This window comes from Synechococcus sp. Cu2B8-bc1011 (assembly GCF_047302735.1).
Classification (GTDB): Bacteria; Cyanobacteriota; Cyanobacteriia; order PCC-6307; family Cyanobiaceae; genus Synechococcus_C.
Genome location: NZ_CP138915.1, coordinates 676,353 through 734,023 on the forward strand (window position 1 = coordinate 676,353; position 57,671 = coordinate 734,023).

Here is a 57,671-nt window from a genome sequence, read left to right on the forward strand (position 1 = left end):
TTGCAGATATCGGTTTAGCCGATTTTGGTCGCAAGGAACTCAATATTGCTGAGACCGAGATGCCCGGTCTCATGGCATTGCGTGCCAAATACGGCAAGGACAAGCCCTTGAAGGGGGCCCGGATTGCCGGCTCCCTCCACATGACGATTCAGACAGCTGTTCTGATCGAAACCCTGGTCGAGCTTGGTGCCGATGTGCGCTGGGCCTCCTGCAATATTTTCTCCACCCAAGACCACGCCGCAGCTGCGATGGCTGCTGGTGGCATTCCAGTCTTTGCCGTTAAGGGTGAAACCCTTGAGGAGTACTGGGATTACACCCACAGCATTCTCGAATGGGGCGATGGCGGAACGCCCAACATGATCCTGGACGACGGTGGAGATGCCACCGGTCTGGTGATGTTGGGTAGCAAGGCTGAGCAGGACATCACCGTGCTCGATAACCCTTCCAACGAAGAGGAGACCTTCCTGTTCGCTTCCATCAAGAAGAAGTTGGCCAAGGATTCCAGTTTCTACAGCCGCATCAAGGCTGAGATTCAGGGTGTGACCGAGGAGACCACCACGGGAGTGGCTCGTCTCTACAAGATGCAGAAGAACGGAGAGCTTCCTTTCCCTGCGATCAACGTCAACGATTCGGTCACGAAGAGCAAGTTCGACAACCTCTATGGCTGTCGTGAATCTCTGGTTGACAGCATCAAGCGCGCGACCGACGTGATGGTGGCTGGCAAGCAAGCCCTCGTGGTTGGTTACGGCGATGTGGGCAAGGGTTCTGCGCAGTCATTGCGTGGGCTTGGTGCCACCGTTTGCATTGCTGAAGTGGATCCCATTTGCGCACTGCAGGCTGCGATGGAGGGTTACCGGGTTGTCCGCCTCGAGGATGTGGTGGATCAGATGGACATCTTTGTGACCGCCACGGGCAACTACCAGGTGATCCGTAATGAGCACCTGGTCAAGATGAAGGACGAAGCGATCGTCTGCAACATCGGACATTTCGACAACGAGATCGATGTCGCTTCGTTGAAGTCTTACCAGTGGGACAACATCAAGCCTCAGGTGGACCACATCACCCTGCCAAGCGGCAACAAGATTATTCTTCTTGCCGAAGGCCGTCTCGTGAATCTGGGCTGCGCCACTGGTCACCCTAGTTTCGTGATGAGCAACTCATTTACCAATCAAGTGTTGGCTCAGATTGAGCTATTCACGAAGGGCAGTGAGTACGGCAAAGAGGTGTATGTGTTGCCTAAGCACCTTGATGAGATGGTGGCTCGCCTTCATCTTGAGAAGATCGGATGCAAGCTTACTGAGTTGAGCAAAGATCAAGCCGATTACATTAACGTTCCTGTGGAAGGTCCCTACAAGCCTGATCACTATCGTTATTGATCATTTTCAACTGATTGAAGAGGGCTGCGAAAGCAGCCTTTTTTTTTGGCTTAATGTTTTTAAAGATTGCCTGCTAAGCGGCGAATTGTTTGAATTAAGTTTATTTTTGACTGGAATTTAAAGTTATCATTCTGTTGTGGAGCTGATGATTTCGAGTAGGCCTGTTTGGGTGGACATTTCAGGCATTTGATCGGCCTGGTGAGCGTCGCTTTCAACGCAGCTTCTTTGCTTGATTGATGGGTGAGGTGTTCAGAGTATTGATAAGGATTTGTTCGATCTAATGATGAGATTTTGAGCGATCGGCTTTGTGCTCTGAGCTCCCTCGGGTCCCAAACGGTTTGGGGTCGCCTGAGGCCTAGCGTCTCAAATGATGCTTTTCTGATTCGAATGCGTAGATATTTTTTCTTCTATCTATCGCCGATTCTGATGCGCGAATCACGTCGTTATCGAGGATACCGTTTGGCCATAAAGTATGAAAGACTGGCTTCGCTTTGTCATCATTGTGAATGGGTCTGTCTGAACTGATTACTCAGCTGCCAGAGCTGATTGGACAGGCCGTTGAGGCGAATCAATGGTTGGGGTATGGCGCCATTTTTGCCGCCATGTTTCTGGAAAACTTGTTTCCGCCCATCCCCTCAGAACTGATCATGCCCTTGGGAGGGTTTTATGTGCAGCAAGGACAATTGCAATTCATCCCCGTTGTCCTTGCGGGTTTGATCGGAACGGTGCTGGGTGCGTTGCCTTGGTACGGCATCGGCCGCCTAATTAATGAAGAACGCATTGAGCAATGGCTGGAGCGCCATGGTCGCTGGATCGGCATCAGCCCTGAGGAGCTCGCGCGGAGCCGCCGCTGGTTCAGCCGTTATGGCACTGCTTTGGTGTTTTGGGGACGGTTGGTACCAGGCATTCGCACTCTGATTTCGGTTCCTGCTGGCATTGAATTGATGCCGATGGCTCCGTTTTTAATCTGGACCACGGCTGGCAGCTTGATCTGGACGCTGTTGCTCACCATCGCCGGGATGGTGCTTGGTGAGGGCTACAGCAACGTTGAGGTCTGGATCGACCCCGTCTCCAAAGTGATCAAGGTGGGCCTGGTCATTGCCGTTTTGGCTGGTGGGATTTGGCTTGCCCTCAGAATTTGGCGTCGCCGCCAGTCCGCCGATTAACCAGCTTGAGGCTTACCAGCGACCGGTTGGTGTGATCCCCTCCCAATGCTGGGAGTAGCCGGTCGCCATGGTTGATTGATTTAGAAAGGAACCTCTTCGTCGCTGGGGCTTCCTCCACCAAACCCGCCGGAACCCGCTTCGCTGTCGCGCTTGGAGCCCAGAAGTTCGAGGCGATCAACCCGAACGACAGGCTTGCTGCGTTCTTCGCCGCTATTGCGATCTGTCCAGCGATCCAATTTGAAGCTGCCGATGATGCCGAGGAGTGATCCTTTTTTGACGTAATCAGCGGCAACCTGGGCCTGTTTTCCCCAGATCTCAAGGTTGAACCAATCCGGCTCGTCGTCGCGGCTGCGGCGATTCACGGCAATGGTCAGGTTGGCCACCATGCTTCCTGATTCGAAGTAGCGAACTTCAGGGTCTCGGCCAGCCCGGCCGACCAGCGTTACGGAATTGACACTCATGAAGGTTTGGTTTTGCGTGGATTAATGATGCGCCACGGTTGTCGTAGCTGCTTTTAAGGAGTTCCACCCTCAGCGCCGGATGTATCAGCCGGTGCATGACACCCCACCTAAGATTCTGCGACTTGTGCCATAGCCAGTGCTTTTTCGTCGATTTCAGCTTTCCCGTGACATCGGTATCGACCTCGGCACTGCCAATACGCTCATTTATGTCTCCGGCAAGGGGATTGTGTTGCAAGAGCCTTCAGTGGTGGCGATTGATCTCGAGCGGGGGGTGCCCCTGGCGGTTGGAGATGAAGCGAAGCTGATGTTGGGCCGTACGCCAGGGAACATTCGTGCGGTGCGGCCCCTGCGTGATGGCGTGATCGCTGATTTTGATGCTGCAGAGCAGATGCTCAAAAGCTTCATTCAAAAAGGCAACGAGGGCCGCGGAATCGTTGCCCCACGCTTGGTCGTGGGGATCCCCAGCGGTGTGACGGGTGTGGAGCGCCGCGCCGTACGTGAGGCAGGCCTGGCCGGTGCCAGAGAAGTGCATCTCATCGACGAGCCCGTGGCCGCGGCGATTGGTGCTGGTTTGCCGGTGACGGAGCCAGTCGGCACGATGATTGTGGATATTGGGGGTGGAACCACCGAAGTGGCGGTGCTCAGCCTCGGAGGCACCGTCCTGAGTGAATCGGTTCGAGTGGCCGGTGATGAAATCAGCGATTCGATCGGTGTCCATCTCAAAAAGGTTCACAACCTGGTGGTGGGCGAGCGCACCGCCGAAGACATCAAGATTCGAATCGGTTCCGCATTCCCAGACAACGACTTCGATCAGACGGTGATGGATGTGCGTGGCTTGCACCTCCTCTCTGGGTTGCCGCGCACGATTCAGCTCCAGGCGGGTGACCTTCGCGAGGCCATCGCTGAGCCCCTCAACGTGATTGTTGAGGCGGTGAAGCGCACACTCGAACGCACCCCTCCTGAGCTGGCAGCAGACATCGTTGATCGCGGAATCATGCTTGCTGGCGGTGGGGCCCTGGTGAGGGGGATTAGTGACCTGATCAGCCATGAAACGGGGATCTTCACCCACGTTGCGGAAGATCCGCTCCTCTGCGTGGTGAATGGCTGCGGTCAGGTGCTGGAGGATTACAAGCGCCTGCAGCGTGTGCTGGATACACCTGAATTCGTTCGTTCTGCTACGAGCCTCTAATTACAATGGGCTCCTCGCCGTGGCCGCAGGGAACGCGTTCCCGGAGCCTGAAACGAATCTGGCCTTGGCTCGTTCTTCTCGGCGTGCTGGGGATGGTGCGTTGGAGCAAGGGCGCAGGCTTTGTTGATGCCTATGCCTTTCTGACGCGTCCATTTTGGCCTGGTTCAGCTCAGAAACAGTGGATCCAGTCAGCGCAGCAGCAGAACGATGCCACGCGTTTGCAGCTGCTCGAGGTGGATAACGCCCGTTTAAGGGGGTTGCTTGCGCTGGATCGTCAAGGTGCCAACAACGCGATTTCAGCTGCTGTGATCTCCAGAACGCCTGCGGGATGGTGGCAACAGATCGTGCTGGGAAAGGGGACTCTGGATGGCATCCAACAAGGTGATGCAGTGATCGGTCCAGGTGGATTGATTGGCCGGGTTCAAAGTGCCACCCCTGCCACAAGCCTTGTGCGTTTGCTCACCGCCCCCGGGAGTCGAGTTGGGGTTTGGGTGCCACGGACCCGTCAACATGCCCTGCTGGTGGGCATGGGAACGTCCCGCCCCGAATTGAAATTCATCGATCGAGATGTGAAGGTGCGACCCGGCGATCTAGTGAGCACCTCCCCAGCCAGCACCCTGCTGCCTGCGAACCTTCCGGTGGCCGTGGTGCAGTCCTTGAACTCCAGGGCGGTGCCGGCTCCAACGGCTTTGGTTCAGTTGATTGCGCCTCCGGATGCGATCGATTGGGTCCAGGTGAGTAGGCGCTGATCGATGGCTCGTCTTCACAGACAACCAATCTGTGTTGCCTCTGGATTGTTGGTGCCGTTGATCAGCTTGGCGGCACCGTCATGGCTGAGCTTGGGCGGTGTATTGCCGAGCTGGGCCGTGTTGTGGCTGCTGCCTTGGGCGCTGGTTGATGGACCGGTGTCGGGTCTGATTGCGGGTGCGGCGATGGGGCTAGTCCTGGACGGTCTCACGGTGGGAGATGCCAGCCAGGTGCCCGCTTTGATGCTGTTGGGCTGGTGGTGGGGATGGCTGGGGCGGCGCGGACCACCGATTCAACGCAGTCTCAATTTGGGATTGTTGGCTTGGATTGGCACGATGTTGCTAGGGCTAACTCTTTGGGCGCAGCTGTTGGTTGAAGGCGTGGATGCACCTTTGGCCCAAGCTTTTGCATTGCACACCTGTTTGGCGCAAGGGCTGATGACGGGCCTGATGGCCCCGATGATTGGGTCTTGGCAACTTCTGATCTGGCGACGGCGTACTCCCGCATGATTCAGCACACTTCCCATCGTCGTAGGTGGCTCGCTCTGGCCCTGGTCAGCACGTCGTTGCTGATCGGGGGCTGCCGGCGTGCCGCAGCGCCAGAAGGAGCTCTCCAGCTTTGGACACTGCAATTAGCGCCCAAGTTCAACACCTACATGGAACAGGTGATTGACCGCTGGGACGATGGCCATCCCGATGCACCGGTGCGCTGGACCGACTTGCCTTGGGGCTCGGTGGAACGGAAGCTTCTGGCTGCAGTGTTTGCGCGCACCGCCCCTGATGTGGTGAATCTCAACCCCCCCTTTGCGGCCAATTTGGCAAGCAAGGGGGGGTTGACCGATCTCACGCCGCTGTTGCCACCCGATGCCGCTCAGCGCTATTTGCCTTCGGTGTGGCGTGCGGCACGCGATCCAAAGGCTGGCCAGATCGCCTTGCCCTGGTATCTCACGGTCCGCCTCAGCTTGGTCAACCAGAAGCTTCTGCAACAGGCGGGCGTGAACGCGCCACCTCGTCGATGGGAGGACGTTCCTGCCTTTGCCCGTCAACTTCGAGAGCGAACAGGGCGTTACGGACTCTTTGTCACGGCAGTGCCCGACGATTCAGCTGAATTGCTGGAGTCGATGGTGCAGATGGGGGTCGTCTTGCTGGATGACAAACAGCGAGCGGGATTCAACTCTCCAGAGGGCCGTAAGGCGTTTGCGTTTTGGACCGATTTATATCGAGAGGGGCTTCTCCCTAGAGAAGTGGTCAGCCAGGGGCAACGCCGGGCGATTGAGCTCTACCAAAGTGGAGAGCTCGCGCTGCTGGCCAGTGGGGCTGAATTTTTACGCAGCATCCAGACCAACGCCCCTGGCGTGGCGGCGGTGACCTCACCGCAACCGCCACTCACAGGAGGCGATGGCACCGCCAACGTGGCTTTGATGACGCTTGCGGTTCCTCGCCAGAGTCAGCGCGCGCAAGAGGCGTTGTCGTTTGCACTCGATCTCACCAACGGGCCGAACCAAGCGCGCTTTGCGCGCGAGGCCAGGGTGTTGCCCTCCTCCCTGGAGGCGCTCAGGCAGGTGCGTTCTGAGCTTGAAGCCGAGCGTCCTGCAACCCCTGAGTTGGCTCAAATTCGAGAGGCAAGGCTTCTCTCTGCCAAGACGCTGGAGCGGGCCCGGGTCCTGGTCCCTGCGACGCCCGGTGTCAAGCGTCTTCAGAGCATCGTGTACACCCAATTACAACGGGCGATGTTGGGTCAGATCAGCAGTGAGGAGGCAGTGCGTACGGCTGCTGAGCAGTGGAACCGTTACTCAGAGGCGCGATGGCCCTAATGCCTTCACGAGTTGCACTCATGGGTTGCGTTGAATTGAAAACATAAAAACAATCGAAAGCCTGAGCCCCTAACTTTTGGCTGCTCACGAACTGTTCACGCCGACCGGTAGAGTCAATTCTCTTCACATTGTGTTGCGATGCCCACAGATGGGCCTTCTGCAAAAGGAACCATTCTTGTGGTGGACGACGAACCCGCAGTGAGACGGGTTTTGTTGATGCGTCTGCAATTGGCTGGTTACGACGTCGTCTCCGCTGAGGATGGTGAGGAGGCGTTGGAAATGTTTCACAGTGAATCGCCGGATCTCGTCGTTCTCGACGTGATGCTTCCCAAGATGGATGGCTTTGCGGTCTGCAGGCGTTTACGCGCTGAGTCGTGCGTCCCGATTATTTTTCTCTCGGCCTTGGAGTCCATCTCCGAACGCGTGGCTGGCCTTGACCTTGGAGCGGACGATTATCTTCCAAAGCCCTTTAGCCCAAAGGAACTTGAAGCCCGCATCTCCACGATCCTGAGACGGGTGGGGTCTGGTTCTGCCACCGTTGAGCCCCGCGAGATTCCCAGTGGCCAAGGCGTGATGCGTGTTGGAGATTTAGTGGTCGACACCAATCGCCGTCAGGTGAACCGGGGAACCGAACGCATTGCTCTGACTTACACAGAATTCAGCCTTCTTGAATTGCTCTTCCGCGACCCAGGTCATGTGGTCCCTAGGGCCGAAATCCTTGAGCAGCTTTGGGGCTATCCGCCCCGACGTGCGGCTGATCTGAGGGTTGTTGACGTGTATGTGGCACGCCTGCGAGGCAAGCTCGAGCCCGACCCGCGCAATCCTGAACTGATCCTGACGGTGAGAGGGATCGGCTACGCGTCCCAACGCATGGGTGAACCTGCAGGAGCACCTGCAGCAGTTTGATGAATTTGGCGTGATCCGTTCGCTCTTGTGCCCGCCGCGGGGCAGGATGGCGCCCGACTGCTTCTTCTCTCTTGTCTGAACTTCGTGAGACCCGCTTGGAGAAGGCGAATGCTCTCAAAGAACAGGGGCAAGAGCCGTATGCATTGCGTTTTGATCTGACCGATCGCATGGCTCGCCTGCAATCCGATCACGCTGATCTTGCAAATGGCACCGAGCGAGACCTGAAGGTTTCGGTTGCTGGTCGGGTGATGACGCGCCGGGTGATGGGCAAGCTTGCGTTTTTCACGCTGGCGGACGAAACGGGAACGATCCAGTTGTTCCTCGAGAAAGCAACGCTGGGCGACAGCTTTGCTCAGCTCAGTTCCTTGGTGGATGCAGGTGACCTCATCGGGGTTCACGGCATCTTGCGCCGTACGGATCGGGGTGAATTGTCCGTCAAGGTGAGCGAATGGCAGATGCTCACTAAAGCGCTGCAGCCATTGCCAGATAAGTGGCATGGTCTCGCGGATGTGGAGAAGCGCTATCGACAGCGCTATCTGGATTTGATCGTGACGCCGCAGTCCCGTGAGACGTTCCGTCGTCGGGCGATGGCCGTGAGTGCGATCCGGCGTTGGTTGGATGAACGCGACTTTCTAGAGATCGAAACACCGGTCTTGCAGTCCGAAGCCGGAGGCGCTGAGGCGCGGCCGTTCATCACGCACCACAACACCCTCGATCTGCCTCTCTACTTGCGGATTGCCACGGAGCTCCATCTCAAACGGCTCGTGGTGGGTGGATTTGAACGGGTCTATGAGCTCGGGCGGATCTTTCGCAACGAAGGGGTGAGCACGCGCCATAACCCTGAATTCACGTCGGTGGAGGTGTATCAGGCCTATGCCGATTACAACGACATGATGGCGCTCACCGAACAGCTAATCGCTTCGGTTTGTGAGCAGGTATGCGGTACAACCCGCATCAGCTACCAGGGCGTGGAGGTGGATCTGACGCCGTCCTGGAGGCGCGCCACGATGCATGAACTCGTACAGGAGGCCACCGGCCTTGATTTCACCTGCTTCGAGACCCGTGAAGCGGCTGTGGAGGCGATGCAAGCCGCCAATCTCCCGACGCCTGATAAGGCAGACACCGTTGGACGGCTGTTGAACGAAGCGTTTGAGCATGCTGTGGAACCCAATTTGATTCAGCCCACCTTTGTGCTCGATTACCCCCAGGAAATTTCACCCCTGGCGCGTAAACACCGCAGCAAGCCAGGGCTTGTGGAGCGGTTTGAGTTATTCATTGTGGGACGAGAAACGGCCAATGCCTTCAGTGAGCTCACGGATCCTTTGGATCAACGAGGCCGCATGGAGCTCCAGCAGGAACGTCGTGCTGCCGGAGATGTGGAAGCCAGCGGAGTGGATGAGGATTTCATCCAGGCCCTCGAAGTGGGGATGCCCCCTACGGGTGGACTTGGAATTGGCATTGATCGCCTGGTGATGTTGCTGACTGACAGCCCCTCGATTCGTGATGTCATTGCCTTCCCATTGATGCGACCTGAGGGGTGACCTGTCAGCATGGATAATTAACCCAGTGGCAGGGTCCAATTCCCATGAGTGGTGAGCGCGTAGGTTTCCGCTTCAAACACGCCGATGCGGTGGTCAAGCGCAATCCGCAGGGACGTTCCCGTCGCGGATGGGTGATGGAGCCAGTGGAGCAGACCACGAGCCGAGGCACCAAGATGCCCGCTTATCGCATCCGCTGGCGCGATAGTGAGCGTCCTGAGATTGTCCTCCAGCACATGCTGATTGCTGATCCAGACCCCACCCCTCCGCCTGAAAACGTGAGCCTCGAGCCTCCCGCACCGAAGGCTTGATCCAGAGCAATCTCAAGTTCGATTAGTTGAGGCCTTGATTGCGCCTCAGTTCTTCAAGCTCTTGCTGTGCTTCAAATAAGGCCCAATCCTCATCAAGGCTGAGCCTGGATGTGGACTGTTTTTCCTGGGTTTTAAGGCTGTTGAGCTGCGCTTCGAGTTCGGCGAACTGAAGCCCAAGTGCCTCGAACTCCTCCCAGAGCTCGCGACCTTGCTGCATCAGAGCAGCAACGTGCTGATCCGCCCGTTGTGCGAGTTCAAGGGCACCAGCCCTTCGTGCTTTCTCGCTACGCGTTGTCCAGGCTTGGACCTGTTCGGCGAGGGTGAGCAGCTGGCGGCGTAATTCCCTCGCTTGGAGTTGCTGTTGCCCGCGACGGTTGTGTAGATCCCTTTGGCGGTCCTGGAGATGCTGTTCGCGCAGAAGTTGATCCTGAGCTGGATTGCTGCGCAAAAACTGTTCAAGCCGTTCCTCCAATCCGCGTTCGAGGTTGTCCAGCCAGGTGGGACTCATGGGATTTGATCCGGTGCGCGTGTGATCAATGGAGCTTCGATTTCCTCTTCCAGCGGATTGATCGCACCTTCCCGTGAACGGAGCAACAGCTGGGTGAGACGAGCGACTGATCCCTCCCCGAGCTCCAGTGCACCCAGGCGATCGAAGGCATTGCGATACACCGCTTCTAGCTCTTCCATCAGGGTTTCACGTTGGAGGCGAACTGTGGCCCGTTGCTCGTCGCGACTCATGGCTCAGCAGGGATGAAGGGTTGGATCTCAGTCTGGGGCCTCTAGGAGATGCAAGGAGAGATCGTCATCTGGATCATGCCAGCGGCGAACCCAGCGCCATCCGGCCTGTTGCGCTAACGCAACAGCCCGCTCAGGGCTGTATTTGAGGCTGTATTCAGTGATCAGTGGTTCATCGCATTCGAAGGTCCAACGGTCACCGGCGATCCTGACAACTTGGTTGCAGCTGCTGATCAAGGCCATCTCCACTCGCTGTTGGTCGGCTTGCCAACGCGCTTGGTACGCAAAGCATTGCGGGTCAAAATTCGCTCCCAAATCGGCATTGAGGCGATGCAGCAAGTTGCGTGCGAAGTCTGCTGAGATGCCAGTGGCGTCGTTGTAGGCCGCTTCTAGGCGGATCTTGCTTTTGGGTTGGTCCAGACCAAGAAGGAGAGGTCCCCCCCTCAGCAATTGCTTGAAATGGCGGAGCACGCGAACGGCATCGTGCTGTTCAAAATTGCCGAGCGAGCTGCCAGGAAAGAAACCGATGCGTCGTTGGTCTCGCAGCAATGGGTGTTCCGGCAATGCTGTCAGCGTGCTGTGATCGCAGCAAATTCCCAGCATTGGCACCCCTGGGTGACTTTGCTGCAGTGCTGTGGTGGCTTTGCGTAAGTGCTCCGCACTGATGTCGAGGGCCACGTAGGCGGCGGGATGGATCGCATCGAGAAGGGGGCCAACTTTTTTGGCGCTTCCAGCCCCGAATTCAATAATCACGCCGTCACCGATCGCGGCTGCAATCTCGGGGGCACGCGCCTCGAGCAAAGCAATTTCGGTGCGGGTGAGGCTGTATTCGGGTAGTTGGCAGATGCGATCGAAGAGGCGAGAGCCCTCCTCGTCATAGAGAAACCAGGCCGGGAGTTGGCGCGGGCATCGGTTGAGACCGATCCGGACGAGCTGTTGCATATCCGCTGCTGGCGGATGGAGGTCGATCAGTTCGGTTGTTGGATCAGTTGTTTGATCCGTTTGTTGTGAGGTTGTGGTCATCGGGCCAAGCGCAGGCCTGCCGCCATCCAGCGGCTAGAGGGAGCAAAAAAGTTGCGGTAGGTGTTACGGGCATGGCCCTTCGGGGTGAGCTGACTGCTGCCCCGCAACACAAATTGGGAGGTCATGAACTTGCCGTTGTACTCGCCAACGGCTCCTTGGGCCGCTTGAAACCCCGGATAGGGCCTGTAAGGACTTGCGGTCCATTGCCAAAGCTCAGCATGGCTTTGCTTGAGCTGCTGCCCCTGCTCCAGTGCGGCCGTTTCCCACTCGGCCTCCGTTGGGAGGCGAGATCCAGCCCAGCGTGCATAGGCATCCGCTTCAAACCAGCTGAGATGGCGGACTGGGCGATGGGCTTCTAACGGGCAGCGTCCGGCCAGGGTGAACTCCCAGGACCAGGCTGGTGGATCAAGCTGCTGGCGCCAGTAGCGCGGTGCCTTCCACTGTCGCTCTGAGCAGATGGCCCAGCCTTCACTCATCCAGAGTTCGGGGCGCTCGTATCCGCCGTCCTCGATAAAAGCTTTGTATTCGCCGTTGCTCACCAAGCGATCGGCCAGGGCATAGGGCTCGAGCCAAACGCGATGACGTGGCTCCTCATTGTCGAAATGGAAGCGATGGGAATGGTGGGTGTTGTGGTGTTGGATGTCCTGGCCGATCTCCACCAGGCCCCCCGCACACTCCAGCCAAACGGGAGCTGTGCCGTCGTTGGAAGCGCCTGCGGGCTCTTGCCAATCCGTTCGGTAGGCCGGCTCTAAGGGCTGACGGCTGAAGGCATCGAGAAGATCCATCAACATCAACTCCTGGTGCTGTTGCTCGTGCTGAAGGCCCAGTTCCACGAGTTCCAACCAAGGGGAATCGCCGCTGCGTTTGAGCAGGTGTTCCAGAGCCTGATTCACCTTGTGCCGCCATGCGATCACCTCTGCCATCGGCGGCCTGCTGAGTAAGCCCCGTTGCGGTCTGGGTTGCCGAGGGCCAACCGCGTCGTAATAGGAGTTGAACAGATAGTTCCAGCGTGGATCCGCCCGCTCGTAATCAGGGCAGTGCGGGATCAGCACAAAGGTTTCGAAAAACCAGGTGGTATGGGCGAGATGCCATTTGGGAGGGCTCGCATCGGCCATGCCCTGGAGGCAGAGGTCTTCGGCTTCAAGCGGCTCAATCAACACTTCGCTGGTGCGACGCACGTCCATCAGCCGGCTGAGCAGCGTGCCGGAGTCCATGGCAGGTTGATGTTCGGGACAGTGACCTTAGTGAGGCCACGCTGCAGGTGCTTTCGCAAAACTCCCCCTACCATCACCCCATTAAGGCCATGTCGTTGTGATCGGCACGCTGCTGTCTGCGCGCTACCGCTTGGATCAATGTCTGACGTCAGATGCGTCTGCACCCCAGGGACGCCTGTGGCGTGGAACCGACGTGTTGGCCTCCGATGCGTCAGTGGCATTACGGCAGCTTCAGGATTCCAATGCAAAAGAGCGGTTTCGCCAGCTTTGGCCGGCGATGCAATCGGTTCTCCACCCGCTGATTCCACGCTTCGGAGGACTCCTGGAGGAATTGGATTCGCTCTGGCTGGTCAGGGAGTGGCAGGAAGGATCAAGCTTTGGGTTGATTCAGCAGCAGCGGCGTGAGCGTCAGCTGGTCTTCGGTGGCGGCGAAGTGTTGCTGTTGTTGCGTCAGCTCCTTTCCGTGTTGGGCGTTCTCCATGGCAAGGGACTGGTCCATGGAGACATCAATCCGAGCAATCTTCTGCGCCGTGATCAGGATGGGCTGCCGGTTTTGCTGGATTTTGGCCTGCTGCAAAACCTGGGAACCGCTCCGCTGTTAGGAGCCACGGCCAGCTATTCGCCAAGGGGGCAAGGCCGCGGCGAAATGGCTGCGCCATGGATGGATTTGCATGCTCTCGGCGTGACCGCACTGACCTTGCTGGACGGACGGGCGCCGGAGGCTTTGCTGCCGGCGGATGCCAGTGAATGGCAATGTCCCCCAGCCCTCGAGCTCCATGAAGGCTTCCGCGACGTGTTGGAACGGATGTTGAGCGAGCTGCCAGGTCGCCGTTTTGAGCAGGCCTCGGAGGTTCTGCAGGCCTTGAAAGCGGTTCCTATGCCTGAATCGACGGGGCCCATGCCCAGTTCCGCTCGAACGGTTGTGCTTGCGCCTGTGGTGACGGCCTCTGCTGAGCTTCCTGCCGTGGAACCGCCGGCTGTTCGTTCCTCTTCCCCTGAGCCACGCCGACGTCAGCGCGCCGACGAGCGCCAAGTGGCCGCGGAAGGACGGTTATGGCCCGTGGTGATTGCCCTCTTGTTGTCAGCCGTGGTGGGGACTGCCATCGGTTGGTTTCTGCTCAGCCGTGGCAACGCTCCAGCTGGTGTGCCCTCCACTGATCGAGATGTGGTGGGCCGCTCGCCAACGGCCAGCCTTCCGCCAGCAGAGGTGGATCAGCGTCAACAACTTCTGAGTCGGCTTAGGGCTCTGCAGGTCGACCGCAGCTGGTTCTTGCAGCTTGTGGATGCCAGCTTGTTAGCCCGATTCCCGGAGCGAAGCGGTCGCTTGCCCAGTGATTCCCTCGAGGATGCTCCTCTACGCAAGGTTTGGAACGAGTTGGCCAACGAGTGGTTGGCAAGGGTGGAACAGTTGCCTCCAGGCTTGCGTCGTCGACTGGGGACACTCGATTCAAAGGATTGGCAGACTCAGCGTCAGGCCTTGGTCGCCCAAGGGGTCAATGACAGGGTGGTGGAACAGCTGGTCTCCGTGGCCGCCAACACCCTGTTGCCGGGTGTGGCCTCTGGAACCAAGCCACCAGAACCGTTCCGCCAGCTTTGGTATGCCGCCGCCTTGCGCAGTCTGGAAGAGGTCAAGATTGAAACGGTGAAGGCTGGGACTGAGATGGCCACCGTCCTGTCCAGTCGGGTACCAGCCGATAGCGCCCGCCTGATTTCCATTCAGGTTCCGGCCAACCGTCGGCTGGTGCTCGGTATTAACGGAACGCCGTTGATGCAGATGACCGTTTATGCCTCTGACGGCTCTGTGGCCGCCGAACGGGGGCCTTTGCGAGTGGTCACCCTGGCGGCTGATGTGGGCACGCCTGTCCAGGTGCTCGTAACGAATGAAGGCGTCGCCTCCGGGCTTCTGACCTTGTCCTCTCGAGCTGACCTCCCGAATCCGACCCCTTTGCCGAAAGCTGTGTCAAAACCACTGCCAAGGGTGGATCTCAATCCGATTGCCGATCCGGCGACAGGGGTGCAGGGGCCTGTCGAAGCGTTGCCGGAGCCCCCTGGCCCGAAGCCAGCAGGCGTGAAGGAGGACGTCTCCCAAGAGCAAGCCCTCCAAGAGCCATCTGCTCAACCGGAGGGCGATCGAGTCCCAGAAGCAGCTTCCAGCACAGGGCTGAGTCGTCAGTAGCGGGCGATGGCATCCCGTGTTTCTTTCTTGACCTGTTTGTCTTTGGCGGCGGCCCGCTTGTCATGAAGCTTGCGCCCCTTGCCCAGGCCGATGGTCACCTTGATCCATGACCCCTGCAGGTGCAGGTTGAGTGGAATCAAGGCGAGCCCTTTTTGTTCGAGGTGACCGCGCAATTTGTCGATTTCGCGGCGATGGGCAAGGAGGCGCCTCACCCTGAGGGGGTCGTGATTGAAATAGCGGCTGGCGTGGGTGTGCGGGGAGATGTGAACGTTGTGGAGGTGCAGTTCGCCCCGTCTGATCAGGCAGAAGCCATCCCGCAGATTGGCCTGCCCCGCCCGCACCGACTTCACCTCGGTCCCCAGAAGCTCGATTCCCGTTTCTAGGGTTTCAAGGATCTCGTACTGATGCCGAGCCAGCCGGTTGTCGGCCAGCAGGCGATTCGCCTCTGCTCTTGCTGCTGCACTCTTCTTGCCGCCTCCCTTGCCCATCTCGCGTCAGGCCCCACGGCCGATCGGTCTTCCGACCTTATCCAGCTATCGGTACCCTGCGACCATGGCGATCGTTTCTTCCAACGCTGAACCCTCCAAGGGAGCTGCCCGACCGAAGCCGTCGCGGGTGGTGGATGCAGCGCGTCAACTGGATGATTCGGCAGAGCTGAGCGCGACGAAGGAAGATGGTCTCAGGCCTCGTCGTCTCGACGATTACATCGGTCAGCGCGAACTCAAGCAAGTGCTGGGGATTGCCATCCAAGCGGCGATGGGTCGGGGTGAGGCCCTCGACCACGTTTTGTTGTATGGCCCTCCAGGGTTGGGTAAAACCACCATGGCGATGGTGTTGGCTGAAGAACTGGGGGTGACCTGCAGGATCACCAGCGCTCCGGCCCTTGAGCGCCCTCGCGACATTGTTGGCCTGCTCGTAAACCTGCAGCCAAAAGAGGTGCTCTTTATTGATGAGATTCATCGGCTCACCCGCGTTGCTGAGGAGCTCCTCTATCCGGCGATGGAAGACCGCCGCCTTGATCTCACCGTTGGTAAAGGAAGTACGGCGCGAACAAGAGCCCTGGAGTTGCCGCCTTTCACGCTGGTGGGCGCGACCACAAGGGCTGGTGTGCTGAGCTCTCCCCTGCGGGATCGCTTTGGACTGATTCAGCGCCTGGAATTTTATGGACACGAGGATTTACAAGCGATCGTGATGCGGGCTGCTGGTCTGTTGACCCTGCAGCTTTCGCCTGAGGCTTGCGCAGAGATTGCCCGACGGTGTCGTGGCACTCCCCGGATCGCTAACCGACTTTTGCGCCGGGTGCGGGATGTTGCCTGCGTGCGTGAGGTGTCGGGCTGCATCGACGTGCAGTTGGTAGATGAAGCACTCACGCTGCATCGTGTGGATGGGAAGGGCCTTGATGCCAGTGACCGGCGCCTTCTGGAGCTGTTGCTTCAGTCCCATGGAGGCGGCCCCGTAGGTCTCGATACTTTGGCCGCGGCGCTTGGTGAGGACCCCACCACCCTGGAAGCTGTGGTGGAACCCTATTTGCTGCAGCTGGGCTTTCTTCAGCGCACCCCCCGTGGTCGCGTGGTGACCGCCGCTGGTCGAGTCCATCTCGGTTGGCCAGCGGATGAGGGGGATGCGGCATGAGCTTTGATCTCAAGCGTTGGGTCTCCGTCTTGTTGGTTGCCTTTGGGGTTGTGGTGTTGCTTGGGGCCGATCCAGCTGTTGCGGAATCGCTTCCCAAGGATCAGCACCGTCAATTGTTTGAACAGGCCCTGCGCTTCAGCCGTCAGGGTGACCCTCAGCAGGCCCTCGAGGGATGGGATCGGGTGCTGGAGCTGGCTCCTGATGATGCGGCTGCCTGGAGCAACCGCGGCAATGTGCGTCTTGTCTTAGGTGACACCGAGGGGGCGATCGCCGATCAAACCCAGGCCATTGCGCTTGCTCCGGAAGAATCTGACCCCCACCTCAATCGAGGCACGGCTGAGGAAGCCTTGCAGCATTGGACGGCAGCCGAGCAGGATTACAACTGGATTTTGAAGAGGGATCCTGAAGATGCTTCGGCGCTCTACAACCTCGGCAATGTGCGCGGCTCTGAAGGCGATTGGGAATCCGCTGAAACCCTCTATGGGCGCGCGGCTGAGGCCCGTCCTGGCTTTGCGATGGCACGCTCCAGCCGGGCCTTGGCCCTCTACCAACTCGAGGCCTTTGACGAGGCTGAGAGGGAGATGCGCAACTTGATCCGTCGTTATCCGATGTTTGCTGATGCGCGAGCTGGATTAAGTGCTTTGCTTTGGATCCGCGGTTCTAAGGGCGAGGCCGAAAGCAACTGGGCGGCGGCTTCTGGCTTGGATCCCAGTTATCGCGAAGCCGATTGGTTGCTGCAGGTACGTCGCTGGCCGCCACGCCCTGTTGCTGATTTACAGCGTTTTCTGGCTCTGGAGAGTCCATGACCACCACCTCTCCCCCCCTCAAGCAGCGCCTTGAAGCGATCTTGCCCGAGTTGATCGAGCTGCGACGCCATCTTCATGCCCATCCGGAACTGAGTGGCGAAGAGCACCAAACCGCGGCCCTCATTTCTGGAGAGTTGCGTCAGTGTGGGTGGCGTGTTCGTGAAGGGGTGGGGCGCACCGGTGTGATGGCGGAGCTTGGGCCTCAAATCGGTCCGCAGTTGGGGTTGCGCGTGGATATGGACGCCTTACCCGTCGAGGAGCGCACGGGCTTGCCTTATGCCTCCTTGCGGCAAGGGGTCATGCATGCCTGCGGTCATGACTTGCATAGTTGTATCGGCTTGGGGGTTGCACGCCTGTTGGCGCAGGAGCCGTCCTTGCCAGTGGGGATGCGCCTTTTGTTTCAGCCTGCTGAGGAGCTTGCCCAAGGTGCCCGCTGGATGCGCGCTGATGGCGCCACCGATGGGCTCAACGCCTTGTTTGGAGTGCATGTGTTCCCAACATTGCCAGTGGGCACGATCGGTGTACGCAGCGGCAGTTTGACGGCTGCTGCTGGAGAACTGGAAATCGAAGTGATCGGTGAAGGCGGTCATGGAGCGAGGCCCCATCAATCTCTCGATGCGATTTGGATTGCAGCGCGAGTGGTCACAGGATTGCAGGAGGCAATCAGTCGTCGCTTGGATGCCTTGAATCCGGTGGTGGTGAGCTTTGGGAAAATCGAAGGTGGTAAAGCTTTCAATGTGATTGCAGACCGGGTGACCCTCCTGGGCACGGTTCGCTGTCTTTGCGCGGATCTCCATGAACGGTTACCGGCCTGGATTGAGGAGACGGTGCAAGCCATTTGTGGGAGCTTTGGTGCCACCGCCAGGGTTCGCTACCGCTGCATTGCACCCCCCGTTCGCAACGATCCCGCCCTCACTGCCTTGCTCGAGCGCAGTGCCGTTGAACAACTGGGGGCAGCGCAGGTGCAACGCTTAGAGCAGCCTTCGCTCGGCGCCGAGGATTTTGCCGAACTGTTGCAGGACGTCCCCGGCACCATGTTTCGATTGGGGGTGGCAGGACCCGATGGATGTGCAGCGCTCCATAACGGCCATTTCAACCCTGAGGAAGGAGCCTTAGGCGTGGGAGTGCAGGTCTTGACCGCTGCGATGTTGGCTTGGACTCCCATACCATGAGCCGTCAATCCAGGACAAGGATCCACATTGTGTTGTCGCTGGCAGCACCCTTGATGGTGCTGCTTGGTGTGTCGGCGATGCTGCAGCGAGAGGGGCCCGACCGTTGGCAAGCACTTCCTGCCATCCTTGTGGGATCTGGTTTGGTGATCCATGCAGTGGTGGGCCGTCGTCATCGCCGCCATCAGTTGTTGATCGCCTTGCGCACCACCCGTTCTCAGGAGGATTGAGATGACCAGCACCCCTGAACAGACCGCACCCAACCCTGAGGAGTTGCGCGCAGCGATCGCCTCCGGTGACCCTGTGCAAGCAATGCCAGCACTGGCCAAATTGCGAGCGCTGCCCACTTCAGACAACGACAGTGTTGTGATTCCACTGCTGATCTTGGGGAGTGAGCAACAGGCGTTTTTAGTTCGCTCCCTGAGCTGCAGTGGCCTGGGCTACCGGCGCAATGAGCAGGGCTGGCAGGTGCTGAGTCGATTGCTGCAGGTCGATGAAGACCCCAATGTGCGCGCGGAAGCGGCGAATGCCTTGGCGAGCTTTGGGGTGGAGCGGGCCTGGCCTCTCTTGCGCGAGAGCTTCGCGAAGGATGGCGCTTGGCTGGTGCGTTGCAGCATTCTTTCCGCTTTCGCGGAGCAGCCCGAAATATCCCCGGCTTGGTTGCTGGACCTAGGCAGGCAAGCGATCGCAGATGCTGACGGCACCGTGCGGGTGAGTGGGGCGGAAATCTTGGCCCGGGTGGTGCGCGAGCAGGCCGGAAACCCCCATGGATCCGAAGCCAGGGCTCTGCTTCAGCCGTTGCAGCAGGATGCTGATCACCGCGTGGTGGCTGCTGCATTGAATGGCTTGCAGTCCTAAAAGCAGAAGTGCACCAGACCTGAAAAGCGTTGCTAGCTTTCAAAGACCACTAGGGGTGCCCTGGCATTCATTGCGATCGCTGGGGCTGAGATCACACCCTCTGAACTTGATCCGGGTCATGCCGGCGCAGGGAAGTGAACGATGTGATCTTCGGCTGTTTGGTCGGCTCCTGGCAATTCCGCTGCTGCCAAGGACATGCGTACTGAATGGGTTTCCGCTCGCAAGGGCCAGGCCAATGTGTCTCAGATGCATTACGCCCGTAAGGGTGTGGTGACGGAAGAGATGGCCTATGTGGCCAAGATCGAGAACCTTCCGGAATCCCTTGTGATGGAAGAGGTGGCACGGGGTCGGATGATCATTCCAGCCAATGTCAATCACACCAATCTGGAGCCGATGGCGATTGGCATCGCCAGCAAATGCAAGGTGAACGCCAACATTGGTGCGTCTCCCAATGCCTCGGATGCAGCAGAGGAGGTGAACAAGCTGAAGTTGGCCGTTAAATATGGCGCCGACACCGTGATGGATCTGTCCACCGGTGGCGTGAATCTGGATGAAGTGCGGACGGCGATTATTGGTGCCTCATCGGTTCCGATTGGCACGGTGCCTGTCTATCAGGCCTTGGAAAGCGTGCATGGCTCAATCGAGAAGCTCGACGAAGATGATTTCCTGCACATCATCGAAAAACATTGCCAACAGGGCGTTGATTACCAGACGATTCACGCTGGCCTGTTGATCGAGCATCTCCCCAAGGTGAAGGGACGCTTAACGGGAATTGTGAGCCGAGGCGGCGGAATTTTGGCGCAGTGGATGTTGTATCACCACCGCCAAAATCCATTGTTCACGCGCTTCGACGATATTTGCGAGATTTTTAAGCGCTACGACTGCACTTTTTCGCTGGGAGATTCACTCCGTCCTGGCTGTCAGCACGATGCCTCCGATGCTGCGCAGCTTGCTGAACTGAAGACGCTGGGAGATCTCACCAGGCGGGCTTGGAAGCACGACGTGCAGGTGATGGTGGAGGGTCCAGGCCATGTGCCCCTGGATCAAATTGAGTTCAACGTGAAGAAGCAGATGGAAGAGTGCAATGAGGCGCCTTTCTATGTGCTTGGCCCGTTGGTCACCGATATCGCCCCTGGCTATGACCACATCACCTCAGCGATTGGTGCGGCGATGGCGGGTTGGCACGGCACCGCGATGCTTTGCTACGTGACGCCTAAGGAGCACCTTGGCCTTCCTAATGCGGAGGATGTACGCGAAGGGCTGATTGCCTACAAGATTGCAGCCCATGCGGCTGATATTGCCCGTCATCGCCCAGGGGCGAGGGATCGCGATGATGAGCTCAGCCGCGCTCGTTATGCCTTCGATTGGAACAAGCAGTTTGAGTTGTCCTTAGATCCAGAGCGGGCGAAGGAATATCACGACGAAACCCTGCCAGCAGATATCTACAAGCAAGCTGAGTTCTGCTCCATGTGTGGTCCAAAGCATTGCCCGATGCAAACCAAGATCACGGATGCGGATTTGGAGGGACTCGAGCAAGTGCTTCAGACCAAGGGTGCTGCGGAATTGGTTGGGGTGAAACAGGACAAGCTCTGACTTCTCGCCTCAAGGGTCTATGGCCTTGAGCATCACTCTTTCAACCCTGGTGATCACACCAGGGTTTTTTGTTGTCTTGGTTTGTTATCCCATGGTGGAGATGGCATTTGGGTGGTGGACCAAGCCAAAGGGAAAGCCCTCCTTGCGGAAGGCTTGAAAAGCAATGGCCTTGTCTGGTCCGATTGTGATCTCTAACGATCAGCCCAGTAGAGCCTTTGACTTCGCGACCACGTTGTCGACGGTGAAGCCGAACTTCTCCATGCAGGTGCCGCCTGGAGCGGAGGCGCCGAAGCGATTCATGGTGATGCTGTCGCCATCGAGACCAATGAATCGATGCCAGCCAAAGGCTTCAGCGGCTTCCACCACGATCCGCTTGCGCACAGCGTTGGGGAGGACTTGTTCTTTGTAAGCATCGCTTTGCTCGTCGTAGAGCTCCACGCAAGGCATCGAGACCACACGTACTTTTTTGCCCTCTGATGTGAGCTGCTTTGCGGCTTGGACGCAGAGGTCGAGTTCGGTGCCTGTGCCAATCAAGATCAGATCCGGTGTGCCTGCGCAGTCTTCAAGGATGTAGCCACCGAAGGCCACCTTGTCGATTGAGGAGTTGGCTTGGTTGGCCATCCCTTGGCGGCTGAGGCACATCGCGCTTGGGCGGTTGCGATTCTCGATCGCAACTTTGTAGGCACCGCTGGTTTCGTTGCCGTCACCAGGGCGGAACACCAGCATCCCTGGCATGGCGCGCAGTGAGGGGATGGTTTCGATCGGTTGGTGGGTGGGGCCGTCTTCACCGACGCCGATGGAATCGTGAGTGAGCACGTAAATCACACCAAGCATGCTCAGTGCTGATAAGCGCATGGAACCGCGCATGTAATCGGCAAACACCAGGAAGGTGCCGCCGTAGGGGATCAAGCCGCTGTTGTGATAAGCGATGCCATTGAGGACGGCCGCCATCGCGTGCTCGCGCACACCGAAGTGCAGGTAACGCTTCTCAGGGGTTTCGGGCTGGTAGGAGCCGGTTTCCCCAGCGATGTCGGTGTAGTTGGAGTGGGTGAGGTCAGCGGAGCCGCCAATCAATTCTGGGATTGTGGCTCCCAGGGCTCCGAGACAAATCTGGGAATGCTTGCGGGTGGCCAGACCTTTGTCATCTGGGGTGTAAGTGGGCAGGTTCTTGTCCCAGCCCTGGGGAAGCTCGCCGCGCAGCATGCGCTCGAATTCAGCCGCTTCTGTGGGGTACTTGCTTCGGTAGTTCGCTAAAGCTTGATTCCACTCGGCTTCCTGCGAAGCGCCGCGTTCTACGGCTTGGCGGTACTGGTCGTAGGCCTCTTGAGGAATTTCGAATGGGCCGTGGGTCCAGCCCAGCTGTTTGCGGGTGAGCTCAGCTTCCTCTTCTCCAAGGGGGGCGCCATGGACACCAGCCGTATCACTCTTGTTGGGTGAGCCGTAGCCGATGGTGGTGGTCACCTTGATGATCGAAGGCTTATCCGTGACGGCCTTTGCAGCTTCGATCGCCTTGGCGATGGCATTCACATCGGTGTCGCCGTCGGCCACGTGTTGGACGTGCCAGCCATAGGCTTCATAACGCTTGAGAACGTCCTCGGTGAACGACACATCCGTTCGACCATCGATGGTGATGTGATTGTCGTCATAGAGGGCAATCAATTTGCCCAACTTGAGGTGGCCGGCCAGGGAGGCAGCTTCTGAAGCCACGCCCTCCTGATTGCAGCCATCACCCATGATCACGTAGGTGAAGTGGTCCACAACTTTGGCGTCAGCCTTATTGAATTTGGCGCCTAGGTGTGATTCAGCAATGGCCAGACCCACGGCATTGGAGATGCCTGCGCCAAGGGGCCCGGTGGTGACTTCGATCCCAGGGGTTTCAAATGTTTCTGGATGTCCTGGCGTTTTCGAGCCCCACTGCCGGAATTGTTTGATGTCGTCGATGGTCACCGAGTCGTAGCCGGTGAGGTGCAGGAGGGCGTACTGCAGCATGCAGCCATGGCCGGCTGACAGGACAAACCGATCGCGATTGAACCACTTTGGGTTTTTGGGGTTGTGCTTGAGAAACTTGTCCCACAACGTGTACCCCATCGGTGCGCAGCCCATGGGCAAACCGGGGTGACCGCTATTGGATTTATTGACGGCATCAACGGCCAGCATGCGGATGCTGTTGACGCAGAGCGTGTCGAGAGAAGCGGTTGCGGCGGCCATGGAGTGGAGAGGAGGGGGGAGGAGTTAAGGGTTGGACTGAGCTAGGTGTTAGCTCATGCGTCGGAAGGCGAGGCAGACGTTGTGACCGCCGAAGCCGAAGGAGTTGGACAGCACTGTTCCCAGTGTTAGTTCACGAGCCGTGTTCGGCACAATATCCAGATCACATTCGGGATCCGGATTGTTGTAGTTGATGGTGGGTGGAACGACACCGTTGCGCAGCGCCAGCACACAGGCCACAGCTTCGATTCCGCCCGAGCCCCCGAGCAAGTGGCCCGTCATCGACTTCGTTGAACTCACCGGAATGTCCTTGGCGCGACTGCCAAGAGCACTCTTAATCGCTGCGGTTTCGTTGCTGTCGTTGGCGGGTGTACTGGTGCCGTGGGCGTTGACGTAGTCCACGCTGTCAGCAGCGATGCCACCATCTTCAAGCGCCAGGCGCATGGCGGCTGCACCACCAACGCCGCCTGGAGTTGGAGAGGTGATGTGGTGAGCATCACAAGTGGTTCCGTAACCCACGATTTCGGCCAAAATTGTGGCTCCTCGGGCTTCGGCGTGGGCAAGGGTTTCAAGGACCAATATCCCTGAACCTTCTCCGATCACGAATCCATCCCTGGTTTGGTCGAAAGGCCGACTCGCACCAGCAGGATCGTCGTTGCGGAACGACAGCGCCTTGGCACTGGCGAAGCCGGCTACGCCAAGGGGGGTGATCGCTGATTCGGCACCGCCGCAAATCATGACGTCGGCTTTGCCCAACTGCAGCAGCTGGAAGGCATCGCCGATGGCATTGGATCCTGCGGCACAGGCTGTGGCGACAGCGGAACTAGGACCTTTGGCCCCAAGAGCGATCGCCGCCAGCCCTGTGGCCATATTCGGAATCATCATCGGCACCGTGAAGGGGCTGACGCGACCCGGGGCTTTGTCTTTCAGAACATGAGCCTGGGTTTCCATGGTGAGAAGCCCGCCAACCCCAGAACCGATGCTGACGCCAATGCGATGGGCATTCTCTGGGGTGATCGTGAGGCCCGAGTCGGCGAGGGCCTGCTTCGCAGCTACCACGCCGAATTTGCAGAAACGATCCCAGCGTTTGGCGTCTTTGGGCTCAATGAAGCCACTGGGATCAAAATTCTTGACTTCAGCAGCGAAACGACAGGCGTGCTGCGCCGCATCAAACAAGGTGATCGCTTCGACGCCGTTCTTTGCAGAGGTCAAGCCCTCCCAATAGTCAGCGACGGTATTGCCGATCGGTGTAACGGCACCGAGGCCTGTGACCACGACGCGCTGGAGACCCTCCACCATGCAGATCCTCAGGCTTGCTTGTCTTCGATGTATTTGACGGCATCGCCAACGGTGGCAATTCCTTCGGCTGCTTCATCGGGAATTTCGATGTCGAAGGCTTCTTCAAGAGCCATTACCAACTCGACGGTGTCGAGTGAGTCAGCTCCCAGATCATTCTGAAAGTTGGACTCCGGTTTCACTTCGCCGGCATCAACGCTGAGCTGCTCCGTAACGATCGAACGGACTTTTTCGAGGATCGATTCCTGGGACATGGCCGTGCAGACGTGACGCCGCATCTTACGGGCTTGCCCTGCACGCCACCTCGTGGCGTTAACAACGGTGACGGCAGGCAAGGGTTAACGACCCAGTGGCATTCGCAACGGGTACCTTGATCTCAAGTCATCCGCATCGGAACGGGCACATGTCCCACGCCGTCAAGATCTACGACACCTGCATTGGTTGCACACAGTGTGTGCGTGCTTGTCCCCTGGACGTCCTTGAAATGGTCCCTTGGGACGGTTGCAAGGCTGGCCAAATCGCCTCCTCTCCTCGTACGGAGGATTGTGTGGGTTGCAAGCGCTGCGAAACCGCTTGCCCCACAGACTTCCTCAGTATTCGTGTCTATCTCGGGGATGAGACCAGTCGAAGCATGGGCTTGGCCTACTGAATTTGGTTCAATACCCATACGATCAGCCCGGCTAAGCCGGGTTTTTTTCTATGTGCGGCATCGTCGCGGTGATTGGTTCGCGAGACGCGGCACCGCTGCTGCTTGAAGGTCTTCGCCAGCTGGAGTACCGCGGCTACGACTCCGCGGGTATCGCCACGTTGCAGGGCAATGATTTGCACTGCCTTCGCGCCAAAGGAAAGCTGAACAACCTCACCGTTCGTGCGGACAGTGAAGGTGCACCGGGGCTTTGTGGAATCGGCCATACCCGCTGGGCGACCCATGGCAAGCCTGAGGAGCACAACGCCCACCCCCACCGTGATGGAAGCGGCAGGGTTGCGGTCGTTCAGAACGGGATCATTGAAAACCACCGGGCTTTGCGAGAAGAGCTCACGGCTGCAGGTGTGAGCTTTCAATCGGAAACCGACACCGAGGTGATTCCCCATTTGATTGCAGGGCAATTGCAGTTGATGGGGGTCGACGAGGGAGATGGAAACGGCAATGTTTTGCTTGAGGCGGTGCAGGCCGTCCTTCCCCGGCTTCAAGGGGCTTATGCCTTAGCGGTGTTGTGGGCTAATGCCCCCGGAGCTCTGGTGGTGGCACGCAAAGCGGCACCACTTCTGATTGGGCTTGGGGAAGGGGAGTTCCTTTGTGCCAGCGATACCCCTGCCTTGGTGGGATTCACGCGCACGATCCTTCCCATGGAAGACGGCGAAGTGGCGCTGCTCAGTCCTTTAGGAATTGAGCTGTATGACGCGGAAGGGGCGCGGCAACAGCGCACTCCAACCACGCTTAGTGGGTCGGATCACATTGCCGACAAGCGCCATTTCCGCCACTTCATGTTGAAGGAAATCCATGAGCAGCCCGAAACGGCGCGGCTCTGGGTGGATCGTCATCTGCCGGTTGGGCTGACTGTCGCCAATCCGGTGGCGCTTCCGTTTGATGAATCCTTCTACGAAGGGGTGGAACGCATCCAAATCCTGGCGTGTGGCACCAGTCGCCACGCCGCTTTGGTGGGGGCGTACTTGCTTGAGCAATTCGCAGGACTGCCCACCACGGTGTTTTATGCCAGTGAGTTTCGTTATGCCCCACCACCGCTGGCGCCCCACACCCTCACGATTGGGGTCACGCAATCTGGAGAAACGGCCGACACGCTGGCGGCGCTCAGCATGGATGCCCAGCGGCGACAGGCCTACGGACAGCCTGGCTATGCACCGCGTCAACTTGGTGTGACCAATCGCACGGAGAGTTCGTTGGCCCGGCAGGTGCCCTACATCCTGGATATCGGTGCGGGGATTGAGGTGGGTGTTGCTGCCACCAAAACCTTTCTTGGACAGCTGTTGGCCTTCTATGGCTTGGCGGTTGCCTTTGCTGCTAGGCGTGGGCACCGCTCGGAGACTGAGATCAGCGCATTGCTCGATGAACTGAGGGAGTTACCGCAGCAGCTGGAGCGTTTGGTGGAGCATCACGACAAGGGCTCTGAAGCGTTGGCACCTCGCTTTGCCGACACCCAGGATGTGATTTTCCTAGGCCGCGGAATTAACTATCCGATTGCCCTGGAGGGTGCCCTCAAGCTCAAGGAAATCAGTTACATCCACGCCGAAGGCTATCCAGCTGGGGAGATGAAGCACGGGCCGATTGCCCTGCTCGATTCGCACGTCCCAGTGGTGTCGATTGCCATGCCTGGCCCGGTGTTTGAGAAGGTGTTGAGCAACGCCCAGGAGGCTAAAGCCCGCGACGCGCAAATGATCGGCGTGGCGCCCGTGGGCCCTGATACTGAATTGTTTGATGCCCTCTTACCCGTGCCTCAAGTGAGCGAGTGGGTGAGCCCACTGCTCACCGTGGTGCCGATGCAATTGCTCAGCTATCACATCGCTGCCTATAGGGGCTTGGATGTGGATCAGCCACGCAATTTGGCGAAGAGCGTCACGGTCGAGTGATGGCAGAGAGTTTCGGTGACTCCATGTTTGGAAATGAGCGCTAAGCCGACAGCACCAGCACCAGGAGTCCATTGCATCCTGCCAGGCGATAGAGGGCAGCACTGCCCACATAGCGGGTGAGACCTTTGTATTACCCAGTGAATGCATAAAGGGGCAGCCCAACCAGAAGCACGGCCATCAACAACCAACTTCCAGCGGCAATTGAGCTGGAATGGAACGGATGCGCCAAGCGCAACTAGAAGCTCAGCTATACCGCCAGGGGCAGCAAAAGCGAATCAATGCCGATCAGCAGGAGCCGCCTGAAAACTGGAGGCAAACCCACCAAGCCCTTGCTCGAAAAGAAAAAACTCATCACTTCTCCGAGGCCACAGCGAATGGCACCGCCACACGCTGATCCAACCAAACCCCAAGCAAAAGCTCAACAACAGCAATGCTGAACACACAGGGCAAGCCGCCCGCAAGCATGGCGATCGCCAGCACCGCTGTTGCTGAGATATAGGTGAGAGACACGCGAGCGTGAGGCCAACCTGCGTGGTGCAGGCGCTGAAACAGATGAAGACGGTGAGCTTGGAACACAGGCTGGCCAGCGAGCAAACGGCGGAGAACGCAAAGACAAGCGTCTGCCAGCAAGGGGGTGCCTACTAGGAGGTAGCCAAAGGCCTCTAGCCAGCTGGAAGCCTGGAGCACTAGTCCAGCGAATACCGCGCCGAGAAAGGTACTGCCCACATCACCCATGAAAACCTTGGCTGGGCTCCAATTCCAGAGCAAGAAGCCGACCAGAGAACCCACCAAGGCCCACAGCGACCAGGTTGCGTCGAACTCAACAGCCAAGGTAGCAATGGTCACAGCAATGCAGCCAGCCACTAGGCCATCGAGACCGTCCATGAAGTTGGTGAAGTTGATGACGGCTGTGACGGCAATGACCAGGAGGGTGAGGACAGGCAGGAGGAGCAAACTGCCGGGCGCCAAGGCAATAGGTAGTCGCTGAACGAGAGGGCTGAAGCCGAGCATGAGAACGGCCGTGAAAAGCTGAACGCCGTACCGCCACGATGCAGGCAGGTTGTGACGGTCGTCGAGCAAGCCAACAACCGATAGGGGGGCAGCGAGCAAGGGAAGGGTTACGGCAGGGAAGCCATGACCACTGAGCAGCGCCATTGCGGAAGAGGCTGAGGCCACTGCGACGAAGGCAACACCGCCACCACGCGGGGTGGGCTGACGGTGAGAGCTGCGCGCGTTGGGCTGATCGAGAAGACCCCGGCGTAGTTGCGGGATCAGACCTCGGAGCAGCAACCAAGCGGTAGCGGTTCCAGCAGTAATGACAAAAGCTTGGAACACCTGATTTCAAATAAGGGGAAGCACAGGAAAAGGCTGCGGCTCTGCATTTAAGAGTTGATGCGCCGGTGTAAAACCCGAGAGGTCGGAACTCATCCGCAAGACCGCCTCGAAGGCCTTGGGAGACTGCAGCAGCAGAGGAGCTGCTGCTGCGTAAAAGAAGCGGTTGGGGAGGGACAGCAAACGGCAGCGCCGTGCTGGATCCTTATGCGGAAGCGCTTGCTGCAGGGCTCGCAGCATGACGGCATAGCTGAGTTCACTGTCACCACCGAGAGCAATGCGTTCTGACAATTGGGGATTCCAGCCGCCAGAAGCAAACTGGCGCACACTCTCACAAGCCACTGCTGCCAGCTGGGTGGCGTGGATAGGTTGGCGAAGACCGGTGTGCTCTGGCACAGGCAATAATGGCAGCCAACGCATCAGCTGAATTATCCGACTGAGGTTGCGATCCACATAGGAGCCCACTCGCCCATAAATGAGCGTAGGACGGAAAATACGGCAGGGCAGCTGCAGTCTCCGGCAGGTAGCTAGCAGCTGATCTTCCGCGGTGGTAAGCCGCACTACAAGCTCGCGGTCAAAGCGATTGGCAGCGAAACGTTTGGTAATCGCTGAAGAAGAGGAGCAGGCGATCAGCGCGCGGAGACCCTGCAAGCGCTCAGGGTACGCACGAGCCAGACGATCCATAAAGGGCGAGAGTAACCAGATCGGCCCGAAGCTGATCCACAAAGCGGGCGAATTCGGGACACCACCAGGATGGAAGGCGTCTGGGTCCGTGAAGTCGGCCGGCAAACACGAGGGGGCACGACGTGAGTATGCAACCAGCGGAAGAGCTGAATCGGTAGAGCAGAACTGCTGCTTCAGAGCCTCACCCGTGGGTGTCGCAGCACCAAACAAATGAATATGCATCAGTGCCAATACAGCAGACTCGCTAGCCGCCTTAAATATCGGGCTACAAAAGGAAAACCCCAACGCCATCCGAAAGCACGGCTGTAGGCGTGGCGCACCTCCTTCAGTCGGCGTTGGGTTTGCTGGCCGCTGAGGCCAGAGTCAGCCATGTGCACAAGCTCGAGGTCTAGGCATTGCACGCGAAGGCCAGGATGGCAACTCAGCCGCAGGAAGTAGTCGAGATCAGCAGAAAGCCGGAAACCAGGGGAATAACAGGCTAGGCGGCGTCGAGCAGCGGGCCCGATAAGGGTGGCTTGATGCGGGGGGGTTGAGCCAAGGAACAGGGCGCGGCGGTAGGCGCCTGTACTGAGCATGCCGTCAGCCTGAAATACGGTATAGCGAGCAAGAGCTCCGGTAGCTCCCTCGGCGTAGCGGCCGCGGCAGACCAAAAGGTCAGGGGTGTTGTCTTGGGATGCCGCGCGCGCCAGGGCGGCGACAACCTCTGCCAGCACTACAGGCCCCGCTGCCCAGTCGTCGGAGCCCCAGAACATCAGCCAATCATCGAGTGCAGCTTCGGCAAAACCTTGGTTCATCGCACCGAAGATGCCGGAGTCAACGGGATCTTGTCTCAACCAGCGGCAACGGGACTCGGCCATGCAGCATTGCTCCAGCCAGTGTCGGTGCTGCGCACCAGAGGCACCGTCTATGAATAACAACTGCCAGTGAGGCCAGGTCTGCTGCTGCAACGAACCAAGCAGACGCGGCAGGAGGGAGTAGGAGTTGAGTGTTGGCACAACAATCAACAGAGATGAGGATTGCGAACCGCTGTTCTGGGGAGAGGGCATCAGCCGTGTTGAGCGATCAATGACACGGCATTGGGCCCTGTACATTGCCGATGTTGCGGAACTAGAACCAGCGCTGTCCGAAAATCAAACATAAGATTGTTGGCAGCGACTGACTTGTACCAATTATTGTCGCGGGAACTTATGTCCATAAGCCACCAAGCTGGCAGTTCTGGTCTGGCAATTAACATTAAGGTCTGAGAGACATTGGCATCCGGACTGCCTGGCACCAGCGGTTCACCTAATATGAAAACAGCCCTCATTCACGGCAACAGGAGCTGAGCTCGGTGGCATTGAGACCCGCGGTCTCAAGCATTACCTTAAACTTGTCAATGCTTATCCAACCCTAGAGGCCATTTGGCGTATGTAGGCAACATCTCTACTCACAACCTCCGAACCTTCCATAATGGGTAGAGGGTGATCAAATGTATCACCAACGCTCCTGAAATCCGGACACGTTCTGCATATAAATTAGTTTCCTCAACCTTGTAACGTGTAACGAGCTGGTTGAAAGAAAGCATCTCTCTATTCGATCAAGCCCCCTAGTGATAAGAAAGAGGCGGCATCAACTTTCCTGGGTAAGGGAGCAATTAAGATCTACAAAGTGACGGAAGGGATTAAGACTGGTGGTCAGAACAACCGCTTATCAGTGAAAAAAGCTTGCCAGCAAAATCACGACGTCTATCGATATATTCACTATGGCAAAAACGATTTACACCAAATCCGCTAGCGTCCCGGAAGCTGGCTTGCAACAAAACAGAGAGAGCAATGTGATCATTAGGATGAAAAAAAGAAGAATCATTATTAGCTTGCTCCCTATGAACAGAGATATCGGACAAAAGAAGTGGTAAACCAAAGAGCTTTGCCTCCTCAACAGAGGTATTCCAGCCCTCAGAACGCGATGGGTTTAGAAACGCAGACGCAGAAAACATCAATGCCAGAAAATGGCTACGTGGGACAGAACCAAGAATCAAAAAGTCTTCGCATAGACCCATGGAAACAACCCGGTGTCTTACCAAACTGAAATAATCAGATCGGCGATAATCAATAGTTGAACCGGTAGCAACAATCAAAGGCCGCTCAGCAGAAGGTAAATATGCTAAAGCACTTAGAACAGTCAGATGATTTTTATGGAGCCAGAACTGATTTGGAAGAAATATGTAGGGTCGAGATATAGAATAAACACTTAAGACATCAACAGAACAAGAAGCGTCAAGATCAGTACGTGTAATGATTGGAGGAAAATTTACTACAGCACACGAAGGAGAATAGGCCGGGTAATAAGTTGAAAATTGGGCTCGAGATGCAGAACTACTAAATATCAAAAAGCGGTTCGATGTAGCTTGGAGTCGAAATCCAAGATCGCGGCGAAGCCATGCGAGAAATGAAAAATTGGCTGGAAGAGTACGGTGCTGCAAATCGGGTATCCAAGCCAGTACACGTTCAACCAAGGGGTTGCTTCCAACAAATTGGGCAGACTCAAAGATTGTTGTTAAGCTGTATTTATAGATGTATGGTCGAAGCCATGGATCAAAACCAAGGATTAAAGAAATAAACGAGCGGAAAAAAGTAAATTTCCTGGAGAAAATATTATCAACAATGAGAAAAACTTGCGGGAAGGCTTGAATTGCCTCAAGATCACCAGGAGGATGATCATTAGAAGCAAATACAGTAATTGATACAGAGTCAGAGTAGAACTCTGTCAGCGACGATATCACTGAAAGCTGATAATTAAATCCACCTTGCCAAGAGTTACTAGCGTGTAGTTGAAAAGCTAAATTACAGGATGTCATAGGCAGGTTGATTTAAACCAAAACACATAGTCAGTCAATCCATGATTGAGCGAACAGTGGAACGGGAAGACAACAGAGTTAATGGTGCACGGAGTGGAAACCAAGTAAGCAGGATCGCCTGGTCGTGTATGTCCAGTAAAGTCGATATCAATATCTAGATGCCAGGCCTTTACAACTAAGGTGGCGATATCTGAAACTGAATGGGCAAGTCCCGTTCCAGCATTGAAAATAGGAATGGACGGTGAGGCCAGAGAAGCTACATTCTCAAGCAGTCGAATAACATCTGAAATGTGAGTCCAATCCCTATATTCCATACCAGTCCCACCAAGTACTATGCGGCCAGAAGAAGAAGCTTGGATCTTGCAACAAAGATCCCATATAAGCTGTTTACGGAGAAATGGACCATACACAGAGAAGAGCCTAACAATAACGAAAGAAAGGTTGAAAGAATTAGCGTATGATCGAGCCAACTGTTCAAGCATATATTTGTGAAAACCGTAGGGAGAATAGGGATCACAAAAATCATATGCAGAAATAGGAGTAGTATGCGAACTTCCATGAACAGCGGCACTGGAGATTAGAATAACTTTAGTGCCTAATGTATTGGTACGAATCCACTCAAAGAGTACAACACCTGAACTGACTGTACGGTGGTAATCGTCAAGAGGTTGATAAAAGGAGGCGCCTACTGAGGAACCGCCAGCCAGATGATAAATAAACTCAGGATAGCCAGATTGTTCTGCAAGTGCAGAAAGACTGGTTGACGTAATATTGCTAGTGATCCAATAAACAAGACCAGAAGACTCTAACTGGGAATCCGTAAAAGAACCATGGCCGATGCCACAAACTTTATGTCCTAAAGACGATAAGTGAAGAGATAAATGCTGACCGATAAAACCACGTGCTCCGGTAATCCAAATAACAGACATTTAGGAAAAATCCCGGATGGGTGTCTTTTCAACATGACAACGTGACCACATTTCCATGAGAAGAAGTTTGTATGAAAAATCCAAAGGCAATTGGGAAAAATATGAGGGAGTAAATATGGAGGTATCAATCAGGCCTTGACGCTGAAGAGAACCACCGAACAGAAGATTACTGTATTTATTAATAACTAGTTTATACCAACGACGAACAGGAGGGGTAAAACCTTGCTTTTTGCGGGACAAAACTTCATTTGGTAGAACAGATTCAAGCGAACGTAAAAGAAGAGATTTGCAGGGAAGCTCCCAATCTCGTAAGCCGGAATTACGCTGAGAAATCATGTAATCAACAAGGTGATTATCTAACAAAGGCAGCCTGACCTCTACAGAATTAGCCATGCTGACACGGTCCATTAAGGTTAAGCAATTAGAACGCAACCAAGTTCTTGAGAGAAGGTCGAAAACGCCTAGATGAGGAGGAATACTAGTATCAATCGAGTTATGAACCAACCAGAAGTCGCTGGGTGCATTAGAAAGTCGTTCTGCAGGAATAATTTGTCTGGACAATTCATTTGCAGAGGAAAGGAACGAGTGCTGCCCAAAAAAGCTAGGCGTTGATGATTTACTTCGAGTTAAAAGACTACGTAGTCTTGATAATTTTGACCGGGAAGAATTCGTAGCATTAGTTAGGGTATCTTTTACCCACTGATAGCCCCAAAAGACTTCGTCTCCACCGAGACCGGAAAGAAGTACAGGAAAACCGTTCTGACGAGATGCCTGAGAAACTTTATAGTAACCAAGAGCAGCAATATCGGCTATAGGTAAGTCCATAGCCTGTACTAAATCTGGAAAACAATTTTCAACATCAGCATCTGAAATCTCTATGGGTAAAAAAGGGATGCCTAGATAATCTGCTAAGTACGCAGCTTTAGAACGCTCATCGGATGAAGGATTACCTTGATAACCAACGGAAAATGCACAGATATCCTTGGTAATATCAGCAGAAAGGGCAGCCACTAAACTTGAATCAACTCCACCTGATAAAGCTAAAGCTACAGGAACATCTGCATGATTCATCAATAAACATGAGCTTTTTAATAGGTCAAAAAGATAGTCGGATGAAAACGGCTCAGAAGATGAGAGATGCTCAGGGAACCAATAACGCTGGAGAATGAAAGTAGAGTCTGCACAATTAAACTCAAGATAATGAGCTGCGGGAAGCTGAGAAATATTATCTACAAAAGAAAAAGGCTCAGGAAGATATTGAAAGGTAAGATAAAGGTTAAATGCAGATGGCGATATACGGGGCGAAGTCGAGTGTATGTGGAGAAGCTGGGTAAACTCGCTACTGAAATAAAGAGTGCTATGGTCGTGAGAATAAAATAGGGGCTTCTCTCCTAGACGATCTCTGACAAGAAAGACGGAATTACGTCGAGCATCATAAAGAGCAATAGCAAACATCCCTCTTAATTGCGCAAAACAATCGGGGCCATATTCCTCGTAGAGGTAAATTACTACCTCCACATCACTCTTTGAGGAAAAAGAATAACCAAGAGAGATAAGCTTCTCACGAAGTTCAATAAAATTATAAATCTCTCCGTTACAAACAAGAGCAATAGTACGATCCTCATTAAACAGAGGCTGAGACCCAGTTGTAAGATCATTAATTGATAAACGACGCATACCAAGTGATACATTTTCTGAATAAAAGAAACCATCAGAGTCTGGTCCTCGATGAGAAAGATTGTTGACTACAGTCTTGAGATTGAAAAGCTGTTCTTCAGACAAAGCTTGAGAGGAACATAAACCAGCGATGCCACACATAATTAGAAAACAGATTGAAAAGAAACTGACAAAAGATGACTAAACAATAAAAGTTTATTATGTAATCAAGCTCAAGGGGAGACGTAAGTAGGAGAATTATATAGGATAATGTGAGCCAAGGGAAGACAACGGGTCAGCTGGAGAACGGAAAAATTCAGATAAGAGTTGAGCTGTAAACTTCAGATACTATTGAGATGAAATTTGTAGATGACTTGTCAATAAGATTGAGGGTACTTTGGTAGGATAAGTTTTCTTGATTGAAGTCAGGACCAGGCGAAAGCTGAGGCCATTTCTCAATAATAATGGAGGCAAGACTAGTGATTGAATTGGGATCGAAGAAGTAAGCAGAGTTTAGATTTTGCTCACGATGGACAGGAATATCAGAAAGAAATATGGGTCGGCCTATCGCACGGGTATCTTCAACAACTGTGCTCCAACCCTCAAATAAGGATGGTTGGATAATAGCTGCAGAATGACGGAAGACTTGGAGTTGAACATCTCGAGGAATAAGGCCCAGATTATAGATCTGGGATGACATATGGTTATTCTCAATAAATTCCATCAAAGATGAATAATGACTAAGGTTACGACTGTCATTAGGTTGACCTGTTAGGACCAAGGGAATGTGGAGATTGTGGTTTTGTTTTAGATAAAGAAGTGCTTTAAGTACAGTTATATGATTTTTATGAGACCAGAATTGATTTGGAAGATAAAGAAACTTAGGAGGAATGAGAAGATCATGGAGAAAGCTTGAGTTATGGCAATCAAATGAAGATTGATCTAACAAAGTATGAAAGTGGCAAACACGAGTAACCGCCTGATGATCAGGAAAATAATGATGAAAATCACGGCGCGAAGATTCGCTGCTAAATAAAATATATTGTGATGGATCAGATAGTGATAAAATTGATGAGTTACGATTCAAAAGTTCAGAAGAACTAAAAAGTTCAGGAAGTACACAATGCTGCAAGTCAGGGATCCAAGCAAGTTTGGTTGAACTAGGAATGTCTGAAAACCCAGGATATAGAATTAGCGGATGGTTAGATCTAGAGGCTAATTTAATACGGAGTTTAGATAAGAGAGCGCGAAAACAAGCTCTAAAATGATGCTTAACAGATCTTTGATGGTAATTATTACGTAGTTGAGCGGCAAGCTTGTTAGAGCCTAGGATACGAATATCAGGGCGTTGGTGCTCAGGTAGTCTAAAAAGACAACGGACTAGATTAGCAAGATAAATAGTTCCACCAATCCAATCGGGGTTGTCAATGATCTCAATACAAAGGATGAAATTTTGTTTCATGATCAATTGGGCAGAATTAGGCGGGAAAGAAAAATAAAAACAAGGGAAACTTACTTGTTAGATAGAGAGAATCAAAGGTGACCTAGAAGCCTTCGAATCAGACTCTTAAAAGAGAGATAATAAAAAGGTAGATCTCTAACAAACTTTATAGGAAATAAAAGGATATAAAACGGAAAGCGCAACGGGGTACGGTAAATAAATTGACGTAATGCACGGAGAAAACAGTTAGAAAGTAATTGAATGCGGCAATTCGCTGGAGCATGTAGAGATATAAAGAGCATATGATCAACAATATTGTTCATTGATCTACGAGAGAAAAGTTCTGCCCAAACAATATTAAAACCAGTTGTGGTTGAACCAGGAATAATGCCAGTTTCTTCAATATATGCAGTAATCGAAGTTTCATAAGTAATGCAAAGCTGAAAACCGCACTTCTTGATTCTGGTAAAAAACTCATAGTCGGCTAAATAATGAGGAAATCTCTGGGAATCCACATTTCCAGCTGAAGAAATCATTGAAATGGGAACAAGCGAACCTCTTCCGGGTAGGGCGTCAATATTGAAATTACATTTTTCCGGAGAAATAACATGTGATTTTACGGGAAAGGTATAATTAGACCAATCTATTTGCTCACCAGCGTCTAATATGTGATGATGATTTTTGCTATCAACAATTAAAGCACCAACAGCTGCTTTATGCTTAAGAGAGGTTTTGAGAAGAGTTTGGACATAGTCGATTGGAATATCAGTGTCATTATTCATCATGAGAATGAAATCAGATTCAGTTGCGCCGAGTTCGAAAGCATGCGTAATTCCAAGAGCCATAGAACCTGACCACCAGAGAGTTGTCCTTGAGCGAAGATAAATAACGTCAGGGTGGGCATCACGGACGCTCTGGATATTCTCTTCAGAGGAACCACCATCGGAGACTATAATAGTTAGATAGACATAAGACTGGAGCTTAAGTTGACGAATGCAGGAGAGTGTAAAATGAGGTCTATTGAAGACAGGAATAACAACAAAAACATGAGGAGGGATGTTACATGGAATTAGTTGATCTAAGGAAGACTCAAGTTCAAGTGAAGACAAAGAAGGTAAGTATTGACGAGAAGATACATCAAACAATAAATTGTCAAAATCTGAAGACGTATCTTTGCACTTAATTTCTATGCAGAATGTAGAGGATAACTCTAGATGGTCAAGAGGTAAACGAATGGAAGTCCACCTTGAATGTAGTACATCCAGCGTTGATACCGATTCTCCATTCAATATTATGTCAAAAGGTGCTGATTTTAAGCGAGATTTTGGATTAAGACGTAGTTTGAAAAAAAGGCAACTTGAAGAAGGTCTACTTCGTAGAAACCAACGGCCACGTTTATAAGCGGTCCTGTATTGATTAGAGTTTGGTTGGAGCCAGCCATTTAAAAGTTCAAATTTTGTTGATGGAAAAGATATCAAAGGTAAGTCGACGTAATGACTTGGAATCAAAGGATTTAGTGGAATAACACACGACTCCTCGGAGGTGAGAAGACATGCATATGTATGAGGTGAAATAGCGTACGATTCCTGACAAGCAGGAGCGATATCAGGAGATGAATTTAGGGTAATAGATAAAGCCAAAGATCCACTAGATGCGGAGAGAAGTCGGGAGGATTCGATAAAGTTCCATTTGTGTAACGTATTTAAAGGCTTCAGGAGAGATGTTGAGGGAGGGAAAAAAGTATGAGTGTAAATCTCAGTTGTTAAGTAAGGCTTCATTTCTTCCAAAGTTTGAGCAAATTCAGAAAACCTTGGAATGCGTTCATTAACACCTAACAAGACCGTAGGGTCAGAATTAAAAATAGCGAGTTCATATTGATCATCCATTGTGCTTGGACAGAATGAATCGCAGGTTGTGATAACACGTCCACCAGGCTTGAGTACACGAAGAGCCTCAGATAATGCAGCTGGAATATCTCTCATGTGATGAAGAGCTGCATTACAGAATATAAAGTCAAACGAATTATCTTGAAAAGGCAAAAGATGTGAAAAGCCTCCAATCCATCGGAGATGAGGAAAGTTAATATTACCTGCCTCTGCAAGCAGAGGAGAAAACTCAAGAGCAGTAACCGCAGCACCTCGACGATATAATCTGTGACTGTCGAAACCCAAGCCAGCCCCAAGATCAAGAACTGACTTAGACGTAAGATCTAGATTTTTCGTTAATTCAGTAACTTCAAGCCACTCACCATAACGATGAGGTAAAAATTGAGCAACGTCATAAGGCAGTTGGGATATAAATTCAGATTTAGAATTAGAATTATGGTAACTACAGAGTATATTTTCCCAATAATCTACAACTTGGGGTGTGACACCGAAATTTTTTCTGTTAGAGAGATTTGCAGATATCTCAATTAGGCCAAGAACGTCTTCTTGTTCATACCCACCAAAAAAAGGCACATCCCATACAAAGTTATAAACTGAGCCACAATCTGGGCAAATAAAATGAGAATGTTGAACAAGTTGTAAATCAGTACAGCTGCACTTAACGCAACGAAGGTCTTCGCAAGAGCTGTATGAAGTATTCAAAGCTTCAAGGTGATCTATCTATTATTTTACCATGCTTATCAATAACAATAAATTCGAAAGAGTCTTTCCAGTGAAGGGAGGCGAAGAAGGTTGAACGGTTAGCCTCAAAAAATGATTGAAATGGGTTGGTATATTGGGACTGAAGCGCATCAAATAATTGATTACCTCTAGGAATACGTTCATCGTCTAACCACTCCATAAGAACCAGAGTGTTATCTTGAACGGTTCCATGCCATTTGTGATGGTCTAAGAGATGGGTAAAATTGAGACACACGTCAGACATTTTTGTCGGGACCTCAATATAACCTGAAGCAGCAACTCTCATTAGTTCGCGCATGGCCTTCCCAGGATTAGAAGTATGCTCAAGAACGTGAGAACAGAAAACAAAATCAAAAGCACCATTTTCAAAATCTAATGATTCGATATCAGTTACAGTGAAGGGTCTATGATCTGTCTTAAGTGCCTCAGTCCGGTGAGTTGTGGAATTGGGAAAACGGTCAGCTAAATGGGTGGCGTATGAAAATGGCCAGCCACCAGAGCCAACATCTAATATCTTGTGATCAGCTGGAAAATTCCATTTCATGGAGTGGTTTTGGTATTCCCAGGTATTTTGTACGGGCTTTGTACGGCGAGCAAGATTGGGGATAACTGCGGGGGAAATGTCTGCTAATGATGTGAATAATGCTTCCCTTAAAGATAGTGCTAATTGGTCTGAAAAAATAAAAGAAGGGCTAGAGTCTATACGCAGATAAAGAGAAGAAAGCAAAACATTTAACTGGTTAAAAACAATAGAGAAATCTCGGCTCTGTAAATCTGAGTGGTTTAAATAAAAAGCCAACAAAGACTCGTTTAAACGCACAAGGTCAGAAGAAAATTGCTTAGATGAAGACGCATTATGGCTAGTTCGCTTAGAAGCAATGGTGAGATATAGGACATTAAGTAAGCAGAATCTGGCAGAGGAGGCGAGTAGAGCCCGAATCCGAAATAGAAGTTGAGATAAAGACTTAGAGAATTGACCCATATTATGACGATGGATGAACATCAATAATGGCGAATAACTCTCGGGACTGCGGAAGGATGGAAACGCGGGGATCGTAGTCGCTTAATAATTCCTTGAAAGAAGAAGGAGACCAGAACCATAAATGGCCCAAAAACTGATCGTACCTCCCATCTGGAACAACAATGATGACAGATCCATAAGGTTTAGCAATCCTGTAAAGCTCGTCAATAATTAATTTGGGCTGTTCAAGATGTTCTAAAACATCTGTACAGAAGACCATATCAAATGACGCAGAATCATATGGAAGAGATTCATCAATGGTGTAAGTTATGAAATCATGACCATTTTTAAATCTGGTTCGTGCCAATTCAATTGATTTCGGTGAAAAATCAAGTCCATGTGGAATGATATTTGTATTGACATGCAAAGCCTGCAAAAGTAGATCACCAGCACCACAGCCAATATCTACGATATTTGATGAACGGGAAAGCTGAGTTGTAACCATGGATATTATTTCAGAGGTTAGAACATCCCTTATACCGTGACACTCGTTTCGAAACTGTTGGAGATTATTCTTGTCACCCCACAGTAAATCATAAGCCTCAGGTGTGTTTGATTCAGTAATCCATCCGACACCCAATTCGGATGATGGAAGCTGACCAGGAAGAAGTTTTACTTGATAGCGATTCTTTTTAATGAGAAGGAATTGATCAGATGGACCGAAGACACATGTGTCTTTGGGGAGACAATCATACATTCCCTTGGGAAGGATATCAAATTTATTTAAATTGATGGAGTCCCAAATGTTATCACGCGAAACGTTACGAGCATTAAGAGCAGTGAAGGATTTAGAAAGAATTAGATGGGCAGAATAGTTTATAGATAGCAGAAGTTTATTTAGTGTGTAGCGAAGCAAGTTGGTAAAAATTTTCATCATGGTTTTTCGCAAAGGTACCCATGTGCAAATGCGTAACGGTGATCATTAGTTGAAAGACCTGCAACCAAGAATGGAAGTATGATAATACGCAGAAGCAAGCAAACTAGGGTAGGAAGTTTAGAGCCTAGAATATGTTTATCATGAAATAATTCAGCGACCAACAAAGATCTACTACCAAGAGGGTGACGACTAAGGATATTAAACTGTGAGAAGAGTTTATCTAGTGCCGAGGATGAAAACCTAAAGTAGTCATCTGGAGCGCCATGATAATAGTACATAAATGGAGCCAAGAGAAAGAAACGGCCACCTGGTTTAAACACAAGATAAACCTCATCAATGGACCTCTGATAGTTAAATGTATGCGCAAAGGCAAAAACAGACAAAAAGTCATCTACTGCATTAGAGGGTAAGTCAATAGAATCCATATCTAATATGTAATCAGCACCTGGTGCTATATTGCTAAATAAATAATTCTGATCTAAAGGCATCATTTTTTGTAGTAATCAACGCTAGCAAGCTCAATCACAAGACCATTGCATTGCAAAAATCGAAGAGGCTTAGGCATATAGATATCTGTAAGGACTCTAGCAGGGGTCCTGCAATCGTTCAAGAAGTCAGGATGAAGATCGCTTGAGGAAGCAGGTGATGCGATTATTCAATGGAGAATGCGGGAAGAGGCTCGAGTAAACATGTGGAATAAATAAGTGACTATGGAGATACTGGGAGAAGTGTAAAATCGCAGTCGATATCAACAACAGCATTGTTGTCAGCATAAAGAAATTTATCTGCAGGGCTTAGTATCCTGATATGCTCAGCACCAACCCAATAAAAGAGATGTACACCAACGGATCGCTGAACAAGAGCTAGATTGATTTTATAAGCTCCTGGACGCAATGGAGGCTCATGGAGCTTGACTACAACTTGATAGTCTCCAGGTTGAATAGAGGGGATTGAAACTCCTTGTTCATAAGTATCCATTGTCGCTATAAATCTATAGTGCATTGCATCTATAGTAAATCGGACAATCAAATCTGATATTTGCGAGAAGACTTTTAGCTTAATTTCAATAGCGAATGAAGACCGGAAAGCTATATTCAGGGCGTTATTGTCGGGACAAACAATCTTGCAATCAGTACAGATGATCTGACCAGTTCCTCCCTTGATGTGTCCATAGTCGGAATTTATGTCTAATGATGCCTCTCCATCAGATTGTAAATCAGGAGCATGTGAAACGGAGACCGATGAACGCAGAGCGTTTAATGCATTTTGATCTTCATATGAACGAATAATATCTTCTACAGAGCCATATGTCTTAACAAGTCCATGGTCCATAAATAGACCCTTGTCACAAATTGACCAGATTGCTCCAGGGGAATGGGATACAAGAACAATAGCTGTACCTCTTTTTTTCAAGGAATGAATCAAATCAAAGCATTTTTTTTGAAAATTGAGATCACCAACAGCCAGTACTTCATCCATTAGGAGGACATCGGGGTTGCTTAATGCTGCTATTGCAAAACCTAGGCGGATATACATACCACTCGAATAGTTTTTGACGGGGAGATCTATAAACTCTTCAAGCTCTGAGAATGAAATGATTTCATCCATTAAATGGTCAATCTCCCTAGATGTCATCCCGAGTAATGCACCATTCACATAAACATTTTCTCTACCTGATAAAGAAGGAGCAAAACCAGCACCAGCTGCAATCATTGCCCCTACACGGCCACGAAGAATTGCAGTACCCGTATCAGGGGAATACACCCCATTAAGGATCCGAAGAAGTGTTGTTTTCCCAGATCCATTGACACCCATGATCCCAAGGGCTTCACCTGGTGAAAGATTAAAAGAGACATCTTTGACAGCCCAAAACTCGCCTGAACGAAGAGAGTTCTGATATTTGTTTCGAAACCCTGCAAGCCCTCGAAGAGAATCTCTGAGACCATATTTCATAGATTGGCCTAAGGTTAGGCCAAATTTTTTGGAGATTTGATGGACCTCAATCGAATGTTGTTCCATGATTTAAAGCCTTTCGGTTACTTTATCATTGATAAGATAAAAGGAGTGAATACCAAAAGCCAGCACAACTAAAGCAAGCAAGAGCGAAATAGAATACTGGAAGAGATCGGTAAACAAACCAGTAGCCGCATAATGACGAGGCACACTAACAAGATAAGTGAATGGATTGAGCGAAAGTATTTGATTTAAGATCTGATTACCAAACACAGGTCGGTAAACGACTGGAGTCAGAAACATCAGCAAATTTAAGCCGGATAAAACAAATGTAGAAATATCTTTGGCAACCGTGCCCATAACAGAAAACATAAGTCCAAGACCAACTCCGAACAAAATGATGGGCAATATCAAAATCGGATAGAAAATTAGATTAGGATGTATTGGTATACCAAAAATAAGTAAAACGAAGAAAACAGTTCCAAAGTGCACCAAAAGATTGAAGCAAACAGTGGCTAGACCTGTAACCGCAAAAGTGATTCTAGGTATATTAGTACGGAGTACAAGATCTTGATTATTCTGTAAGCCAGTGCTGACTACAGTAAAAGCAGATATTAAAAAGCCCCATATACCCAATCCAAGAATCAAAAAGACAGGATAGGGGAGGGAAGTTTCACCAGGGTTAAAGAGACCAAATCTATTGAGAAATACAAAAGGCAGTATTGACAGCAAAGGAGAAGCAACAATCCAAAAGTAGCCAAGAAGCTTTTGTCTATATTGGGATTCAAAATCACGTTTGAAAAGGTGCCAGAAAACGAAACGAGACCTTTTTAGTTCCTTAAATATTTCACTGAGCGAAAAAAGTAAATTTGAGCGTTGGTGCTGGGAAGTGTAAATTGTAGTCTTCATGATTGAGCAAAAGGCTTGACAGCTGTAAATGTATAAAGCCGGCCAGGAGTATGAATAAACTGATTTGCAACTGAGCGTAGCAAAGTATTTAAACGTGAGGAAAGAGGATTGGAAGATAAAAAGAGCTTTCTGGGAAGACGCTTCCCAAGAATCTTTTGGAATGGCAATAGCAATGCTTCGTTGATTGTAGATTCCTCTGTAGGAAAATAATTAATAGGGGTAGAGTACGGAGGAAACAATTTTAGACTTTTGAATCCGGCATTTAAGAAAGCAGATTTGTATGTTTTAAGTGTATATGCATTTTCACCACCATATAAATAGTGCAAAGGATGTCTATCTAAAAATTGTTGCAGATCTTGGGGAGAGCTGATGACATGCTCTCGCGCAGCTATTAAAAAACCACCAGGCTTTAATAACCTATAAAATTCAGTTAAAGCATCAAACAAATTATTTGAATGATGAAGTGCTTGGCGACAAAAAACTAAATCAAGAGAAGAATCTGGAAGAGAAACGGATTCTGAATAGTCTGGGAGAACTGAGATATCAAGAGAAAATTCATTCTTTATGAAATTAATAGCACCTGACCCTACTAATGTACTTGGATCAGGCTCAAGAGAGAAAACAGCCCATCCAGATTTGGCCAAGGCATAGCTACAAATACCTCTCCCAGCGCCTACATCTAAAGCCACTCCTTTTGAATCGGGCAACATATTAGATAGTAAGGACCACTCAAGACTGTTAAAATAACGATTTAGAGCCTCATCAAGAGGATCATCAAAATAACAAGCCTTAACAAGAGCTTTATGTTGTGGTTCAACGCTTGAACGTAACCATTCAACTGATTGTTCCCAAGAGAGCATAATTAGAAGGCAGTTGAATTAAGTTGAGCTATAGTTACTGTTTCAGAGTTATCAACATCAATAAATGGAAGATCTTGGATGATAGTTGCTCTATCTGGGCCGCTCATAAATGTAAGATTGCCATTGGAGTCTCTCGAGTCCCTGAAATTTGATTCGATGTACGCTTTCTCAGGAGTTAGAGGCACTAAATTGCCGAGGCGATCATTGCGAACAAAGAATAGATTATTGCCAATTCGGTTAGAGCATATTAGTGAATAACCCTTATTAAGAGCAAGTTTATAAAAGGCCGATATGGATGCGCCCCAGTAAAGGCAGGAGTAGTGGGCTTCAGGCCTATTAAAAGCAGGATCGTAAGGTACAGATAAAGCATGCCTTGGGCCAAGTACGCTATTCCACTCGACAACAACAATAACAGGATTGACGACTTTGATCCGTTCCCAAACCCAATAATCGTTACCATCAATATCAATACTTAGAAGGCCAATATCACCAGAAAAACCGGCAGAACTAATAATGCTGTTGATATTATCTCTGTCTATCCATTTGCAAAGTGCAGTTAGATTGTAACGCCAGTAAATATCAGAGCGCTGCACAGACTTGATGTATTCTTCATCTCCGTCAATTATAAGACCTCTCCACTGATCTGAAATTAGCAGAAATCTAGTATTTGACTCGGTATAGTTTTGAACGCCAAATTCTATAAACGCTTGCTCGTGAGACTGAATAGAAGATTGAGATATTAAATATTGAATAATACCATCTTCTCCATACTGCGAAAATACTTTAAACTCAGCATCATGTATATTTTGAAGTGGCGATCTTTTTTTATTGGCCAAAGCCAATGATCTTCCTTGCAAAACAAGAAGAGTTTCAAGTGACGATGCAGATGGAATCGTCGAATTAATTAAAGACGCAATTCTTTTAGTGATCAAATCAGCAACTTGAGTGGCAAAACGTTGTATTGGCATCAAATTTTGTTTGCTTGAGTGCTATCCTAAGGGTTTTAGGTGAGGAACAACTTTATTGTAGTATAACATATTAGGAGGGACATCCGAAGTTACGATTGAATTCGCAGCTATAACGCTACCTTTCCCTATCCTAACACCCCGTAAGATAGTTACGCCGAAACTAATCCAGACATCATCTTCAATGATGATGGGATCAGATTTCAGGCCTGGGACTTGATGAGGTAATTGTGGATGTCCTGAAGTAACAATGGATCGGAAGTGTTCATGACGTTCCGCGGAGTCAATCGAATGACCAGATCCATCATGGATGTTAACATCATGTGAAATAAGAACACGATTGCCGATAGTGATGGAATTCATAGACCAAATCTCAGATCGGACACCTAGATAACACCAATCGCCAATTGCAATCTTTCCCGCATGCGCGTAAACTAAAAGCCTGCCTCGACAATGTGTATGTGCACCCAGCACAATAGAAGAGGGATTATCCTGAAGATTATCGATTATACCTTCCTGTGAAATAGAGCAGCTAGAATCCATTATGCAATTATTATTCGGTGTTAATTTACGGAGTCTCTGAAGGCCTAGCAAACGAAAAAAGCGATTCATAGTTACCCAATCAAGTTAGAAATTGAAGACCGAAGAGATCTTTCTTAGGAGGCGATGAAGGATTGATGAAGGACGATTGTCCAGGAAAAGTTTTACAGAATAAAAATCATTATTCTTATAAGCTATCTTATCGGGCAAGTTAAAGACAGTACTCGTATCGTTTTGAATAGTACCTGAAGCCAGTTGGTTGGCAAAAATTGGATTTATTCCACAGTGAGTACCAGAGCCATCGAAGCCATCATTGAGTACTTTTGGGTACGTTGAATATAAAACCAAGCCACCAGATCGAGAAACGCAGTACCACCAAAGTATTCCCCACGAGTTATTTTTTCCGGAAAAGCGGTCACGTAACATGGAGAGATAGGAGATAGAGGTTGAAAAATCAAAGAGTTTTAGCCACCTCTTATCATCAAGAGATTCGGGCCAATCGGCTGGGGTCCACGAAAAATATTTCCATGCACGTGACCATGTAGCCCAACCCCATGTAGTAGTGAGAGGCAAGAAAAAGGCATCTTTCGAGGTATCAAGAGGCTTTATCAGGGGTAATCCTCCTATTTGCATTATTAAATCATTTGATTGATATTTGAGAAGTGATTGACGCATAAATATGAGAAAGTCTGGAAGAACTCGCAGATCATCCTCAACAACAATAACAGAGCCATACTCTTCACAAAGCGATGAGACACCATCATGAATAGATCGTGCTAAACCATAGTTTGATTCTCTAAATATTAGCTTTGCTTTGAAAAACTTATTTTGAGACTTTAGAAGATTTCGAACAGCCTCAACAGATTCTGAGTGACTTACGTCACGAGGCGCGTCGGAGAAAAAAAAGAAACTAAACGACTGATAATCGATACACTCGCTAAGATGATTCAAACATTTCAATGTATGCTCCGGTCTATTATAGAAAAAGACCGCAACAGGAAAGATACTGTTGTTCATTAAATACAAGATGCATTAAGCACAGCCCGGCACGAACTACAAATCTACCGGAACAATTGAATCAAAAGGCCCTTGAGTGAGGTGAGTGCCTTTAAATGGTCAGTTCCGGTCTTTGACATCGTTAACTCAGTGCGGGAGGAACAGAGAGCAGTCTGAGTGTAGACCTCATAGGGAGTTTGGCCTCCCGAAGAGCTAAGCGAACTTGCATGGCATTACCTCCACAGAAAGCGTACCAAGCCGATTTAAGCTTCCCAGCCATTGATGTAGGCGTGCAAGTACACCTCCTCGTGCATGACTATTCGCCACAACCTCTCCACCAGGATGTTGTCGTAGCAGCGCTTCCTGCCTGACCAGCTGAACTTAATCTCATCTCTCTGCAGTCTGGCCACACAGTCAGCTGATGTAAATTGACAACTCTGGTCTGAGTGGAAGATCTCTGGCTTGCTTTCGCCTTCCAATGCCATCTCCAGGGCATCGAGACAGAGTTCGGTGTCAAAGCTGTTCGACAGCTTCCAGCTGAGCACATTCCTAGAAAACAGATCCACGATCGCGGCCAGGTGGAGGAAGCTTTTCTGCAGCGGGATGTCGGATATGTCCGTGACCCAGACATTTCCACTGCGGTGAGCAGCTTGAGGACCAACTGTGGGGATAGCGCTCAGAGGGTTCTCCTGGGATCTTGTTATGGGGTTTCTGGTGAATCTCCCGTAAACCCATGCTACGCATGAGGTTTCGCACCCGGTCGCAGCTGATAGGAATCCCTTCTCTGGCCAGGTAGTCCACAATCCGGCGGCTACCGCTGCAGGGATCCTCCAAATAGAGGGCGTCGATCCTGGCCATGATCCGAAGCGCCGGTTGACGCACCCGCGTAGGCTTCCAATAGAATTTAATCCTGGGCAGACCCAACATGCACTTTAGCAGCCGATGCTGACCTGAGGGTGATCGATCAGTTGGCGCAGTTGATGGGCGTCAGAGCAGCGGGATCATATTTAAGCCACTCTGCTCAATTTGCAGCTTAACGATCTGCTGGAACAGCTCTGCCTAATTGGCCTTCCCTTACTCCTTGTCCTTGCTCTTCTTGCCCCTGGTGAACAGCTTGCTACCACCCCCAATTAGCTGCCTCTTCCATTGGCTCACGTGGTCTAGTGGATGGCGTGGTCAGCGGCGATCTCTTGGATCGTCTTGCAAGCACTGATAGCCTCCATGGCGACTCGTGCCTTAATGTCGAGACTGTGGGCACTGCGCTTGCTTTAGGTCAGAATTCCTCCCCCCAGTTTAACGATTAGGCCTATCCTTAAGACCAATTCGACCTCAGCTGAGAATAGCTTGAATGATATCGTTTGGCAGAGGATGTTTTCATTGCCTTGGGCAATTTTTGTTCTGCACGAACGTCTTATCCCATGAAGAAGACCACGAGCAAAAAGGTATTAAACAAGGCCATATTCTGTGTATTTTTGATAGCAACTACGGGATGCGGAGGGTTCAATTACTCTGATAAAAATCAACCCACAGTTGTAGAAAAAAAATCTCAGCCTAAAATCACTCAAGAATACTTTCTTGAAACACCCAAAGGGTTAAAACCAAGCAATCCTGACCATGGCTCAACTATTAATGATCTAAAATTTCTACAAGCCTTTAGGAAACACCTCGTAAGTCCAGAAGAGTATAACTACTTGAATATCAAGAAATTAATTCATGATGAACTGATCGCTGGGCATAAAGATTCTGCAAACTCACTCGCTGCTTATGGCTTATCAGGACGCGAAAGTCTAATTGCCTATACTGTCTTGAGGGTTAATGGGTCGATACCGGTGTATGAGATTCGAAGAAATATTCCTCCTGACTTTAAAGAATTAATCACAGGCACAAGTGGCAATTGCTCCGATCACTCTCTCCGCCTAATGTTAGCCTTGGAAACTATTGGCGTTAAATCTGCACTTATATCAAATGTAACAAAGAACATAGGCGGGCATGTGTTCGTTGACGCCTACGATCCCATTGACAACAAATTTTATATATTAGATCCAACATTCAATTTAATAATTATTGGCGACTCCAATACCCAGAAGAGCTTGGTTGCCGAGATCATTGATACAGGCGATAACACAAAAAAAAAGATTTTAGCCCAGAATTTGCGAATAATAGCCTTTCCCACAATTGTTAGATTTGTTGATCCTGGCTACACTGCATTCCGATCAAATACGCTGACGCCAGATTTTATCAATGAGACCAGGAGCAAAAGAGATCGTATGTGGCGTAAATGGGCGCTAGAAGATGGTAAAGAGCTGAGGTCATGGTGGGAGCGTACTCCTGGTCATAGACCACAGTCAGCAGGAGGTTTCGCGCACTCAAATGGTATAAAATTACCCAATAATTTTGACTCTTCTGATGAATATGCTCTTACTTTAATGCGTTCGTCTGGTTTTAATTAATTTCTCAAGAAGCACATTGACGCAACTAGCAAAAACCTCTTTTGCGTTTTTGTCGTCTTAAGTGGGTACCTCTTACTGGACAGTTCGGCCCTTGAAATCGTTAACTCAGTACGGGAGCAACAGGGAAGAAGGACCTTCGTAGAGACGGTGACTTGTTCCGGCAGCAACTCCCTGAGGCAGAAGTAGACCAAGTTTTGCCTCTATCTCTTTTCAGGTTCTGTAAGGGCTGCACAGAGCATTCAGATACTCCTAGTGGGGCTACCAGCACAGCTAATGTCACGCGGGTGGTATCAGTCACGTAACGAATCGAGATTGCCCATGGTTAGGCAGTCGTCTAGCCCAGCATGTACTCGCTCCATGCCGCGTGGGTAGTGAGCGTGACAAACATTTCATCCCGCCGCGGACTGCGGATAGAAGGGCGTGTTCTTCCTCAGTGGGATCTACTGCACCATGCCGTAAAGCTCACTGGTACTGGCCTGGTAGATCATGGTTTTTGCCGCGAACCCCTGAATCCGCACCGCCACATGGCTGTAGGTCCACTCAGAGCCGCACCAGCTGTTGGCTGAGCTGCTCGCGAAACGCGGCCACCGTACTGGCCAAGCCCTGAGCCAGGGGGATGCGAGCGCGCCAGCCATAGGCAGCCAGGCGACTGACATCCAGTTGTTTCCTGGGGGTGCCATCGGGTTTGCTGGTGTCCCACAGGATTGTGCCTCGGTATCCAGTGGCCTCGGCCACAGCTTCCGCCAATTCCTTAATCGTGAGATCCACTCCTGTCCCTACATTTAAAAATGCCAGCGGTTTCCCTTGATGATCCTTTGGTGAATCACCAGCAAGAGCGCTCCAGTTCTCCAGCGCAAACACGCAGGCATTTCCCAGATCATCCACATGCAAAAACTCACGCAGCGGTGATCCCGTTCCCCAACAGGTCATCCGTTGATCTCCACGTTCCTTGGCTTCATGGAAGCGGCGAATCAAAGCAGGTAAAACATGACTATTTTCCAGGTGATAGTTATCTCCAGGACCATAAAGATTGGTCGGCATCAGGCTGATCGCATCAAAGCCGTATTGCTTTCTGAGCGATTCACACAGCTTGATTCCCGTGATCTTGGCGATCGCATACCACTCATTGGTGGGCTCAAGTGATCCCGTCATTAACGCTTCTTCTTTGATCGGTTGCTCTGCAAACTTCGGGTAAATGCAACTGCTCCCTAAAAACAACAATCGCCGCACCCCCGCCTTCCAAGCCCCTTCAATCACATTGGTTTGGATCTTCAAGTTCTCCAGCAAAAAATCAGCTGGGTAGGTGTCATTTGCATAAATTCCGCCCACCTTGGCTGCAGCCAACACCACCACATCAGGCTTGTTTTCTGTATACCAAGCTTTCACGGCTTCGCCATCTAAAAGATCGAGCTCCTGCCGATTTGGAATCAACAATGCTCCGCCTTTCGCTTCATCGCCATAGCCCTTCTCCTGCAACGCCCTACAAATCGCGCTGCCCGCCATGCCCCGCGCTCCAGCAACAAAAAAGCGATCATCAGCTTTGATCAAGCTGCTCACGCCTTGCCTCCTGCGGCCTTTACGGCATCAGGGTTCGTTGGTGGATTCTCCATGGAGCCCACCACATTGAATCCTTTCAATTTCAAATAAGCCTCTTTCTTGGCCTCCTCCTGATCCGTCGCCACCATCTCCGCCACTAATTCCTCCAATGTTGTCGTAGGCGTCCAGCCCAGCTTCTCCTTGGCCTTCGCGGGATCACCCAGCAACGTCTCCACTTCCGCCGGCCGGAAATAGCGCGGATCAATCTGCACCACCACTTCCCCAGTGCTGCGTTTGCCGGTTTCCTCCAAGCCTTCGCCTTCCCACTCGATCGCTCCCCAGCCCAGCTCCAATGCCGTTAATTCAATAAAACGCCGCACGCTTTCCTGCCGCCCCGTAGCGATCACAAAATCCTCCGGTGGACCCTCCTGCTGCAGCATCCGCCACTGCATCTCCACATAATCCCTGGCATGGCCCCAATCCCGCAGGGAATCGAGATTGCCCATGTACAGGCAATCCTCTAAACCCGCGTCAATCCGTGCCAAGCCCCTCGTGATCTTGCGCGTCACAAACGTTTCACCACGCCTCGGGCTCTCGTGGTTAAACAACACCCCATTGCACGCATACATCCCATAGGCCTCGCGGTAATTCACCGTGATCCAGTACGCATACAACTTGGCTACCCCATAGGGGCTGCGTGGATAAAACGGCGTGCTCTCCTTTTGTGGCATCTCCTGCACCAACCCATACAGCTCACTCGTGCTCGCTTGATAAATCCGCGTTTTCTCCGTGAGGCCGAGCATCCGCACCGCTTCTAAAATTCTCAGCGTGCCTAAGGCATCACTATTCGCGGTGTATTCCGGTGCCTCAAAGCTCACCGCCACATGGCTTTGAGCTCCAAGGTTATAAATCTCATCAGGCTGCACCTGCTGAATAATCCGAATCAAATTGCTGCTATCCGTTAGATCCCCGTAATGCAGCACCAGGCGCGGATCATCCTCATGGGGATCTTGATACAGATGATCAATTCGGGTCGTATTAAAACTGCTCGCTCTTCTTTTGATCCCATGCACCTCATAGCCCTTCTCCAGCAACAACTCCGCTAAATAACTGCCGTCTTGTCCAGTAATTCCAGTAATCAGAGCTTTTTTGGTTGAGGTCACTTCGTGCTCGTCTCGGATTGTTTGTTGTGAAACTTCTGTGGCTGCCACTCCGGAACTAGATCATTCAACACCGCTAAAGCGGCAGGCCCATCCTGCTGGTTGATGGCGTCCTCCAAGGCATCTAGCTGCGGCCAGAGCTGTTCCGGCTGAAGCGCTCGTTCCTGAGCCCGAAAGATCAGCGGATGAGAGGTGGGCTCGCTTTTAGCATCAATCAACAGCTCTTCGTAAAGCTTCTCCCCAGGCCGCAGACCGGTGTAGACGATCTCGATGTCGCCGTTGGGGTTACTTGCGTCCTTGAGGGACAAGCCACTAAGCCGCACCATCTGCTCCGCCAAGGTCTTGATCCGCACCGGATCGCCCATTTCTAGCAGCAGCACCTCCCCGCCTTCAGCGAGCACGGCCGCCTGCAACACAAGCTGGGCCGCCTCCGGGATCGTCATGAAATAACGAATGATCTCCGGATGGGTCAGCGTGATCGGCCCTCCAGCTGCGATCTGACGCCGAAACAAGGGCACCACCGACCCAGAAGAACCCAGCACATTGCCGAAGCGCACCATCGCAAAGCGCGTAGGTCCTGGCGGTTGCGCCTGCACCACCAGCTCCGCCAGGCGTTTGCTCGCTCCCATCACGTTGGTGGGCCGCACCGCCTTGTCGGTGGAAATCAGCACAAGCTGGCGTGATCCACAGCGCCTGGCGACATCGCAGACGACGCGTGTGCTGAGCACGTTATTCGCCAGGCCCGCCAGCGGATTGGCTTCCACCAACGGCACGTGCTTATAGGCCGCTGCATGGAACACCACCTCCACGCACTGCTCCTTGAAGCAGCGCTCCACCAAAGGTGCCTGGGCAGCGCTACCGAGCACGGGCACAACCTCCACGCCCACCGGCAGCAGACCGCTCAGCTCCTGGTGAATGGCATAAAGACTGGGTTCACTGCGCTCCATCAGCACCAACCGCCGTGGCTTCAAGGTCAGAATCTGGCGGCACAGCTCTGATCCAATCGAGCCCCCTGCGCCGGTGACGCAGACCGACGCCCCCGCAATACCTGGCCCAAGCAACTGGGGATCGGGAGGCACCGGATCACGCCCCAGCAGCTCCTCCACCTGGATCGGCCGCAGCGCATTGATGCGAGCTCGACCGCTGGTGATCTCCTCCATCGAGGGGATCTGAAGCACGAGGATGCCGCTCTCCTGCAGAGCATCGACGATCTGGCGGCGCCGGCTGCGAGTCAGCGAAGGAATCGCCAGCAGCACCTGATCGAGCCCCTCAGCGCGCCGTTGCAAAATATTCGGTGGCGCGATCGACACCCCATTGATCGAACGTTGCCAGAGGGCCGGGTCGTCGTCGACAAAAAACTCCACGCTATGGCTGTTGAACAGGCGCAGGGCCGCCATAAGCTGCACCCCCGCATCACCAGCGCCATAGATCGCGACTCGCGTCAGTGCCTGTCGCGGTTTGCTCTGCAAACTCAACAGCACATCACGCAGGCCAAAGCGCACCGCGCCAGTGAAGCCCGTGAGCAGCAGCCAGAGCAACAACCAGCTACTGCGCGGCGGCATCGGCAAGCGCAGCACCCAACCACAGGCCATCAGCATCAACACCAGCAGACCATTGCGCAGTGCCAGCTGATAGAGGGCACGGCTTCCCACGTAGCGGGTGAGGCCCTTGTATTGGCCGCTGAAGGCATAGAGCGGGAAAGCAATCAGCCAGGTCGCCGGCAACAGCCACCATCCGGCGGCTGTGAAGCTGGGAGGAAAGGGATGGGCCAGCCGCAGCCAGAAACTCAGCCACACCCCCAGGGGCAGGAGCAGCGCATCGACAGCAATCAAAAGCAAGCGTCGCTGGAGCGGCGCCATGCGCAACAGATTGGAAGAAAGGGACCTTGCAGACCCCCTACTGATCGTCATGCCGATGGGGATTTCAAAACGATTGCGCCGGCGATCACAAGTGGACTTGGGGCGTGTGAATCAGACAGTGGAGATATACAGAAAGAGCAAGCCTGGCTTCGGCTGAAGCGGACGGTAGCGGAGCTTGACCGTCTCGGATGCATCAGATCACCAACTCTGCCACGGCTCCCAGGCGGGGCGACTCTTTACTCTCTTGGGCTTTTGGGGATCAAGGGGATGCACAACAAAAGCACGTAAGCGTATCGATTTTGATTCAGAACCGTGCCGTGCACAAGGATCATTTCGGGTGCGAGGCGATTCCATGCAGACTTTGCATCACCTCATCCCTGGGCTTAAAGCCACACCAGCTCCTGGCGCAGCTGGCTTTTACTCAAAGATTTTTTAGTAGATCAAGGCGTTAGCGGGATCAGTGGCTAGTGGCTCCCGGGATGCTGTCCGAGAAGCCGTGGCAAGGGAACTTCTAGCTCCTGGCACGGAAAGCACCTGGATGACGATAATCCGCAGCCACAACCTCACCAGCCATACCTACGCGATCCGGCTCTTGCAGAAGAGATCGCCCAATTGATGCCAATCAATACGGCAAGGAACCGCAAGGCCAAGAAAGACAAACGCCTTTTCAACACACCTTCAAAATAAGTCCAACATCTGCAAGGCTTTTGAAGTAAGCATCCATGCTGAAGAGTCGAGCCTGATGTTGCCTCGCAGTTATCAGGATGATGCTGACTGCCATAGGCAGGCGTAGAGCGTGGCTGAACTGCGCAGCAGCAGTCGCGATTGAGGAATCAAGATCCACGACCTTGCCGCCTTGCATCACGGCTATCGCCTGGATCGCCTGAGCCTCGCTGTACTCACGCAGAATCCACTTGAACACTTCGAAAACGGTGATGGCAGGCACGATCAAATACTTTTCATCGTCAAGAACCTCAAGGAAACGATCTGCCCGAGGTCCATTGGTCAACACCTCAATCCAACAACCCGGAAGGCCTTATAAAAAACCGCTTGTGCACTAACCCCCCCCAAACAGTCGCAAGCCTCGATTCAAGAACATAAATCCAATACGAATTTCATCCGGGTTTGGCCCATAACCCTTGAATCCCACTCTCAGGCTGCGCGAGACTGGAATTGATCGAGAGCAGTTTTCAGTGATCACCCCGCTTATCCCTGTGATCCTTTGCGGTGGCACTGGCACACGCCTCTGGCCTCTTTCGCGGGCTAGCTATCCAAAGCAGTATTGGCCTCTCGGAGGCAACGGTGACGACACCCTCCTGCAACAAACCCAAAAGCGCTTGGCGGGAATTGAAGCGCTTGGAAATCCCCTGCTGATCTGCAACGAGGATCACCGCTTCATCGTGGCGGAGCAGATGCGCCAGATCGATGTGGAACCTGGCGCGATCCTGCTGGAGCCGATGGGTCGCAACACCGCACCTGCAGTTGCCGTCGCTGCACTTCAAGCAACAGCCAAAGGCGACGACCCCCTGTTGCTCGTTTTGGCAGCAGACCACGTGATTCGCGATGGAGCTCACTTTCAAGCAGCGATTGCTGCAGGAAGAGCAGAAGCGGAGACAGGCCGTTTAGTGACCTTTGGGATTGTGCCGACTGCACCTGAGACCGGCTATGGCTACATAGAAGCCGCTGAATCTCTTCAGCCTGGAGCACTGACGCCAGTCCCGATTGCGCGCTTCGTGGAGAAGCCCGATCGGGCCACCGCCGAACAATTCATCGCCAGTGGGCGCTTCACCTGGAACAGCGGCATGTTCCTGTTTAAGGCCAGCGCCATGCTTGCTGAGCTAGAGCGACTTACGCCTGAAGTGGTGAGCTGCTGCCGCGCCGCCTTGGAACAAGACACGGCTGACCTCGACTTTTTACGCCTGGATCGAGACGCCTTTGCCAAATGCCCCAACGTGGCGATTGATGTGGCCGTGATGGAGCAAACCGAGCTCGGCAGCGTGCTTCCCCTTGATGCTGGTTGGAGTGATGTGGGCAGCTGGAGCGCCCTCTGGGACACCGCTGATCGCGATACAAACGGCAATGTGTTGCGCGGGCGGGTGATCAGCGAAGGCAGCAAAAATTGTTATCTACGCAGTGAACACAGGCTGGTGGTAGGCCTTGGCGTTGAAAACCTCGTGGTCGTCGAAACTGACGACGCCGTGTTGATCGCTGATCGCAGCCAAGCCCAAAACGTGAAAACGGTGGTGCAGCAGCTGGAAGCAGAGGGCAGCCCCGAGGGCAAAGCACATCGCAAGATTTACCGCCCGTGGGGTGCTTATACCGGCGTGGTGGAAGGAACGCGCTGGCAAGTGAAACGGATCTCCGTCAAACCTGGCGCCAGCCTGTCGCTGCAGATGCACCATCACAGAGCCGAGCATTGGGTGGTGGTGCACGGAACTGCCCTTGTGGAGCGTGATGGTGAAGAGCAACTCATCGGCGAAAACCAGAGCACTTACATCCCCATCGGCTGCAAGCACCGGCTCAGCAATCCCGGCCGAATCCCAGTGGTAATGATCGAGGTTCAAAGCGGCGAATACCTCGGAGAAGACGACATCGTGCGTTTTGAAGACCGCTATGGCCGCAGCGATCTGTAGAGCAGAGCCTTGCGATCACGACCTAGCCCAAAACGATCTACAAACCTCTCTCCCACCTGCATTAGTAGATTTTTCAAAGAGGTCATTCATTCCAGTGCATAGCTTTAACAAGGCCAAATTCGATCGATCTCATAGCTCTCTTTTCTTCAGTTTCTAACTAGCTGATGCCTGCTTCTCTCATTCGCAATTTGGTGACCGGTGGTGCTGGTTTTCTGGGCTCCCATCTCTGCGATCGCTTGATGGAGGCTGGAGAAGAGGTGATCTGCTTGGACAATTACTTCACGGGCCGTAAGGCGAATATTGCGCAGTGGATGGGGCATCCCCGCTTTGAATTGATTCGCCATGACGTCACTGAGCCGATCAAGCTTGAGGTGGACCGGATCTGGCATTTGGCTTGCCCTGCCTCACCGGTGCACTACCAGTTCAACCCGGTGAAAACGGCGAAAACGAGCTTCATCGGGACTTACAACATGCTGGGCTTAGCCAGGCGGGTTGGGGCAAGGCTGCTGTTGGCCAGCACCAGTGAGGTGTATGGCGATCCAGAGGTGCATCCCCAACCCGAGAGCTATCGGGGTTGCGTGAACCCCATCGGCATTCGCAGCTGCTACGACGAAGGCAAGCGGATCGCGGAAACGCTGTGTTTCGATTACCAGCGGATGCATGATCTGGAGATCCGGGTGATGCGGATTTTCAACACCTACGGCCCGCGCATGCTTCCTGATGATGGCCGTGTCGTGAGCAACTTCATCGTTCAGGCGCTCAAGGGAGAGCCGCTCACTCTTTATGGCGATGGCAGTCAGAGCCGCAGTTTCTGCTTTGTGGATGATCTGATCGAGGGAATGATTCGCTTGATGAATGGAGATCACAGTGGGCCGATTAACATCGGCAATCCAACCGAGTTCACGATCAGGCAGCTGGCGGAACTGGTACGGGACAAGATTAATCCAGGCTTGGAATTAATTTGTAAGCCGTTGCCTCAAGATGATCCGCTGCAACGGCAGCCAATAATCGATCTTGCCCAGAAGGAGTTGGGTTGGGCACCCTCTGTGGAACTTGAAAAAGGCCTGGAGCCCACGATTGCTTACTTCAAGGAGTTGCTTCTGTGTACATAGCACTCATCATGATTGATGACTCGAATTGATTGATTTCGCCTCGCTTTATATTTGTCCAGGCCCTTGGAGGATTTGTTTCCCTTGAATCCTTTGCTAGAAACTTTCTTTGATTCCTGTTTTTTACGACTGGATGCCAGGATTGATTGATGATTGATGGCTAAGTCTAGGTCGAGCTGGATGGCTTTGATGCAACTTTCAAGTCGTGGTTTCTAATCGTCTTGGCATATTCTTCCTTTGCTCTGCACTTGGCTTGCTGTTTGCCTGCTTTGCGCTTTTTCTGTTTCATTCGTGCAAATGCAATCGTGCAAATGCAGTCGTGATCAGAATCATCTCAATTAAGTGATTGTGATTGGCTTTTGGGCCAGATGCTCAATATGCCGTTGATGCATAAAACCTGATTTCATGCTTTGAAGGCCTTGGGCAAGCTGAGTGAGTGGTCTGTAATTTCAGAACTCTTTAGTCTCAAGCTGAGCCTTCTTGACGCATGGCATTCTG

Annotated in this window: 54 protein-coding genes, 1 pseudogene and 1 riboswitch (1 of these 56 only partly in view); of the genes and pseudogenes, 22 read left to right on the plus strand and 33 right to left on the minus strand. The window is 52.2% G+C overall.

The genetic code is table 11. The features are described 5' to 3' along the window. Both ahcY and SIC18_RS03470 read left to right on the plus strand, forming a co-directional pair. Positions 1 to 1,376: the 3' portion of an adenosylhomocysteinase gene (gene ahcY / locus SIC18_RS03465; protein WP_048347688.1), read on the plus strand. The gene continues 55 nt to the left of window position 1, outside the view; 1,376 of the gene's 1,431 nt are visible here — the last part of the coding sequence; its start codon lies beyond the left edge, outside the window; it ends in the stop codon at positions 1,374 to 1,376. A 506-nt stretch (positions 1,377 to 1,882) separates the two neighbouring features. Continuing rightward, a complete protein-coding gene (locus tag SIC18_RS03470; RefSeq protein WP_048347689.1) occupies positions 1,883 to 2,542 on the plus strand; it encodes a DedA family protein in 660 nt (219 codons plus the stop codon). Positions 2,543 to 2,622: 80 nt separating this feature from the next. On the opposite strand, the gene SIC18_RS03475 is transcribed toward SIC18_RS03470, so the two are convergent. Beyond that, positions 2,623 to 3,003 carry a single-stranded DNA-binding protein gene (locus SIC18_RS03475; RefSeq protein WP_011618097.1) on the minus strand — a complete coding sequence of 127 codons (381 nt, stop codon included), beginning with the start codon at positions 3,001 to 3,003 and terminating at the stop codon, positions 2,623 to 2,625. Positions 3,004 to 3,139: 136 nt separating this feature from the next. Between SIC18_RS03475 and SIC18_RS03480 the strand changes: the two genes are divergently transcribed. From SIC18_RS03480 to SIC18_RS03510, 7 genes are all read left to right on the plus strand, one after another. Then, a complete protein-coding gene (locus tag SIC18_RS03480) occupies positions 3,140 to 4,192 on the plus strand; it encodes a rod shape-determining protein (RefSeq protein WP_048347690.1) in 1,053 nt (350 codons plus the stop codon). 5 nt (positions 4,193 to 4,197) lie between these two features. Continuing rightward, entirely contained in the window at positions 4,198 to 4,941 is a 744-nt protein-coding gene (gene mreC / locus SIC18_RS03485; RefSeq protein ID WP_048347691.1) for a rod shape-determining protein MreC, read from the plus strand. A gap of 3 nt (positions 4,942 to 4,944) precedes the next feature. Next, entirely contained in the window at positions 4,945 to 5,448 is a 504-nt protein-coding gene (locus tag SIC18_RS03490) for a hypothetical protein (protein WP_048347692.1), read from the plus strand. Beyond that, on the plus strand, positions 5,445 to 6,752 hold the full coding sequence (locus SIC18_RS03495) for an ABC transporter substrate-binding protein (protein ID WP_048347693.1): 1,308 nt from the start codon (positions 5,445 to 5,447) through the stop codon (positions 6,750 to 6,752). The genes SIC18_RS03490 and SIC18_RS03495 overlap by 4 nt, the downstream gene beginning before the upstream one ends. A 138-nt stretch (positions 6,753 to 6,890) precedes the next feature. Continuing rightward, positions 6,891 to 7,658, plus strand: a complete 768-nt coding sequence (rpaB, locus tag SIC18_RS03500; RefSeq protein ID WP_048347694.1) for a response regulator transcription factor RpaB — start codon at positions 6,891 to 6,893, stop codon at positions 7,656 to 7,658. A 71-nt stretch (positions 7,659 to 7,729) separates the two neighbouring features. Further along, entirely contained in the window at positions 7,730 to 9,199 is a 1,470-nt protein-coding gene (lysS, locus tag SIC18_RS03505; protein ID WP_048347695.1) for a lysine--tRNA ligase, read from the plus strand. 44 nt (positions 9,200 to 9,243) lie between these two features. Next, a complete protein-coding gene (locus tag SIC18_RS03510; protein WP_006042532.1) occupies positions 9,244 to 9,507 on the plus strand; it encodes a hypothetical protein in 264 nt (87 codons plus the stop codon). A gap of 22 nt (positions 9,508 to 9,529) precedes the next feature. On the opposite strand, the gene SIC18_RS03515 is transcribed toward SIC18_RS03510, so the two are convergent. The 4 genes from SIC18_RS03515 to egtB are packed head-to-tail and all read right to left on the minus strand — an operon-like array spanning position 9,530 to position 12,479. Further along, on the minus strand, positions 9,530 to 10,015 hold the full coding sequence (locus SIC18_RS03515; protein WP_048347696.1) for a hercynine metabolism protein: 486 nt from the start codon (positions 10,013 to 10,015) through the stop codon (positions 9,530 to 9,532). Beyond that, a complete protein-coding gene (locus tag SIC18_RS03520; protein WP_048347697.1) occupies positions 10,012 to 10,245 on the minus strand; it encodes a hercynine metabolism small protein in 234 nt (77 codons plus the stop codon). Before SIC18_RS03520 ends, SIC18_RS03515 begins: the two co-directional genes overlap by 4 nt. 27 nt (positions 10,246 to 10,272) lie before the next feature. Then, entirely contained in the window at positions 10,273 to 11,265 is a 993-nt protein-coding gene (gene egtD, locus SIC18_RS03525; RefSeq protein WP_413430163.1) for an L-histidine N(alpha)-methyltransferase, read from the minus strand. Next, entirely contained in the window at positions 11,262 to 12,479 is a 1,218-nt protein-coding gene (egtB, locus tag SIC18_RS03530) for an ergothioneine biosynthesis protein EgtB (protein WP_413430164.1), read from the minus strand. The genes egtD and egtB overlap by 4 nt, the downstream gene beginning before the upstream one ends. A gap of 97 nt (positions 12,480 to 12,576) precedes the next feature. Here egtB and SIC18_RS03535 point away from each other — a divergent pair, with 97 nt between their 5' ends. After that, complete coding sequence (locus SIC18_RS03535) at positions 12,577 to 14,655, plus strand: serine/threonine protein kinase (RefSeq protein ID WP_413430165.1); 2,079 nt, start codon at positions 12,577 to 12,579, stop codon at positions 14,653 to 14,655. Here SIC18_RS03535 and smpB read toward each other — a convergent pair. Further along, a complete protein-coding gene (smpB, locus tag SIC18_RS03540) occupies positions 14,649 to 15,143 on the minus strand; it encodes an SsrA-binding protein SmpB (RefSeq protein ID WP_413430166.1) in 495 nt (164 codons plus the stop codon). The two genes, SIC18_RS03535 and smpB, sit on opposite strands and share 7 nt — an antisense overlap. 64 nt (positions 15,144 to 15,207) lie before the next feature. Between smpB and ruvB the strand changes: the two genes are divergently transcribed. From ruvB to thiC, 6 genes are all read left to right on the plus strand, one after another. Continuing rightward, entirely contained in the window at positions 15,208 to 16,287 is a 1,080-nt protein-coding gene (gene ruvB, locus SIC18_RS03545; protein WP_413430167.1) for a Holliday junction branch migration DNA helicase RuvB, read from the plus strand. After that, on the plus strand, positions 16,284 to 17,093 hold the full coding sequence (locus SIC18_RS03550) for a tetratricopeptide repeat protein (RefSeq protein ID WP_048347702.1): 810 nt from the start codon (positions 16,284 to 16,286) through the stop codon (positions 17,091 to 17,093). The genes ruvB and SIC18_RS03550 overlap by 4 nt, the downstream gene beginning before the upstream one ends. Continuing rightward, entirely contained in the window at positions 17,090 to 18,265 is a 1,176-nt protein-coding gene (locus tag SIC18_RS03555) for an amidohydrolase (RefSeq protein ID WP_413430168.1), read from the plus strand. The genes SIC18_RS03550 and SIC18_RS03555 overlap by 4 nt, the downstream gene beginning before the upstream one ends. Further along, positions 18,262 to 18,492, plus strand: a complete 231-nt coding sequence (locus SIC18_RS03560; RefSeq protein WP_048347704.1) for a DUF3188 domain-containing protein — start codon at positions 18,262 to 18,264, stop codon at positions 18,490 to 18,492. The genes SIC18_RS03555 and SIC18_RS03560 overlap by 4 nt, the downstream gene beginning before the upstream one ends. A gap of 1 nt (position 18,493) precedes the next feature. Continuing rightward, on the plus strand, positions 18,494 to 19,120 hold the full coding sequence (locus SIC18_RS03565) for a HEAT repeat domain-containing protein (protein WP_413430169.1): 627 nt from the start codon (positions 18,494 to 18,496) through the stop codon (positions 19,118 to 19,120). Positions 19,121 to 19,161: 41 nt separating this feature from the next. Next, positions 19,162 to 19,270, plus strand: a riboswitch (TPP riboswitch). A 45-nt stretch (positions 19,271 to 19,315) separates the two neighbouring features. After that, the gene (thiC, locus tag SIC18_RS03570; protein WP_048347706.1) at positions 19,316 to 20,713 is read left to right on the plus strand and encodes a phosphomethylpyrimidine synthase ThiC; all 1,398 of its coding nucleotides are present in this window, start codon (positions 19,316 to 19,318) and stop codon (positions 20,711 to 20,713) included. Between the two features lie 198 nt (positions 20,714 to 20,911). On the opposite strand, the gene tkt is transcribed toward thiC, so the two are convergent. From tkt to acpP, 3 genes are read right to left on the minus strand one after another with little or no spacing between them, the layout of a single operon-like run. Then, entirely contained in the window at positions 20,912 to 22,921 is a 2,010-nt protein-coding gene (tkt, locus tag SIC18_RS03575) for a transketolase (RefSeq protein WP_413430170.1), read from the minus strand. A 48-nt stretch (positions 22,922 to 22,969) separates the two neighbouring features. Beyond that, on the minus strand, positions 22,970 to 24,217 hold the full coding sequence (fabF, locus tag SIC18_RS03580) for a beta-ketoacyl-ACP synthase II (RefSeq protein ID WP_048347708.1): 1,248 nt from the start codon (positions 24,215 to 24,217) through the stop codon (positions 22,970 to 22,972). Between the two features lie 8 nt (positions 24,218 to 24,225). Continuing rightward, entirely contained in the window at positions 24,226 to 24,468 is a 243-nt protein-coding gene (gene acpP / locus SIC18_RS03585; protein WP_038014040.1) for an acyl carrier protein, read from the minus strand. A gap of 149 nt (positions 24,469 to 24,617) precedes the next feature. Here acpP and psaC point away from each other — a divergent pair, with 149 nt between their 5' ends. Beyond that, positions 24,618 to 24,863 carry a photosystem I iron-sulfur center protein PsaC gene (gene psaC, locus SIC18_RS03590; protein WP_007099573.1) on the plus strand — a complete coding sequence of 82 codons (246 nt, stop codon included), beginning with the start codon at positions 24,618 to 24,620 and terminating at the stop codon, positions 24,861 to 24,863. A 50-nt stretch (positions 24,864 to 24,913) separates the two neighbouring features. Further along, entirely contained in the window at positions 24,914 to 26,800 is a 1,887-nt protein-coding gene (glmS, locus tag SIC18_RS03595; RefSeq protein WP_413430171.1) for a glutamine--fructose-6-phosphate transaminase (isomerizing), read from the plus strand. A 351-nt stretch (positions 26,801 to 27,151) separates the two neighbouring features. On the opposite strand, the gene SIC18_RS03600 is transcribed toward glmS, so the two are convergent. From SIC18_RS03600 to SIC18_RS03690, 19 genes are all read right to left on the minus strand, one after another. Further along, positions 27,152 to 28,135, minus strand: coding sequence for an MraY family glycosyltransferase (locus tag SIC18_RS03600; protein WP_413430172.1), 984 nt, complete (start codon positions 28,133 to 28,135; stop codon positions 27,152 to 27,154). 6 nt (positions 28,136 to 28,141) lie between these two features. Continuing rightward, the gene (locus SIC18_RS03605; protein WP_413430173.1) at positions 28,142 to 29,047 is read right to left on the minus strand and encodes a hypothetical protein; all 906 of its coding nucleotides are present in this window, start codon (positions 29,045 to 29,047) and stop codon (positions 28,142 to 28,144) included. Further along, complete coding sequence (locus tag SIC18_RS03610) at positions 29,038 to 29,862, minus strand: glycosyltransferase (protein ID WP_413430174.1); 825 nt, start codon at positions 29,860 to 29,862, stop codon at positions 29,038 to 29,040. The genes SIC18_RS03605 and SIC18_RS03610 overlap by 10 nt, the downstream gene beginning before the upstream one ends. 614 nt (positions 29,863 to 30,476) lie before the next feature. Further along, entirely contained in the window at positions 30,477 to 31,652 is a 1,176-nt protein-coding gene (locus SIC18_RS03615; protein ID WP_413430175.1) for a glycosyltransferase, read from the minus strand. Next, on the minus strand, positions 31,649 to 32,581 hold the full coding sequence (locus SIC18_RS03620) for an NAD-dependent epimerase/dehydratase family protein (RefSeq protein ID WP_413430176.1): 933 nt from the start codon (positions 32,579 to 32,581) through the stop codon (positions 31,649 to 31,651). The genes SIC18_RS03615 and SIC18_RS03620 overlap by 4 nt, the downstream gene beginning before the upstream one ends. Then, positions 32,582 to 34,363 (minus strand): asparagine synthase (glutamine-hydrolyzing), encoded by a 1,782-nt coding sequence (asnB, locus tag SIC18_RS03625; RefSeq protein ID WP_413430177.1) that lies wholly within the window; start codon positions 34,361 to 34,363, stop codon positions 32,582 to 32,584. 190 nt (positions 34,364 to 34,553) lie between these two features. Beyond that, positions 34,554 to 35,699, minus strand: coding sequence for a glycosyltransferase (locus SIC18_RS03630; protein WP_413430178.1), 1,146 nt, complete (start codon positions 35,697 to 35,699; stop codon positions 34,554 to 34,556). A 71-nt stretch (positions 35,700 to 35,770) separates the two neighbouring features. Continuing rightward, positions 35,771 to 38,266: a methyltransferase domain-containing protein gene (locus SIC18_RS03635; protein ID WP_413430179.1), complete on the minus strand. Its 2,496-nt coding sequence runs from the start codon at positions 38,264 to 38,266 to the stop codon at positions 35,771 to 35,773. 4 nt (positions 38,267 to 38,270) lie between these two features. Next, complete coding sequence (locus tag SIC18_RS03640) at positions 38,271 to 39,125, minus strand: methyltransferase domain-containing protein (protein ID WP_413430180.1); 855 nt, start codon at positions 39,123 to 39,125, stop codon at positions 38,271 to 38,273. 163 nt (positions 39,126 to 39,288) lie between these two features. Continuing rightward, positions 39,289 to 40,200, minus strand: a complete 912-nt coding sequence (locus SIC18_RS03645) for a class I SAM-dependent methyltransferase (protein ID WP_413430181.1) — start codon at positions 40,198 to 40,200, stop codon at positions 39,289 to 39,291. Further along, the gene (locus tag SIC18_RS03650) at positions 40,200 to 40,691 is read right to left on the minus strand and encodes a hypothetical protein (RefSeq protein WP_413430182.1); all 492 of its coding nucleotides are present in this window, start codon (positions 40,689 to 40,691) and stop codon (positions 40,200 to 40,202) included. Before SIC18_RS03650 ends, SIC18_RS03645 begins: the two co-directional genes overlap by 1 nt. 220 nt (positions 40,692 to 40,911) lie before the next feature. Beyond that, positions 40,912 to 42,222, minus strand: a complete 1,311-nt coding sequence (locus SIC18_RS03655) for an ABC transporter ATP-binding protein (protein WP_413430183.1) — start codon at positions 42,220 to 42,222, stop codon at positions 40,912 to 40,914. A 3-nt stretch (positions 42,223 to 42,225) separates the two neighbouring features. Further along, a complete protein-coding gene (locus SIC18_RS03660; protein ID WP_413430184.1) occupies positions 42,226 to 43,065 on the minus strand; it encodes an ABC transporter permease in 840 nt (279 codons plus the stop codon). Next, positions 43,062 to 43,925, minus strand: a complete 864-nt coding sequence (locus SIC18_RS03665) for a class I SAM-dependent methyltransferase (protein WP_413430185.1) — start codon at positions 43,923 to 43,925, stop codon at positions 43,062 to 43,064. The genes SIC18_RS03660 and SIC18_RS03665 overlap by 4 nt, the downstream gene beginning before the upstream one ends. A 2-nt stretch (positions 43,926 to 43,927) precedes the next feature. Then, entirely contained in the window at positions 43,928 to 44,893 is a 966-nt protein-coding gene (locus SIC18_RS03670; RefSeq protein WP_413430186.1) for a hypothetical protein, read from the minus strand. Positions 44,894 to 44,914: 21 nt separating this feature from the next. Then, the gene (locus SIC18_RS03675; RefSeq protein ID WP_413430187.1) at positions 44,915 to 45,502 is read right to left on the minus strand and encodes an acyltransferase; all 588 of its coding nucleotides are present in this window, start codon (positions 45,500 to 45,502) and stop codon (positions 44,915 to 44,917) included. A gap of 15 nt (positions 45,503 to 45,517) precedes the next feature. Continuing rightward, positions 45,518 to 46,447: a hypothetical protein gene (locus tag SIC18_RS03680; protein ID WP_413430188.1), complete on the minus strand. Its 930-nt coding sequence runs from the start codon at positions 46,445 to 46,447 to the stop codon at positions 45,518 to 45,520. A gap of 242 nt (positions 46,448 to 46,689) precedes the next feature. Continuing rightward, positions 46,690 to 47,040 (minus strand): transposase, encoded by a 351-nt coding sequence (locus SIC18_RS03685; RefSeq protein ID WP_413430503.1) that lies wholly within the window; start codon positions 47,038 to 47,040, stop codon positions 46,690 to 46,692. Beyond that, complete coding sequence (locus tag SIC18_RS03690) at positions 46,976 to 47,284, minus strand: IS3 family transposase (RefSeq protein WP_413430504.1); 309 nt, start codon at positions 47,282 to 47,284, stop codon at positions 46,976 to 46,978. Before SIC18_RS03690 ends, SIC18_RS03685 begins: the two co-directional genes overlap by 65 nt. 560 nt (positions 47,285 to 47,844) lie before the next feature. Here SIC18_RS03690 and SIC18_RS03695 point away from each other — a divergent pair. After that, positions 47,845 to 48,876 carry a hypothetical protein gene (locus SIC18_RS03695; protein ID WP_413430189.1) on the plus strand — a complete coding sequence of 344 codons (1,032 nt, stop codon included), beginning with the start codon at positions 47,845 to 47,847 and terminating at the stop codon, positions 48,874 to 48,876. A 293-nt stretch (positions 48,877 to 49,169) separates the two neighbouring features. Here the strand turns inward: SIC18_RS03695 and SIC18_RS03700 are convergent. From SIC18_RS03700 to SIC18_RS03715, 4 genes and pseudogenes are all read right to left on the minus strand, one after another. Next, positions 49,170 to 49,397, minus strand: a pseudogene (locus tag SIC18_RS03700) (GDP-mannose 4,6-dehydratase); the annotation flags it as partial. A gap of 19 nt (positions 49,398 to 49,416) precedes the next feature. Beyond that, on the minus strand, positions 49,417 to 50,433 hold the full coding sequence (locus tag SIC18_RS03705) for a GDP-L-fucose synthase family protein (protein ID WP_413430190.1): 1,017 nt from the start codon (positions 50,431 to 50,433) through the stop codon (positions 49,417 to 49,419). After that, positions 50,430 to 51,575, minus strand: a complete 1,146-nt coding sequence (gene gmd / locus SIC18_RS03710) for a GDP-mannose 4,6-dehydratase (RefSeq protein WP_413430191.1) — start codon at positions 51,573 to 51,575, stop codon at positions 50,430 to 50,432. The genes SIC18_RS03705 and gmd overlap by 4 nt, the downstream gene beginning before the upstream one ends. Then, the gene (locus SIC18_RS03715; protein ID WP_413430192.1) at positions 51,572 to 53,431 is read right to left on the minus strand and encodes a polysaccharide biosynthesis protein; all 1,860 of its coding nucleotides are present in this window, start codon (positions 53,429 to 53,431) and stop codon (positions 51,572 to 51,574) included. The genes gmd and SIC18_RS03715 overlap by 4 nt, the downstream gene beginning before the upstream one ends. Between SIC18_RS03715 and SIC18_RS03720 the strand changes: the two genes are divergently transcribed. Next, entirely contained in the window at positions 53,430 to 53,588 is a 159-nt protein-coding gene (locus tag SIC18_RS03720; RefSeq protein WP_413430193.1) for a hypothetical protein, read from the plus strand. The genes SIC18_RS03715 and SIC18_RS03720 overlap by 2 nt on opposite strands. Before the next feature lie 510 nt (positions 53,589 to 54,098). On the opposite strand, the gene SIC18_RS03725 is transcribed toward SIC18_RS03720, so the two are convergent. Beyond that, a complete protein-coding gene (locus SIC18_RS03725; RefSeq protein ID WP_413430194.1) occupies positions 54,099 to 54,440 on the minus strand; it encodes a type II toxin-antitoxin system VapC family toxin in 342 nt (113 codons plus the stop codon). 184 nt (positions 54,441 to 54,624) lie between these two features. Here SIC18_RS03725 and SIC18_RS03730 point away from each other — a divergent pair, with 184 nt between their 5' ends. Continuing rightward, the gene (locus SIC18_RS03730; protein ID WP_413430505.1) at positions 54,625 to 56,064 is read left to right on the plus strand and encodes a mannose-1-phosphate guanylyltransferase/mannose-6-phosphate isomerase; all 1,440 of its coding nucleotides are present in this window, start codon (positions 54,625 to 54,627) and stop codon (positions 56,062 to 56,064) included. A gap of 164 nt (positions 56,065 to 56,228) precedes the next feature. Continuing rightward, positions 56,229 to 57,176: a UDP-glucuronic acid decarboxylase family protein gene (locus tag SIC18_RS03735; RefSeq protein ID WP_413430195.1), complete on the plus strand. Its 948-nt coding sequence runs from the start codon at positions 56,229 to 56,231 to the stop codon at positions 57,174 to 57,176. Positions 57,177 to 57,671 lie beyond the last annotated feature (495 nt).

Coding starts and splice junctions, on each gene's coding strand:
- SIC18_RS03470 (WP_048347689.1), top strand. CDS start 1,883: ATGGGTCTGTCTGAACTGATTACTCAGCTGCCAGAGCTGATTGGACAG.
- SIC18_RS03475 (WP_011618097.1), bottom strand. CDS start 3,003: ATGAGTGTCAATTCCGTAACGCTGGTCGGCCGGGCTGGCCGAGACCCT.
- mreC (WP_048347691.1), top strand. CDS start 4,198: ATGGGCTCCTCGCCGTGGCCGCAGGGAACGCGTTCCCGGAGCCTGAAA.
- SIC18_RS03490 (WP_048347692.1), top strand. CDS start 4,945: ATGGCTCGTCTTCACAGACAACCAATCTGTGTTGCCTCTGGATTGTTG.
- SIC18_RS03495 (WP_048347693.1), top strand. CDS start 5,445: ATGATTCAGCACACTTCCCATCGTCGTAGGTGGCTCGCTCTGGCCCTG.
- rpaB (WP_048347694.1), top strand. CDS start 6,891: ATGCCCACAGATGGGCCTTCTGCAAAAGGAACCATTCTTGTGGTGGAC.
- SIC18_RS03510 (WP_006042532.1), top strand. CDS start 9,244: ATGAGTGGTGAGCGCGTAGGTTTCCGCTTCAAACACGCCGATGCGGTG.
- SIC18_RS03515 (WP_048347696.1), bottom strand. CDS start 10,015: ATGAGTCCCACCTGGCTGGACAACCTCGAACGCGGATTGGAGGAACGG.
- SIC18_RS03520 (WP_048347697.1), bottom strand. CDS start 10,245: ATGAGTCGCGACGAGCAACGGGCCACAGTTCGCCTCCAACGTGAAACC.
- egtD (WP_413430163.1), bottom strand. CDS start 11,265: ATGACCACAACCTCACAACAAACGGATCAAACAACTGATCCAACAACC.
- egtB (WP_413430164.1), bottom strand. CDS start 12,479: ATGGACTCCGGCACGCTGCTCAGCCGGCTGATGGACGTGCGTCGCACC.
- smpB (WP_413430166.1), bottom strand. CDS start 15,143: ATGGGCAAGGGAGGCGGCAAGAAGAGTGCAGCAGCAAGAGCAGAGGCG.
- ruvB (WP_413430167.1), top strand. CDS start 15,208: ATGGCGATCGTTTCTTCCAACGCTGAACCCTCCAAGGGAGCTGCCCGA.
- SIC18_RS03550 (WP_048347702.1), top strand. CDS start 16,284: ATGAGCTTTGATCTCAAGCGTTGGGTCTCCGTCTTGTTGGTTGCCTTT.
- SIC18_RS03555 (WP_413430168.1), top strand. CDS start 17,090: ATGACCACCACCTCTCCCCCCCTCAAGCAGCGCCTTGAAGCGATCTTG.
- SIC18_RS03560 (WP_048347704.1), top strand. CDS start 18,262: ATGAGCCGTCAATCCAGGACAAGGATCCACATTGTGTTGTCGCTGGCA.
- SIC18_RS03565 (WP_413430169.1), top strand. CDS start 18,494: ATGACCAGCACCCCTGAACAGACCGCACCCAACCCTGAGGAGTTGCGC.
- thiC (WP_048347706.1), top strand. CDS start 19,316: ATGCGTACTGAATGGGTTTCCGCTCGCAAGGGCCAGGCCAATGTGTCT.
- tkt (WP_413430170.1), bottom strand. CDS start 22,921: ATGGCCGCCGCAACCGCTTCTCTCGACACGCTCTGCGTCAACAGCATC.
- fabF (WP_048347708.1), bottom strand. CDS start 24,217: ATGGTGGAGGGTCTCCAGCGCGTCGTGGTCACAGGCCTCGGTGCCGTT.
- acpP (WP_038014040.1), bottom strand. CDS start 24,468: ATGTCCCAGGAATCGATCCTCGAAAAAGTCCGTTCGATCGTTACGGAG.
- psaC (WP_007099573.1), top strand. CDS start 24,618: ATGTCCCACGCCGTCAAGATCTACGACACCTGCATTGGTTGCACACAG.
- glmS (WP_413430171.1), top strand. CDS start 24,914: ATGTGCGGCATCGTCGCGGTGATTGGTTCGCGAGACGCGGCACCGCTG.
- SIC18_RS03610 (WP_413430174.1), bottom strand. CDS start 29,862: ATGCCCTCTCCCCAGAACAGCGGTTCGCAATCCTCATCTCTGTTGATT.
- SIC18_RS03615 (WP_413430175.1), bottom strand. CDS start 31,652: ATGACATCCTGTAATTTAGCTTTTCAACTACACGCTAGTAACTCTTGG.
- SIC18_RS03620 (WP_413430176.1), bottom strand. CDS start 32,581: ATGTCTGTTATTTGGATTACCGGAGCACGTGGTTTTATCGGTCAGCAT.
- SIC18_RS03630 (WP_413430178.1), bottom strand. CDS start 35,699: ATGAAACAAAATTTCATCCTTTGTATTGAGATCATTGACAACCCCGAT.
- SIC18_RS03645 (WP_413430181.1), bottom strand. CDS start 40,200: ATGAAAATTTTTACCAACTTGCTTCGCTACACACTAAATAAACTTCTG.
- SIC18_RS03650 (WP_413430182.1), bottom strand. CDS start 40,691: ATGCCTTTAGATCAGAATTATTTATTTAGCAATATAGCACCAGGTGCT.
- SIC18_RS03655 (WP_413430183.1), bottom strand. CDS start 42,222: ATGGAACAACATTCGATTGAGGTCCATCAAATCTCCAAAAAATTTGGC.
- SIC18_RS03660 (WP_413430184.1), bottom strand. CDS start 43,065: ATGAAGACTACAATTTACACTTCCCAGCACCAACGCTCAAATTTACTT.
- SIC18_RS03665 (WP_413430185.1), bottom strand. CDS start 43,925: ATGCTCTCTTGGGAACAATCAGTTGAATGGTTACGTTCAAGCGTTGAA.
- SIC18_RS03670 (WP_413430186.1), bottom strand. CDS start 44,893: ATGCCAATACAACGTTTTGCCACTCAAGTTGCTGATTTGATCACTAAA.
- SIC18_RS03675 (WP_413430187.1), bottom strand. CDS start 45,502: ATGAATCGCTTTTTTCGTTTGCTAGGCCTTCAGAGACTCCGTAAATTA.
- SIC18_RS03680 (WP_413430188.1), bottom strand. CDS start 46,447: ATGAACAACAGTATCTTTCCTGTTGCGGTCTTTTTCTATAATAGACCG.
- SIC18_RS03690 (WP_413430504.1), bottom strand. CDS start 47,284: ATGGCCAGGATCGACGCCCTCTATTTGGAGGATCCCTGCAGCGGTAGC.
- SIC18_RS03695 (WP_413430189.1), top strand. CDS start 47,845: ATGAAGAAGACCACGAGCAAAAAGGTATTAAACAAGGCCATATTCTGT.
- SIC18_RS03720 (WP_413430193.1), top strand. CDS start 53,430: ATGCGCAACAGATTGGAAGAAAGGGACCTTGCAGACCCCCTACTGATC.
- SIC18_RS03715 (WP_413430192.1), bottom strand. CDS start 53,431: ATGGCGCCGCTCCAGCGACGCTTGCTTTTGATTGCTGTCGATGCGCTG.
- SIC18_RS03735 (WP_413430195.1), top strand. CDS start 56,229: ATGCCTGCTTCTCTCATTCGCAATTTGGTGACCGGTGGTGCTGGTTTT.